47 protein-coding genes are annotated in these 48,390 nt (G+C 54.8%); 25 read left to right on the plus strand and 22 right to left on the minus strand.

What is annotated here, in order from left to right; all coding sequences use genetic code 11:
* The first annotated feature begins 376 nt into the window (after nucleotides 1-376).
* Nucleotides 377-547 carry a hypothetical protein gene (locus tag FLS37_RS14650; RefSeq protein ID WP_157670721.1) on the plus strand — a complete coding sequence of 57 codons (171 nt, stop codon included), beginning with the start codon at nucleotides 377-379 and terminating at the stop codon, nucleotides 545-547.
* Here the strand turns inward: FLS37_RS14650 and FLS37_RS14655 are convergent.
* The 3 genes from FLS37_RS14655 to FLS37_RS14665 are packed head-to-tail and all read right to left on the minus strand — an operon-like array spanning nucleotide 544 to nucleotide 2,294.
* Nucleotides 544-1,248 (minus strand): GNAT family N-acetyltransferase, encoded by a 705-nt coding sequence (locus tag FLS37_RS14655; protein ID WP_157670722.1) that lies wholly within the window; start codon nucleotides 1,246-1,248, stop codon nucleotides 544-546. The genes FLS37_RS14650 and FLS37_RS14655 overlap by 4 nt on opposite strands.
* A gap of 25 nt (nucleotides 1,249-1,273) precedes the next feature.
* Entirely contained in the window at nucleotides 1,274-1,903 is a 630-nt protein-coding gene (locus FLS37_RS14660; RefSeq protein ID WP_232522634.1) for an FMN-binding negative transcriptional regulator, read from the minus strand.
* Nucleotides 1,857-2,294: a rhodanese-like domain-containing protein gene (locus tag FLS37_RS14665; protein ID WP_157670724.1), complete on the minus strand. Its 438-nt coding sequence runs from the start codon at nucleotides 2,292-2,294 to the stop codon at nucleotides 1,857-1,859. The genes FLS37_RS14660 and FLS37_RS14665 overlap by 47 nt, the downstream gene beginning before the upstream one ends.
* Before the next feature lie 58 nt (nucleotides 2,295-2,352).
* Between FLS37_RS14665 and FLS37_RS16790 the strand changes: the two genes are divergently transcribed.
* Nucleotides 2,353-2,949: a GntR family transcriptional regulator gene (locus FLS37_RS16790; RefSeq protein WP_198314659.1), complete on the plus strand. Its 597-nt coding sequence runs from the start codon at nucleotides 2,353-2,355 to the stop codon at nucleotides 2,947-2,949.
* A complete protein-coding gene (locus FLS37_RS16795; RefSeq protein ID WP_198314660.1) occupies nucleotides 2,922-3,821 on the plus strand; it encodes a PLP-dependent aminotransferase family protein in 900 nt (299 codons plus the stop codon). The genes FLS37_RS16790 and FLS37_RS16795 overlap by 28 nt, the downstream gene beginning before the upstream one ends.
* Before the next feature lie 95 nt (nucleotides 3,822-3,916).
* Here FLS37_RS16795 and FLS37_RS14675 read toward each other — a convergent pair whose 3' ends face one another.
* Entirely contained in the window at nucleotides 3,917-5,425 is a 1,509-nt protein-coding gene (locus tag FLS37_RS14675) for a carbohydrate-binding protein (RefSeq protein ID WP_198314661.1), read from the minus strand.
* 125 nt (nucleotides 5,426-5,550) lie between these two features.
* Between FLS37_RS14675 and FLS37_RS14680 the strand changes: the two genes are divergently transcribed.
* Entirely contained in the window at nucleotides 5,551-6,456 is a 906-nt protein-coding gene (locus FLS37_RS14680) for an AraC family transcriptional regulator (RefSeq protein ID WP_157670726.1), read from the plus strand.
* A 128-nt stretch (nucleotides 6,457-6,584) separates the two neighbouring features.
* Nucleotides 6,585-8,054 carry a sodium:alanine symporter family protein gene (locus tag FLS37_RS14685; RefSeq protein WP_157670727.1) on the plus strand — a complete coding sequence of 490 codons (1,470 nt, stop codon included), beginning with the start codon at nucleotides 6,585-6,587 and terminating at the stop codon, nucleotides 8,052-8,054.
* A gap of 223 nt (nucleotides 8,055-8,277) precedes the next feature.
* Here the strand turns inward: FLS37_RS14685 and eco are convergent, their stop codons facing one another.
* The 7 genes from eco to modA form a co-directional block, all read right to left on the minus strand.
* Nucleotides 8,278-8,760: a serine protease inhibitor ecotin gene (gene eco, locus FLS37_RS14690; protein ID WP_157670728.1), complete on the minus strand. Its 483-nt coding sequence runs from the start codon at nucleotides 8,758-8,760 to the stop codon at nucleotides 8,278-8,280.
* Nucleotides 8,761-8,903: 143 nt separating this feature from the next.
* Nucleotides 8,904-10,364 (minus strand): diguanylate cyclase, encoded by a 1,461-nt coding sequence (locus tag FLS37_RS14695; protein ID WP_157670729.1) that lies wholly within the window; start codon nucleotides 10,362-10,364, stop codon nucleotides 8,904-8,906.
* Nucleotides 10,365-10,541: 177 nt separating this feature from the next.
* Nucleotides 10,542-11,636 carry a molybdenum ABC transporter ATP-binding protein gene (gene modC / locus FLS37_RS14700; RefSeq protein ID WP_157670730.1) on the minus strand — a complete coding sequence of 365 codons (1,095 nt, stop codon included), beginning with the start codon at nucleotides 11,634-11,636 and terminating at the stop codon, nucleotides 10,542-10,544.
* Nucleotides 11,633-12,163: a hypothetical protein gene (locus FLS37_RS14705; protein WP_198314662.1), complete on the minus strand. Its 531-nt coding sequence runs from the start codon at nucleotides 12,161-12,163 to the stop codon at nucleotides 11,633-11,635. The genes modC and FLS37_RS14705 overlap by 4 nt, the downstream gene beginning before the upstream one ends.
* A gap of 20 nt (nucleotides 12,164-12,183) precedes the next feature.
* Entirely contained in the window at nucleotides 12,184-12,537 is a 354-nt protein-coding gene (locus tag FLS37_RS14710) for a DUF2750 domain-containing protein (RefSeq protein ID WP_157670731.1), read from the minus strand.
* 13 nt (nucleotides 12,538-12,550) lie between these two features.
* On the minus strand, nucleotides 12,551-13,225 hold the full coding sequence (gene modB, locus FLS37_RS14715) for a molybdate ABC transporter permease subunit (protein ID WP_198314663.1): 675 nt from the start codon (nucleotides 13,223-13,225) through the stop codon (nucleotides 12,551-12,553).
* Nucleotides 13,226-13,227: 2 nt separating this feature from the next.
* A complete protein-coding gene (gene modA, locus FLS37_RS14720; protein ID WP_198314664.1) occupies nucleotides 13,228-13,920 on the minus strand; it encodes a molybdate ABC transporter substrate-binding protein in 693 nt (230 codons plus the stop codon).
* A gap of 271 nt (nucleotides 13,921-14,191) precedes the next feature.
* Here modA and FLS37_RS17055 point away from each other — a divergent pair, with 271 nt between their 5' ends.
* From FLS37_RS17055 to FLS37_RS14750, 6 genes are all read left to right on the plus strand, one after another.
* On the plus strand, nucleotides 14,192-16,633 hold the full coding sequence (locus FLS37_RS17055; protein ID WP_198314665.1) for a methyl-accepting chemotaxis protein: 2,442 nt from the start codon (nucleotides 14,192-14,194) through the stop codon (nucleotides 16,631-16,633).
* Nucleotides 16,634-17,068: 435 nt separating this feature from the next.
* Nucleotides 17,069-19,078, plus strand: coding sequence for a S8 family serine peptidase (locus tag FLS37_RS14730; RefSeq protein ID WP_198314666.1), 2,010 nt, complete (start codon nucleotides 17,069-17,071; stop codon nucleotides 19,076-19,078).
* A 77-nt stretch (nucleotides 19,079-19,155) separates the two neighbouring features.
* A complete protein-coding gene (locus FLS37_RS14735; protein ID WP_157670735.1) occupies nucleotides 19,156-19,524 on the plus strand; it encodes a hypothetical protein in 369 nt (122 codons plus the stop codon).
* A 312-nt stretch (nucleotides 19,525-19,836) separates the two neighbouring features.
* Nucleotides 19,837-20,559: an SDR family NAD(P)-dependent oxidoreductase gene (locus FLS37_RS14740; protein ID WP_157670736.1), complete on the plus strand. Its 723-nt coding sequence runs from the start codon at nucleotides 19,837-19,839 to the stop codon at nucleotides 20,557-20,559.
* A 7-nt stretch (nucleotides 20,560-20,566) separates the two neighbouring features.
* On the plus strand, nucleotides 20,567-21,142 hold the full coding sequence (locus FLS37_RS14745; RefSeq protein WP_157670737.1) for a hypothetical protein: 576 nt from the start codon (nucleotides 20,567-20,569) through the stop codon (nucleotides 21,140-21,142).
* Nucleotides 21,139-22,095, plus strand: a complete 957-nt coding sequence (locus FLS37_RS14750) for a response regulator transcription factor (RefSeq protein WP_157670738.1) — start codon at nucleotides 21,139-21,141, stop codon at nucleotides 22,093-22,095. The genes FLS37_RS14745 and FLS37_RS14750 overlap by 4 nt, the downstream gene beginning before the upstream one ends.
* Nucleotides 22,096-22,111: 16 nt before the next feature.
* On the opposite strand, the gene FLS37_RS14755 is transcribed toward FLS37_RS14750, so the two are convergent.
* The 4 genes from FLS37_RS14755 to FLS37_RS14770 form a co-directional block, all read right to left on the minus strand.
* Nucleotides 22,112-22,993 carry a DMT family transporter gene (locus tag FLS37_RS14755; RefSeq protein WP_157670739.1) on the minus strand — a complete coding sequence of 294 codons (882 nt, stop codon included), beginning with the start codon at nucleotides 22,991-22,993 and terminating at the stop codon, nucleotides 22,112-22,114.
* Between the two features lie 3 nt (nucleotides 22,994-22,996).
* On the minus strand, nucleotides 22,997-23,935 hold the full coding sequence (locus FLS37_RS14760) for a succinylglutamate desuccinylase/aspartoacylase family protein (protein ID WP_198314667.1): 939 nt from the start codon (nucleotides 23,933-23,935) through the stop codon (nucleotides 22,997-22,999).
* A gap of 167 nt (nucleotides 23,936-24,102) precedes the next feature.
* Nucleotides 24,103-24,927, minus strand: coding sequence for an undecaprenyl-diphosphate phosphatase (locus FLS37_RS14765; protein WP_157670740.1), 825 nt, complete (start codon nucleotides 24,925-24,927; stop codon nucleotides 24,103-24,105).
* Between the two features lie 497 nt (nucleotides 24,928-25,424).
* Nucleotides 25,425-25,862, minus strand: coding sequence for a DciA family protein (locus FLS37_RS14770; RefSeq protein ID WP_157670741.1), 438 nt, complete (start codon nucleotides 25,860-25,862; stop codon nucleotides 25,425-25,427).
* Between the two features lie 14 nt (nucleotides 25,863-25,876).
* Between FLS37_RS14770 and FLS37_RS14775 the strand changes: the two genes are divergently transcribed.
* The 3 genes from FLS37_RS14775 to FLS37_RS14785 all read left to right on the plus strand — a co-directional run bounded on the left by FLS37_RS14775 (nucleotide 25,877) and on the right by FLS37_RS14785 (nucleotide 30,882).
* The gene (locus FLS37_RS14775; RefSeq protein WP_157670742.1) at nucleotides 25,877-26,761 is read left to right on the plus strand and encodes a M23 family metallopeptidase; all 885 of its coding nucleotides are present in this window, start codon (nucleotides 25,877-25,879) and stop codon (nucleotides 26,759-26,761) included.
* A gap of 114 nt (nucleotides 26,762-26,875) precedes the next feature.
* Nucleotides 26,876-29,617 carry a preprotein translocase subunit SecA gene (gene secA / locus FLS37_RS14780; protein WP_157670743.1) on the plus strand — a complete coding sequence of 914 codons (2,742 nt, stop codon included), beginning with the start codon at nucleotides 26,876-26,878 and terminating at the stop codon, nucleotides 29,615-29,617.
* A 413-nt stretch (nucleotides 29,618-30,030) separates the two neighbouring features.
* Nucleotides 30,031-30,882, plus strand: a complete 852-nt coding sequence (locus FLS37_RS14785; protein ID WP_157670744.1) for a hypothetical protein — start codon at nucleotides 30,031-30,033, stop codon at nucleotides 30,880-30,882.
* Between the two features lie 3 nt (nucleotides 30,883-30,885).
* Here the strand turns inward: FLS37_RS14785 and FLS37_RS14790 are convergent, their stop codons facing one another.
* Complete coding sequence (locus tag FLS37_RS14790; RefSeq protein WP_157670745.1) at nucleotides 30,886-32,079, minus strand: PilT/PilU family type 4a pilus ATPase; 1,194 nt, start codon at nucleotides 32,077-32,079, stop codon at nucleotides 30,886-30,888.
* 390 nt (nucleotides 32,080-32,469) lie between these two features.
* On the opposite strand from FLS37_RS14790, the gene FLS37_RS14795 reads away from it, so the two are divergent.
* From FLS37_RS14795 to FLS37_RS14820, 6 genes are all read left to right on the plus strand, one after another.
* Nucleotides 32,470-33,066, plus strand: coding sequence for a TetR/AcrR family transcriptional regulator (locus FLS37_RS14795; protein WP_157670746.1), 597 nt, complete (start codon nucleotides 32,470-32,472; stop codon nucleotides 33,064-33,066).
* A gap of 79 nt (nucleotides 33,067-33,145) precedes the next feature.
* Nucleotides 33,146-34,303: an iron-containing alcohol dehydrogenase gene (locus FLS37_RS14800; protein WP_157670747.1), complete on the plus strand. Its 1,158-nt coding sequence runs from the start codon at nucleotides 33,146-33,148 to the stop codon at nucleotides 34,301-34,303.
* Between the two features lie 241 nt (nucleotides 34,304-34,544).
* The gene (locus FLS37_RS14805) at nucleotides 34,545-34,907 is read left to right on the plus strand and encodes a GntR family transcriptional regulator (RefSeq protein ID WP_157670748.1); all 363 of its coding nucleotides are present in this window, start codon (nucleotides 34,545-34,547) and stop codon (nucleotides 34,905-34,907) included.
* Nucleotides 34,904-35,770 (plus strand): ABC transporter ATP-binding protein, encoded by an 867-nt coding sequence (locus tag FLS37_RS14810; RefSeq protein ID WP_157670749.1) that lies wholly within the window; start codon nucleotides 34,904-34,906, stop codon nucleotides 35,768-35,770. The genes FLS37_RS14805 and FLS37_RS14810 overlap by 4 nt, the downstream gene beginning before the upstream one ends.
* Nucleotides 35,757-36,602, plus strand: a complete 846-nt coding sequence (locus FLS37_RS14815; protein WP_157670750.1) for a hypothetical protein — start codon at nucleotides 35,757-35,759, stop codon at nucleotides 36,600-36,602. Before FLS37_RS14810 ends, FLS37_RS14815 begins: the two co-directional genes overlap by 14 nt.
* An 11-nt stretch (nucleotides 36,603-36,613) precedes the next feature.
* Nucleotides 36,614-37,354, plus strand: a complete 741-nt coding sequence (locus tag FLS37_RS14820; protein ID WP_157670751.1) for a DUF2807 domain-containing protein — start codon at nucleotides 36,614-36,616, stop codon at nucleotides 37,352-37,354.
* Between the two features lie 115 nt (nucleotides 37,355-37,469).
* On the opposite strand, the gene FLS37_RS14825 is transcribed toward FLS37_RS14820, so the two are convergent.
* Nucleotides 37,470-38,429 (minus strand): TraB/GumN family protein, encoded by a 960-nt coding sequence (locus FLS37_RS14825; RefSeq protein ID WP_157670752.1) that lies wholly within the window; start codon nucleotides 38,427-38,429, stop codon nucleotides 37,470-37,472.
* Between the two features lie 248 nt (nucleotides 38,430-38,677).
* Here FLS37_RS14825 and FLS37_RS14830 point away from each other — a divergent pair, with 248 nt between their 5' ends.
* Nucleotides 38,678-40,783 carry a TonB-dependent receptor domain-containing protein gene (locus FLS37_RS14830; protein WP_157670753.1) on the plus strand — a complete coding sequence of 702 codons (2,106 nt, stop codon included), beginning with the start codon at nucleotides 38,678-38,680 and terminating at the stop codon, nucleotides 40,781-40,783.
* A 58-nt stretch (nucleotides 40,784-40,841) separates the two neighbouring features.
* Here the strand turns inward: FLS37_RS14830 and FLS37_RS14835 are convergent, their stop codons facing one another.
* Both FLS37_RS14835 and FLS37_RS14840 read right to left on the minus strand, forming a co-directional pair.
* Entirely contained in the window at nucleotides 40,842-41,345 is a 504-nt protein-coding gene (locus FLS37_RS14835; protein WP_157670754.1) for a TerB family tellurite resistance protein, read from the minus strand.
* 105 nt (nucleotides 41,346-41,450) lie between these two features.
* Nucleotides 41,451-42,374 (minus strand): methylenetetrahydrofolate reductase, encoded by a 924-nt coding sequence (locus FLS37_RS14840; protein ID WP_157670755.1) that lies wholly within the window; start codon nucleotides 42,372-42,374, stop codon nucleotides 41,451-41,453.
* A 196-nt stretch (nucleotides 42,375-42,570) separates the two neighbouring features.
* Here FLS37_RS14840 and FLS37_RS14845 point away from each other — a divergent pair, with 196 nt between their 5' ends.
* Complete coding sequence (locus FLS37_RS14845; RefSeq protein WP_157670756.1) at nucleotides 42,571-43,056, plus strand: hypothetical protein; 486 nt, start codon at nucleotides 42,571-42,573, stop codon at nucleotides 43,054-43,056.
* 348 nt (nucleotides 43,057-43,404) lie between these two features.
* Complete coding sequence (locus FLS37_RS14850) at nucleotides 43,405-44,193, plus strand: EAL domain-containing protein (RefSeq protein WP_157670757.1); 789 nt, start codon at nucleotides 43,405-43,407, stop codon at nucleotides 44,191-44,193.
* A gap of 11 nt (nucleotides 44,194-44,204) precedes the next feature.
* Here the strand turns inward: FLS37_RS14850 and FLS37_RS14855 are convergent, their stop codons facing one another.
* Together FLS37_RS14855 and FLS37_RS17060 are read right to left on the minus strand one after the other, a co-directional pair.
* A complete protein-coding gene (locus FLS37_RS14855) occupies nucleotides 44,205-44,555 on the minus strand; it encodes an antibiotic biosynthesis monooxygenase (RefSeq protein WP_232522635.1) in 351 nt (116 codons plus the stop codon).
* Between the two features lie 69 nt (nucleotides 44,556-44,624).
* Nucleotides 44,625-46,757 carry a DEAD/DEAH box helicase gene (locus FLS37_RS17060; RefSeq protein ID WP_308418768.1) on the minus strand — a complete coding sequence of 711 codons (2,133 nt, stop codon included), beginning with the start codon at nucleotides 46,755-46,757 and terminating at the stop codon, nucleotides 44,625-44,627.
* Between the two features lie 335 nt (nucleotides 46,758-47,092).
* Between FLS37_RS17060 and FLS37_RS14865 the strand changes: the two genes are divergently transcribed.
* Both FLS37_RS14865 and FLS37_RS14870 read left to right on the plus strand, forming a co-directional pair.
* Complete coding sequence (locus FLS37_RS14865) at nucleotides 47,093-47,653, plus strand: YaeQ family protein (RefSeq protein WP_157670758.1); 561 nt, start codon at nucleotides 47,093-47,095, stop codon at nucleotides 47,651-47,653.
* 71 nt (nucleotides 47,654-47,724) lie between these two features.
* Nucleotides 47,725-48,129 (plus strand): FKBP-type peptidyl-prolyl cis-trans isomerase, encoded by a 405-nt coding sequence (locus FLS37_RS14870; RefSeq protein WP_157670759.1) that lies wholly within the window; start codon nucleotides 47,725-47,727, stop codon nucleotides 48,127-48,129.
* Between the two features lie 63 nt (nucleotides 48,130-48,192).
* On the opposite strand, the gene FLS37_RS14875 is transcribed toward FLS37_RS14870, so the two are convergent.
* A partial coding sequence (locus FLS37_RS14875; protein WP_198314589.1) for a transposase domain-containing protein occupies nucleotides 48,193-48,390 on the minus strand: 198 nt, incomplete at its 5' end.

The following is a 48,390-nucleotide window of genomic DNA, read 5'->3' on the forward strand; positions in this document are numbered from 1 at the left end:
TGCATGTGTAAAGCATGCCGCCAGCGTTCAATCTGAGCCAGGATCAAACTCTTTCGTTTAATCACTAAGCTAAATGTACTACTTGGCTTGTACTTCAATACTCAAAGAAAAAAACGAGATGAACAATAAAGTTCGTCTTGTTTTACTTTCTTTTCAATTGAGTGCAAGCACTTGTTTCGACTTACGAATCAAGCACTCACACTCATCGGCTGTAATTTGTTAAAGATCGGTGTGAGACAGAGAGAAACTTGTTTTGTTTCGCTGCGTCATCAGCAGAGAGGCCGAACTATACCCACGGACCTAAAACCCGTCAACACCTATCGACGAAGAAAAGGGAAGAAAGATGCTAAGTGATTGATCGATAAGGAAACGAAGTTTGAAACATTTTGGCAGCGAACGCGAAAATCAAACGGCCAGCACCAGCACAGTACTGAACAACACCAGCAAAAACCGCGCGCAATGGGCAGAAATAGCGACACCGAACGCTCAAACAGTGCAAACACTAAGCCGAACAGCACTCAGCCCGCTGGCGCGGGCTGAGTTTTAGCCTTGCCGAGGCATAAATTCAGCTAATTTTCGCTTCTGCTGACCAGTACTATCGAAATTAGCTTCGTCCAGCCAGGCTTCGTAAGCCACACGTAGAGCCGGCCACTCGTTATCAAGAATAGAAAACCACGCGGTATCACGACTGCGGCCTTTATTCACCGTTGCGTTGCGGAAAATACCTTCAAAGGTAAAGCCTAGTCGCTCGGCTGCACGTTTAGATGGGGCATTCAGATTGTTACATTTCCATTCGTAACGGCGGTAGCCCAATTCAAATGCGTAAGCCATCATCAAAACCATGGCCGCGGTCGCCAGCCTTGTTCTTTGTAGTGCGGGCGAGAAATGCAGCCAGCCTACTTCGATACTGCCCGCTGTTGGATCGATCCGCAGATAACTGGCCAGCCCTAGCGCCTTGCCTGAGCTGGCTTCAATGATGGTGTAGTACTGCGGATCGGCTTGCTGCGCGCGGGCAGCCAATTCGGCCTGAAACTCAGCCAAACTGGCATAGGGGCCCACACTAAAGTAAGTCCACATAGCGCCACTATCGGCGCTGAATGCCTGCCAGAGACTAGCTGCGTGTGCAGCTGCATCCAACGGCTCGAGACGACAGCCCCAGCCGGTCAGCACTTTGGGGCTTGGAAAGCGCGCGCCTTGCCAGTTTTCGACGAGTGGCCCCAGCGGTTGACCGAATTCATTGATATACATATCGCGATTTCCTATTCGCTCATCATCAAATGCGGGCAACCAATGCAGCGCGTACGCCCGCCTGATTTGCGGCGCTTTGATTTTGGCTTTGTTTAAATTTGCCGTATTGCTGCTGGATCTGAATTTCGACGCCGACAATCGCCGCCAACATTTTCTCCAGATAAGGCGCGGGCGCATCGCTGACCAGCCAAGGCCTTGCTTGCCCCTGCTCATGCCGTGTCGTAACCTCGGTCAATAACTGCAATAGCGCCTCACCCGACTCGATCAGCTTTAATTGGCCATGAATTTGCACCGCAGAATAATTCCACGTCGGCACGACCCGCGGATCACGCGCTTTGCTGGGGTAAAAACCGGGCGAAATATACTGGCTGGGCGATTGAAACAGCACCAGCAGCTCAGAGCCTGCCTGCTGCCACAGCGGATTGGCGCGCGCCACATGGCCACGCAATACGCCCAGCTCACTGCCATCGTCATACCAATACAATGGAATCAGATTCGCTTCCAGCCCCGCTGCGCCGCCATGCACGATAGTTGCCAAGGGGAAATCAGCGATCAATTGCAACTCGCTCTGGCGATCAGCTGATTTGAAATGCTTAGGGGTATACATATCAACACGCACACTGGATTGATATTTCAGCCAATACCCCAGGCTCATCGCCCGTTGCCACCGCTAAACCATCTTGTTGCCACCAATGGATACCGCCAATCAGCTCTTTGACCTGAAAGCCCAACTTGGCCATTTTGTAGGCGCCCCAGGTTGAACCATTGCAACCGATGCCGTCGCAATAACATATATATACTTTGCTCCGATCCAGCTCGCGGGTGCTTTCCTCGTTCATCGTGCGATGTGGAAATGAAATCGCCCCCGGAATGTGTGCGGCCTGATAGTGCGCCAGCGAGCGGGTATCAAGCACTACAATCCCCATCTCGCCCGCGACCAAATCAGCCGCTAGATCGGCGGGATCAGTGCGGTATTTTAATTGCTCGGCAAAGAAGGCCTCCGCCGCCTGCGGTATAGCCAAACCGGATGACAAAACTGCGCTCATGATTTCTCTCCTTAAGCTCTTTTCATTCTCTGCAGTTTAGTCGCACAATGGCCTTCTCATGCAGACCAATTCAAACACCAAGGCCAGACCAATGTTGCCCACGCTATTTGCCACCCACGCCCAAGCCGATCTGCCCTTGCATGAGCAATTGGTTCGCACTTTGCGCCATGCGATTCTGGATGGTCATCTGCCGCTGGCTAGTCGCCTGCCGGCAACGCGCACGTTGGCCGCTGATTTGCAGTTGTCGCGCAGTACGGTTGAGCTAGCCTATGCGCGGCTGGAATCCGAAGGCTATTTACAACGCAAAGTCGGTGCGGGCAGCTTTGTGGCGATTGCCGCCCAGCGCCCAACCGCCGCTCCACGCAAAGCAGCCGCCGGATTATCGCAACGCGGGCAGGCGATTGCTGATATGGGCGCGTGCCGTGATGGCGTGAATCCACTCACGCAAACATCTTTTTTCACCGGCCAGCCCGATAGCGGCGCTTTCCCGCGCGAGCTGTGGGGCAAGCTGATGCTGCAGCGCTGGAAAAAAGATGGCGAACAATTGATGCGCTATGGCAATCCGCAAGGGCTGCCCGAACTACGCGCCGCCATTGCCAGCTATCTGGCGCAGTCACGCAATGTGGTATGCGACGCTGGCCAAATTGTGATTTGAGTAGCTCGCAGCAGGCGATCCAACTCACCGCACAATTATTGATCGATGCGGGCGATACGGTCTGGTTGGAAGATCCGGGCTATCTGGGCGCGCGCAATGCGATGGCCAGTGCCGGTGCGGCGATTTGCCCGATTCCGGTGGATGCCGAAGGCATGCAAATCGACGAATATACTGCCACTAAGTACCCCACCCCAAAGCTAATCTATACAACGCCTTCACACCAATACCCCCTGGGCATGGCCATGAGCCTGACACGGCGCATGGCGCTGCTGGAGCAAGCTGCAGCGATGAAGGCGTGGATTATCGAGGACGATTACGATGGCGAGTTTCAATACGAACAGCGACCGCTGCCCTCGCTACAGGGGCTAGATACGCAAGGCCGCGTGATTTATATGGGGACATTTAGCAAGGTGCTGTTTGGCTCTTTGCGTCTCGCCTACCTCGTGCTGCCTCCCGAGCTAGTTACGCCGTTTACGCTGGCGCGCACCGCGTTTGACGGGCATAGCAATCAGCTGATGCAGGCGGTGACGGCCGATTTTATCAACGGCGGCCATTTCGCCAGCCATTTGCGCCAGATGCGCACCTTGTACAAAAGCCGCCGTGATTTGCTGATTGCGCAGCTGGCTGAGCATTGTCCGCAGCTCACGCCGGTGAATACCAGTGGCGGCTTGCAATTTGCGGTGTGGTGCCCGGCGGGCTGCGAAGCAGAATGGACGGCCGCAGGGATCGCACAAGGCCTGCCAATGCGGCCATTGAGCAAGTTTTATCTGGGCGAGCCGCAAGGCGAAGGATTTCTAATGGGGTACTCATCGCTAGGCAATGACACCATTAGGCTACAAGCCTATACCCTTGCCAAAATTATTCATGGCTAATCATTACCTGCGCGGACTGTCGTACGCAGCACGGCCAGATGGAAACGAAAAAGGCGAGCTTTCACACTCGCCTTTGAATACCTAATCAATCGACGCTATTTGATGTTTTTCACAAAACCCAAGCCTTTGCTGCGCAGATTGGCCACCAATGCTTCAACCTCGGCTAGACTGAGCTGCTGATCTTTCAGGTGCAACACCCAATCGACGTCTTCCTGATATTCGCGTAATTCGGTGCTGCGCAAAAAGCCGGGACGACCATCGGGCATCGCAGTATTGCTAAACCAGAGCTGGAAGGCGATGAACATCGGATGATCCGGCTGGGCAATGCCGCTATAGGTTTGCACTAGCTTGCCATCAACGAAGAAACGGATATCGCCATCGGCGACATTCATCACCAAAGTATGCCAACCGGCAAAGCTTTTCACTGTCGAAGCGGCCACATGGTTGAGCGGATCATAGGCGGCGATTTCATATGTACCCGTCCACATCGTTGGTGCATCAATCCCCCAGCCGCCATTGGGCAAGTATTCAAAATCAATCTCGCTATACGGCTCAGCGCCTTCGATATAGCGGGTAATACCGAAGAAGGTTTGGATCACCGAATCGCCATCGGGGCCACGCAGCGGCGCATCGTTAAAGTACATGCGAGCCGCCCAAGTGCCATTGAGGTAAATCGAATCGGCGGTCATCAATTCAACTTGCGAGCTAGTGCCGGCAGTGGCGGCATTGCCAACGATCTGATCGCCACTGATAGTGGTGCTGGCTTTTAGGCGCATCAGTGTATTGCCGCTTTGCTGCGGATCAGCCACAAAGCTGATGTTATTCTGGCTCCACTGACCATTACTCAAGCCGGGGCCGCCATTCCAGCTACGCAGCAACCAGCCGTTATTGCTGAGCTGATTGGTGCTGGTGTAGCTGAAGTCGTCAAACAGCAAGCCGCTACTTGGAATGCTAGGTGTGGGACTTGGAACCAGTGTGGGAACTGGGCTGGCCGTTGGTACAGAAGTTGGAGAGGCCGTTGGTGATGTCGTTGGTGAGGCTGTCGGCGCAACGGTGGGCGTGGCACTCGCTAGCGGCGTCGGCGTCGCGCCATCACAGCGCCCCAGATTTTTCCACGCTCCCCATTGATCATTGGTCGGCGCCGAGTTACTCCACCATTTGGCTTCATAATTGACGCCTTGATAGCTCACACGCAGACCGGCGGTGTAGGCCAAACCCGCCTGCCATGCTGCTAGACAATGACCTAGCGGGGTGCTGGCCACAGGCGTTGCAAGCGGGGTCTGAGTTGCTACGGCAGTGGGTGATGGCGTGGGTTTCGGGCTGGAGGTGGGCGAGCTGCTCGGTGTAGCACTGGGGAGCGGAGTGGCTACATTGCCAGCACTTGGTCCCAGATCGCGCCACAAGGTCGGCGTCGCTAGCGGCGTCCAGCCAGCCCCTAAAAATGCGGTGTGCGTGACCAGAGCCTGATAATCGTGCCCGACGTACGACACGGTGCTGCCGGCGGAATAGGTGATCCCTTCTTGCCAGGCAGGCGCTGCAGCGTGGGCAATCAGCGTTACGCTGGCCATGAAGCCGGCCAGCAAAATATGCGGTGTTTGATGCATGTCTCTTTCCATCCTGTTTTTATAAAGCTTACAGATTTTTATTGCTCTTGCGGCTAAATCGTCGCCTAATCAAACTCGCACTGGCGACGATGCGAACACCTTAAGCGAGATCGGCAGTGGTGAAAATGTCCGAATTTATTGCCGTTTTTGTCTGGATCTCACCTGCCATGTCGATGATTTATCAGGAAATGTTTGATATTGGGCCGCAAACACAGCAAATGAGTGTGGGTGCACGGGTTTATCACCATCCACAATTGCCCGTCCTGGCCGATTACGACATTCTGTTTATGGGTTTGTCCGAAGCGCGCGGCCAGATGCATGTGGAACGGATTGGTGCGCCGTTTCATGTGCTGATCATCGGCGTGGAGGGTCAAGGCGAGATTATTGCTGGCGATGAACGCATCGCCATTGGCCCGAATCAGCTGGCGATTTTGCCTGCGTACAGCCACAGTGGCTTTGAGCGGGCCAGCGAGTTGTGGCGTTGTGCGTGGTTTTTGCTCAACGATGCGCCATGCTGGAATTCGCTGGCGGGCGGATCTGTCAGCGTGCGCTCGGTGCAGCATGCGCATAGCCTGTTTTTTGCCATGTATACGCTCTGCCATGAAGCCAGGCTCAAACAGGAAAGCCTCAGTGGTGAGGCATTGATTCTGGTGCTGGACGTATTAAAGCGCATGCTCGCCAGCGCCGTGAATAGCGATGATCTGGCCAGCCGCCTGCGCACGCTGTTTAGCGGCATCCGTTTTGCGCCAGCGCAAGCGTGGCGAGTCGAGCAATTGGCCGAGCAATACGGCGTGAGCACCGCGCATTTCCATCGGCTATGCCTGAAAAATCTGGGTGCAACCCCCTTGCAGCTGATTATTGAACAACGCATGCTGCGAGCCCGTGAATTACTGTCCAGCGGACGGTATTCGGTAAGCGAAGTGGCCAGCGCGGTCGGGTATGAAGAGGTGGCCAGTTTTTCCCGCCGCTACCGCGCTCACTTTGGCAGCGGCGCCGGAGAGGCTCGCAAGAAGACCGCCAAACTACCGTAATCCAGTTTCAGCGCTGCCCCTCACCACCTCTACGGCAATACCCCATGTCGGTTTTTCCTAATAGCTGGGCTATGGCGTGACGCCGACAATCAGCTGATCAAATAGCAAAAGCACATTGGGAGACGGCAATGCAGGACTTGGTCAATCTGATTAACGCTTATGTCTGGAGCCCGGCACTGATTTATCTGTGCCTGGGCGTGGGCGTGTATTTTTCAATTCGTACCCGCTTTATGCAGGTACGCCATCTGCGCGAAATGTTTCGCCTGATGTTTGACGGCAAAGCATCGAGCGAAGGCGTTTCCTCGTTTCAGGCGCTGACCATGACGCTGTCGGGCCGCGTGGGGATCGGCAATATCGCCGGTGTGGCCACTGCCATCGCTTTTGGCGGGCCAGGCGCGTTGTTCTGGATGTGGATGATGGCCTTTCTGGGCGCCAGCACCTCGTATGTGGAGTGCACTTTAGGGCAGATTTACAAAGAGCGCGTCGATGGCCAATTCCGTGGCGGCCCGGCTTACTACATTGAGCGTGGTTTGAAAATGCGCTGGTACGCCATTGCTTTTGCGCTGGCCACCATTCTGGGTTGTGGCCTGTTGCTGCCGGGCATGCAGGCCAACGGGATTGCCAGCGGTTTGCAAAACGCTTTTGGCGTCCCGCCCGAAACCACAGCACTGGGCGTAGTGATTGCACTAGGCCTGATTGTCTTTGGCGGCGTCAAACGCATAGCGCGCTTTGCCGAAATCATCGTGCCATTTATGGCACTGGGCTACATCCTGATGGCCTGCGTGGTGATCGCGCTCAATATCAGCCTACTGCCCGAAGTGCTGCGCCTGATTATCAGCTCGGCGCTGAGCTTTGACGCCGGATTTGGCGCAATGATCGGTATGGCGATCATGTGGGGTGTAAAACGTGGCGTGTATTCCAACGAAGCCGGCCAAGGCTCAGGCCCGCATGCTGCGGCGGCAGCCGAAGTGAGCCATCCAGCCAAACAAGGTATCGTGCAGGCATTTGCCGTCTATGTAGACACGCTGTTTGTCTGCTCGGCCACGGCGTTCATGATCCTAATTACCGGCAAGTACAATGTGGCCGATCCGAATCAGGCCGGCAGTTTCCTGTTTAACGGCTTGCCCAATATGGAAGCCGGTACGGGCTACACGCAATCGGCGGTGGAGAGTATTTTCCCCGGCTTTGGCGCGATGTTTGTTGGCGTAGCGCTGCTGTTTTTTGCCTTTACCACCATCATTGCCTACTACTACATTGCCGAGACTAACGTGGCTTATCTGCTGCGCAACCGTCGTGGCAGCGGCACCGCGCTATTTCTGCTCAAATTCATGCTGCTTGCTACCGTGGTCTACGGTGCGGTGCGCAGCTCGGATCTGGCCTGGGGCTTGGGCGATATCGGGGTAGGTTTGATGGCCTGGCTCAATATCATTGCCATCCTGTTGCTGCAAAAACCGGCGCTTAAAGCGCTGAACGATTACGAGGCACAACAGGCACAAGGGCTGGAGCCGGATTTTGATCCGGTCAAACTGGGCATTGCCGATGCCGACTTCTGGGTAGAACGCAAAGCGCAATTGCCTGAAGCCGATCACCGCAAGTAAACACATTGATATAACAACGGGGCGAAAGCCCCGTTGTTTTACTAAATGATAAACCCCACTCGCAAAGCGAGGCTCCCCTCAAGGAGGGGACGGGAGAGGTGGGAATAAAACATCAAGGCTGCAGATTCAAGGCCTTATTGCTGAGGCTCGGCTTTGCCGAGACTTGAAAATCACAGACTCTCACTTTACTTGCAGCCTGACAATTGGCGAAAGCCACCTTGTTTTATTCTGCCAAGCCCACTTTGGCTTTCTCAGGAGCGCGCCAGATTTTGTAGCGCAGCTCGACATCATTAGGCACATACACCACCACTGGCAATTTGCTGTTGTAGCGGATCAAGTCATCGTCGGAATAGACCGGCACAAATTTACGGCTGCTGGTGCCCACCGGGCAAGCCATCATCGTAGTCGGGCCCGGGCCGACTTTTTCTACTTTCCAGTAGTTATATCCCCAGCCTTTGACGGTTTCTTCATCAATTTCACCGCGCAAACCGCGTGTATTGCAATCGGCGTCGATCACCTTGCCCGGTATCAGCTGTACGCGGTACAAATCTGGATTTTTAACTGGCGGCAGCTTGATCACAATACGCTGATAGCCCGGTTCCGCAGCCGGAAAAGCCTTGAGTGGGTCAGTCTTGGCGTGCACAGCTGTGCTGGCTAGCGCGGTCATGGCGAGGGTACACGCGGTCAATGCTAGGGTTTTGATCATACTTTTCTTCATTGCGACTGTTCTCCATGGTGCTGGGCTTCCCGCTGGCGGGAATCGGGTTTATCAATCCAAACAATGACTCCAGCATAAACCGGTTGGCGATCTGCCCCTATGCACTATTGCCGCTCGATCACGTCAATTAATTACACGGCAGGTAAACGATCAACCACCTGATTACGACCATGGGTTTTGGCAAAGTAGAGCAAACTATCAATCCGCTGGAAAAAGTCGGCCAATGACTCGCCGTTTTGCCATTGCGTCACGCCCACGCTAATAGTGATCGGGCGAACCGTGGGTAGATCAAAATGATGGCTGGCCACGCTCAAGCGCAGGCGCTCGGCCAGATCAACGGCGTGCAGCAGATCGCAATCATCCAGAATGAGAATAAATTCTTCTCCGCCCCAGCGCGCCAGAATATCGGAGGCGCGCGGCGCAGCATTACGCAGCAGCTGGGCAAACTCCTGCAAGACCTTATCGCCTGCCGCGTGGCCAAATTCGTCATTCACCTGCTTGAACAGGTCAATATCGACAAACACACCCGAAATCGCCCGTGGCCGCCGCGCCAGCTCGTTCAGCTTGTGTGCCAGCACCACTTCAAAAGCCTGCCGGTTGTGCAGCTGGGTGAGCGCATCGGTTGTCGCCACTCTTTCCAGTTTGCGCTGGTTGCGATTAATGCTGTAGAGCGCCAGCGCAATCACCATCAGCGTCACCAGCGCCGAAATCACCAGATTGAGCAGCAGAACGCGCTGCACGGGGCGCAGGATTTCGGTTTCGTTCTGCTCCACAATCAGATACCAGCCCAGCTCGGGGATATAGCGCGAATTAACCTGAATATCCTGCCCCTGATGACGGTAGCTGAGCTGCGTGGGTGTGGTGCTGCGGTTGATAATCTGCCCGGCAATCTCGCTCAGCCCCGGCTGGGAATGGATCGCCCCGCGAGACTGCTTGCTCTGCCCGGTGAGCACCACCTCGCCCTTGGCATTGACAAAATAAATCTGCCGCGCAAAACGCCGCTCGTAGCTTTGCAAGAGTTTCGACATGGTATCGAGCGTAATACCCACGCCAATCGCGCCAATAAACCGATCCTGATAATCGAGCACGCGGTAGTTGATAAAAATGGTCATCTTGTCGCGGTGCGCCAGATCGGGATCAACATTGGTTTCAAACAGCTGGCTCATTTGCCGCACGCGGAAATACCAGGCATCGCGCGGCTCCTGCTCACTCACGTCTTTGAGCACCCCGCCAGCGTGGTAGTAATGTCGGCTGCGCTCGGAGACCAGAAAGCTGGTCAGCGTGCCATTTTTGGTTTTCACTTCCTTGAGGTAGCGCACAATCTGGCTCACATCGCGCTCGCCATCCAGAATCCAGTCACGAACAAAGGTGTCGTGCGCCATCTGCGACGAAATAAACACCGGACGCAGCATGTCTTTCTGAATTTCGGAATAAATATTGTCGCCCGTCAGCGGCAGCGCATTGCTGACAATGCCGAGATGAATCTCTTCACGCGAAACCCAGTAACTGGCCAGACTCGTCGTCAAAAAACCCAGCACCAGCAAGGTCGCCACCAGCAGCAAAAGATGCAAACGTTTGGGAATCAGTTTCACGCCATTCTCGGTCAGTCATTTAAGGCCTGATTATCCGTAGCCTGCTGTCAGATGCAAAGCCGGAAATGGCACGCATGGACAGTTGCGCGACAGACTCAAGCTTGCATTGAACATACATAGCGCAGGTACATCTTTGAGAGCCAATTTATAAATAAGCCACAGAGATATACCCAGCAGCTACAGCAAAGCCACCGCCTTCACCTGCGCCCACACGGCTTGCCCGACCGCCAATTGCAGCCGCGACTGTGACAGCGCGGTAATTTGCGCCGTCAACGTCACGCCATGCGCTGACATTTGCACCAGCACATGCGCCGGATGCGTCGTCGGCAATAGCGCGGTAATCCGCGCGGGGAGGCGATTGACAATGCTGCTATGCGTTTCGTCCGTAGTAGCGATGCTGATATCGCGCGCCATAATCCGCAGCCTTTGCGTCTGGCCAAGCTGATGCTGCTTGCTGGGCACCCATAGTTGACCGTCACTGCCATCACACCCAAAAGCCAAACGGGTTAAATGAAAATCGGCATTGAGCTCGACCACGCGGGTATCCAGAATCGTCGAGCGCTCGTCGGCAAATTGCGCGGGCAAATCCGGCCGTGCCAGTGTGCTGGCCAGCTCACCCTGTGCAATCACCCGCCCAGCACTCATCAGCACCAGATAATCGGCCAGCTGGCTGACTTCATCCATGGCATGGGTCACATACACCATAGGGATATTGAGCTCACGATTAAGCTGAGCCAGGTACGGTAGCAACTCAGCCTTGCGCGGCGCATCGAGCGCGGCCAGCGGCTCATCGAGCAGCAAAAGTGTAGGGGACGCCAGCAGCGCGCGCGCAATCGCTACCCTTTGCTGCTCGCCACCTGATAATTGCGCCGGTTTGCGCGACAACAGCGCCGCAATACCCAGCAAGTCCAGCGCCTGCTGATAGCTCACCCGCCGCTGCGACTCTGGCGTGCGTTTCAGCCCAAATTGAAGATTTTTCGCCACTGATAAATGCGCAAACAAACTCGGCTGCTGAAACACCATACCGACGCCGCGCAGATGCGGCGGCACACAAATTGTCTCGTCCTGCCACAACTCACCGGCGATATTCACCACGCCGCGCACACGCGGCTCCAACCCCGCAATCGCGCGCAACACCGTCGTTTTGCCACAACCCGAAGGGCCAAACAATACCGATACACCGTTGGCGGGTAGCGCTAAATCAACGTCGAGTGAGAAGTCGCCGAGTTGGGCACTCAATATTGCATTGTTCAGTTTGAGATCAACTGTCATTTATTATTCGGGATAACAGTAGAGGCAACTGTCTTTGACGGCGGCGTATTTTCTATCTTCAATGCTGAAACTTGTGAGCTGTTTACCTCACTAGACTTTTTTTCTCCTGAATTTTTAAAGACCAATGGATATAAGCTAATTGCGAAAGCGAAAAATGAAATGACTATTGAAATAATGGCTAAAGAATTAACAATCCAAAATTTCTTTTTCCCTTCCTGCAATCCTGCGAGAACTGAGGTCAATAAAGCAAAATTGATACACTTAGTGTCTTGACCAACTTTCAGTGCAAAGAAATGCACTTTGATGCCATCGTCATACGTGTAGCCGTATTTTTTCTCTAGATGGTAATACAACCGCCCAAAGACTATGTCGGGATCTGTAGATAGCTTTTTAGCGATCAATTTACAATCTATTGGCACATACATTTTTGCTGAACGAATTGTTGGATCACCATCATGAGCAGGAAATTGATCACTATATGAATCAAAAATTGCCTGCAATATTTTTAGATCCGACGGAATTTTCATCAAATATCCTTTTCGGAAAATTAAGCCAAGTGCGCTTGTACTTGCTGCTGCAACTCCGTCGGCGTCACATCAACCGACACCGCCGAAATCGACGACCAATTCACTCCGGCGAGCAAGCCATCGCGCTCCATGCCGGGCAGCATTTGCTGCGTGAAAACATCCCACGCAATTGCTACCGGTTCAAAGCCTTTGAACGACGGTACGTTGGCGATTTCTTCTTCGGCGCGCGCTTTACTCGACCAGAATGGCATCGCGCGTTTGCCTTTGCCGCCGATGGGTGCGGGGAAACCGACGTCGTCTTTAATGCTCCAGATGGTTTGGGTCTGGGCGATTTCGCGGTAAAAATTGGCCACTTCGATTTCAACTGTACTCATTGCTTTTTCCAAATTAAATTGATCGCACCGGCTTATTTAATACATGCAGTGCGAGTAAGACGATAAAACTAAACACCAGCATCGCCAGCGCCAAGGCATGTGCTTGGGTGTATTGCAGCGCTTCGACATGATCATAAATCTGCACCGACACCACCCGCGTTTCGTGCGGGATATTACCGCCTATCATCAGCACCACGCCAAATTCACCAACGGTATGTGCAAAGCTCATCACCGCGGCGGTGATGATACCGGGTCTGGCCAGCGGCAACACCACACTAAAAAACGTATCGCGCGGCGAGGCGCGCAAGGTGGCGGCCACTTCCAGCGGTCGCGCGCCGATGGCGGCAAACGCCTGTTGCAGGGGCTGCACCGCAAACGGCAGCGAATAAAGAATCGAGGCGAGCACCAGCCCCCAGAACGTAAACGGCAACAAGCCCAGCCCCAAGGCTTGCGTAAGTTGCCCCAAACCGCCGTTCGGCCCCAGTGCGATCAGTAAATAAAAGCCGATCACCGTGGGCGGCAGCACCAGCGGCAAAGTCACCACGGCACCGATCACCTTCGCCCACCAGCCCTGATTACGCGCCAGCCACCACGCCAGCGGTGTGGCCAGCAGCAGCAAGATGGTGGTGGTGGTCGCGGCCAGCTTGATTGTCAGGTAAATCGCGGCCAAGTCGTCTGCATTGAGCATGATTACTGGTACCCATAGCGGCGGATAATCTGCTGGGCGGGCGCGGATTTCAGATAGTGCAAAAAGGCCGTCGCGGCGGCGTTGCCCTGCCCCGGATTCAGCAATACCGCATCCTGCCGGATAGGCTGATGATACTGTGCAGGCACCAGCCAGCCCTGCCCCAGCTTGAACTGGCCATCAAGCATCACCAGCGAGGCGGCGATCAGGCCGTACTGGGCGTTGCCGCTGGCAACAAACTGCTGCGCCTGCGCGATATTTTCGCCATACACCAGTTTGTTTTTTAAGCGGCCGTACACGCCTTGCGCCTGCAGATATGCCACCGCCGCACGGCCATACGGCGCAACGTTGGGGTTGGCGAGCGCCAGCTTATTGAAGATGCCGGATTTCAGGGTATTTTTATCAGGGGTATTACCTGCTGCACTCCACAAGACAAGGCGTCCAGTCGCATACGTGAACAGGGTATTTTTAATGGCCAATCCCGTCGCAACCAACTTGCCCGGCGCTTCATCATCCGCCGCCAGAAAGACGTCAAATGGCGCACCATGGCTGATTTGCGCAAACAGCTTGCCAGTCGCTCCGCTACTGACCTGCAACTGATGACCGCTGCGCTTGGCAAAATCAGCGGCCAGTACATTGAGTGGTGCAACAAAATTAGAAGCCGCCGCCACCTTCACCGTGGCTGCAGAGGCGGGCATGCTCAGGCACCAGGCCACACTCAAAACCAGCACTCTGAACATCCGTTTCTCCCCAGTTTTAATCGTGATTTACCAAGCCCCAAACTATACCGTGTCGCGCGTCTGCCAGCATGCCTCTAAAGAAGTAGCCTGACGCCCGCCGCCCGTCAGTGGTATTAGCGCAAACACCGGATAAGGCCTTTGCAATTCCAAATGCATACAGCTATCACAGAGAATGCTTACTAAATTCAAACAGGTAAGTTACACAAATAAATCAACAAAGGTGATACCGATGCAGCTCTCAATCAAATCGCGCTTGATCTACACCATCGCCTTTCTGGCTTTGTTGCTGATCGGCATTGGCGCTCTGGGCATTTACAGCCTGAATAAAACGAATAATTCGATCAAAACCGTCTACGAAGACCGGGTGATTCCACTGCAACAGCTTAAAATCATCGCCGACGCGTACGCCGTCAGCGTGATTGATGCCGTCAACAAAGCCAATGCCGGGCTGGTTGACGCCGAAACCACGCTTAAGGAAGTATCCAGTGCCAATAGCCTGATCCACAGCGAATGGGATAAATATCAGTCCACCACACTCACCGCCGAAGAGCAGCAGCTCTCCAGTCATGCGCTAACGCTGTTTCAACATGCAGATGCCGAAATTGCCAAACTGGAAAGCTATTTGAAAAGCCGGCAAGGCAATATTCAAGGCGAGCTGATTGCCTTCGACGGCCCACTGTATGCCAGCATTGACCCCATCGGCGGGAAAATTGGCGAGCTGATTAATCTGCAGCTGGCGGTGGCCAAAACCGAATTTAATAACTCGCAAACCACCTTTGAATCAGTGCGCACGCTGTCGATTGGTCTGATCCTGCTGGGGCTGGCGCTGGCCGCGCTATCCGGTGTGCTACTGATTCGCGCCATCTCCAACCCGCTGTCACGCGCGGTAGCGATTGCACAGAATATCGCGCAGGGACGGCTGGATAATCAGATCGAGATTCATAGCCGCGATGAAACCGGCCAGCTGATGCTGGCCATGCAGCAGATGCAAAGTGCCATTGAAGACTTTGTCCGCGCCCAGCAAAGCATGGCCGGCCAGCATGCCGCCGGGATGATGAGCGCGCGGCTGGATGCTCGCCAGTATCCCGGCAAATTTGGCGAGATGGCTGCTCAGGTCAACACGCTGGTGGACGATCATATCCGTGTTATCGAGACCACGATTGACGTGATCGGCCAGTATTCGCAGGGCAATTTCACGCCGGATATGCCCGCCCTGCCCGGTGAAAAAGCCAAAATCACCCAGTCGATTGCCGAAGTTAAACGCGCCTTGATGGCCATCAGCAGCGACATCCAGCGGCTGGCCGAGGGCGGTGCCAACGGTGACTTTAGCCCGCGTTGCGATGCCAGCCAGTATCAATTCATGTTCAAAGCCATGCTGGAAAACCTCAATCAGCTGATTATCACTTGCGATGTGGGTTTTAACGACGTGCTGCGCGTGTCCGAAGCACTGGCACAAGGCGATTTAAGCCAGAGCATCAGCAAGGATTACCCTGGCCTATTTGGCCGCACCAAAACCGGCGTCAACGCCACGGTGGGCGCACTCAATACGATTATTAATGAAGTCAACGCCATGGTCAGCGCGGCCGCCGAGCGCGGCGACTTCAGTACGCGGCTCAATACTGCCGACAAAAAAGGCTTTTCGCTCAGTCTGGCCGAGCGGCTGAATGAATTGTCCCGCATTACCGACACCGGCCTGCGCGACGTGATGCGCGTCGCGCAGGCGCTGGCCGATGGCGATCTGACACAGAAAATCACCCAGTACTATCCGGGGCTGTTTGGCGAAACCAGCGATGCGGTCAATACCACGGTGGACAATCTGCAGCATCTGGTGGGCGAGATTCAGCAGGCCGGCATTACGATCCAGCAAGCGGTGGGCGAAATCGCCCAAGGCAACGCCGATTTGTCGCGCCGCACCGAATCACAAGCCGCCAATCTGGAAGAAACCGCAGCCAGCACCGAGGAGCTGACCGGCACCGTGCGCCAGAACGCCGATAACGCTAAAGAAGCCAATCAGCTGGCGCATGCGTCGGCCCAAGTGACACAGGATGGCGGCGTAATGGTGCGGCAGGTCGTACAGACCATGGGCGCGATTCAGGAATCGTCGCGCAAGATTGTCGACATCATCGGCGTGATCGACAGCATTGCCTTCCAGACCAATATTCTGGCGCTGAATGCGGCGGTGGAAGCCGCGCGCGCTGGCGAGCAAGGCCGTGGCTTTGCCGTGGTGGCCTCCGAAGTACGCAATCTGGCGCAGCGCTCAGCCGTGGCCGCCAAAGAAATCAAGGTCTTGATCAGCGATTCGGTGGCGCAGGTTGACCACGGCAGCCAGCAAGCCAATCAGGCCGGCACGACGATGGCGCAAGTGGAATCGAGCATCGAACGCGTGCGCATTCTGATCGGCGAAATCGCTAACGCGTCCATCGAGCAAAGCGCGGGCATTGCGCAGGTGAATCAGGCGGTGACGCATATGGACGAAGTGACGCAGCAAAACGCCGCGCTGGTGGAAGAAGCCGCCGCCGCTGCCGAATCGCTGCAAGAGCAGGCCAAAGCGCTATCGGCGGCGGTGAGTGTCTTCAAACTGAGCGAGGCTACGCCCAGTGGTATTCAAGCCATTTTAAGCAAAGCAGCCCGACCGGATGCCGAAATGCCCCGATTGCTGGCGATGCAATAAATACCACCCAGTGGTATTTATCCATAAGCATTATTTATTAAAGTCTGCATCAATATACCCCTTGCCAACATCCCGGCAAGGGGTTTTTCTTTGCCCACCAGCTTTAGCCACTGCCAATGCCGCGCTCGGGGAAGATGACCGCCTGATGACCCTTTTTGCGACAAAGTGGTATTAAGCTATCTTGCATCTCGACTTACACCATCAAGGTATATCGCTACAGCACATATCTATCAATCGCTTCAAGCCCATACCCCGTGAGTATTGCTCGCCGTGTTAGCCAGCCTACAAGACTGGTCTGCATTAGGGAAATCCTCAAGTCTTGGCTGTATGACAAATGCAATAAGCTGCGCTCTCCCCATCACGCGATACTTATAAAACCGGCGCAAACGGTGCAATGGGGAATTTACCTTACCAAAAATGGATGGAGATCCTGAAATGAAATTCACACGCAGCTCATTGCTGGCGGCTGGCGCCCTTGCGTCCATGGCCATCGGCGCACACGCCAGCACGGTAGACCGGATTGTCGTCAAGCTCAAAGCATCGCCGATGATGCGCAGCATGAACGCCGAAGATCTGGGACAAACGCTCAAAGAAGCCGCCCAGGGCAAAGCACAGCACAGCTTTACCATGGCCGACGGCGAATCTCACGTTCTGCAGCTACCCAAAGGCCTGTCTGGCGCCGAGCTGAACGCTTATCTGCAAAAGCTGCAGGCATCAGGCCAGTTTGAAGCGGTTGAAGCCGACGTCTGGATGTACCCGATGGGCGTCACCCAGCCAACAGACAGCCTGTGGAATTCACTCTGGGGCATGCAGCAAGTAGTGCCGGGCAGCAGCTACGGTGCTGATTTTATCGGTGCGTGGGAATTTGCCACTGGCGAGGGCATCGTGGTGGGCGTGGTAGACACCGGCTCGGTACCGCATGCTGATCTGGGCCAGCTCAGCCCGTACAGCGGCAACTATGTCTCCGCGGGTTACACCTTTATCAGCGATTGCTACCGCGCCGCAACGTGCGACTGGACCACTGGCTCGCGCACAATCAAGCCGATTCCAAGCGGTCTGGATCAGGGCGATTGGTGCACCAGCAGCGATGTGAGCAACCAGATTTGCCAGCGTACCGGCAGCAGCTCTTTCCACGGCTCGCACGTAGCGGGCACGATTGCCGCGCTGGGCTACAACGGCGTTGGCGTAATCGGCGGCGCTTACAATGCCCGCATTCTGCCCGTGCGCGCACTGGGTAAAGGCGGCGGCTCTGCCGTTGATATTGCCGATGCCATCCGTTGGGCGGCCGGTGTTCACCCCAGCATTCCCAACCCGAATCCGGCCAAAGTCATCAATATGAGTCTGGGCGGCGGCTCCAGCACTTGCCCAAGCTTCTACCAGTCGGCCATCAACGACGCGAGCAATGCCGGTGCGATTGTGGTCGTGGCCGCAGGCAATGAAAACCAGGACGCCAGCAAAGTCTCGCCCGCCAATTGCGCCAATGTGATTACCGTGGCTGCCACGGGCAAAGCCGGTGAAAAAGCCAGCTATTCGAATTATGGCAGCAAAGTCACGCTGGCCGCACCGGGCGGCAATGGCAGCACACGCATTACCTCCACCGTGAATCTAAGCGCCGATCGCGTGGATTTGTCGGCCAATGGTGCGGGCTACAAAGGCATGAACGGCACATCAATGGCCACTCCCCATGTGGCCGCTGCAGTCGCGCTGATGCTCAGTGCCAACCCGAAACTGAAATATAACGACGTGGTCAGCCTGCTGCGCCAATCGGCCACGGCGTTCCCGACCTCTGGCGGCTGCAGCACCAGCAACTGCGGCTCGGGAATTCTGAATGCAGCAGCGGCTGTGCGTCTGGCTAAGCAATCAGCGGGCGACAACACCGAGCCCAATCCAACGCCCACGCCAGTGATCACCCCAACCCCGACGCCACCCGTAGTAACGCCAACGCCAGCCCCGGTTATTACTCCGACACCCGCACCAGTCACCGGCTGCCATGTCGCCTGGCTTGAAGGCAAAACCTTTGCCGCCGGTGATCTGGTGACCTACGCAGGCCGCAACTACCGCGCCACCAGCACGCACACCGCGCATATCGGTGCCAACTGGAACCCGAAATCAACGCCCACCCTATGGCAGGACATCGGCGCGTGTACCGGCGGGAATGCAACCCCTGCACCAACCAGCAGCCCGGTGATTACGCCCAAGCCAACGGCCACGCCAGTGATTACACCTGCCCCTACGCTGGCGCCAACACTGGCACCGACGGCGGCACCAAGCGCCAGCCCATCTTGCCCGGCCTGGTCGGCCAGCACGATTTACACGGCAGGCCAATGCGTCAGCTTCAACGGCCAGACCTTCGCCGCCAAATGGTGGACACGCGGCGAGCAGCCGGGCGCAGCCCAGTGGGGCCCTTGGGCACCGCAGGCTAATCCGGCAGTCAAACGCAAGTAATGCGGTGTATTTAACTCGCATTTAAACCCCAAGCCCCCGCTCTGGCGGGGGCCAGACTGTTTTGCCGGAGACATACCATGCTGAAAAACTGCATCGAATCGTTGAAAAAATTTGCTCTGCTGCTCAGTTGCTGCGCCATCAGCGCCTGCGTCACTGCGGGTAACAGCAATACACTCCCCGGCTCACCCAAAGCCGCCCTGATCGAACGCGTGATTGTGCAATTAAAATCGCCCACCGATCCGGCCAGCCAGATTACCCAGCTCGCCGAACGTTACCAGCTGGGCATGGCCTACGAGCGCGATATGGGCAGCCAATTTTATGTCGCCACGCTCAAACCAGCGCTCAGCAATGACCATCTGCAACCCTATCTGGCCCAAATCGCCCAGGACCCTGCGGTCGCCAGCATCGAAGCCGATCTGCCGATGCACACCATGCCCGTCCAGTAAGCGACAGCCATTACCCCGCCATCACGCAAAGGCGGCTGCGGGATTCAAATCATCAATTATGGGTATATTGCTACAGACCAATCAATCAATAATCTACAGCCGTATACCCATCAGAAATCCATCAAGCTCGACTACCTGATAAAGTCAGTTGAGCACATCCGCTTTGCCGTCGAGACACTAGCCCGAGACCAGCCGCGCGGATCAATCAACAGCCGCATCAGCCCAGCGTGCATATTGGCGCGTTTATTCAATCTTTTTCGTTTCCTGCTGCGTATGCTGCCCTTATCCGGTTTGAATATCCAAGGTGGCAAAGTGGCGAAAACCATTCTCATCACAGGCGGAACGCGAGGCATAGGGCGTGCGTTGGCCGAGCAATATCTGGCACGGGGCTTTGCAGTGATCGCAACAGGCAGCACCCCACGCAGCGTCGATCAAGCCCGCACGGCACTGCCACAGATTGACTGGCAGGTTTGCGATTTGCGCGAGCAGGCCGATCTGGCCGCCTTGTGCCAGCATATTGGTCGGCGAGCGCTGGATCGGGTGGTGCACAATGCAGGGGTTCAGCAGGCGCGCAACTGGTTCTCGCCCGGGGGCGAAGCGATCAGTATTGAAGACGAAACCCGAATCAACTTTACTGCGCCGGTTTTGCTGACCCGGGCGCTATTCGACAATGTGCATAGCGCACATGGGCGCTGGATTTTTATCACGTCAGGGCTGGCAATCGCCCCCAAACAAAGCGCGGCAGTGTACTGCGCCAACAAGGCGGCGCTGCGCGTTTTTTGCAAATCACTCAACGGGCAAATCGCGGTGACCGGCAGCCCAATCAAAGTGTGCGAAGCGATTCTGCCACTGGTTGATACGGCCATGACGCAAGGCAGAGGGCGGGGCAAAATCAGCCCGGAGCAGGCGGCCGCAGAAATCATTCGCGGCGCAGAGCGTGGCCTGGCCGAAATTTACGTCGGCAAAGTCCGCTGGCTGATGCGCTTGCGAGCGTTCTGGCCTAATGGGGCTGAAAATCTGATGATCAGGCACTAAACCGGACATGCGCAAACAGCGCCATCAGGGCTCGCGACTATTGGCCTGGCTAGAACAGCATGGACGGCATCCGGCGGCGATTCCGGCACTGGCCGCGCTTTCGGTTGGCGACTACTTTTTTCCGGCCTTGCCAGGCCAAAGCTCGGTGATCGTGCTCAGTCTCTTGCAGGCTAGGCGACAAACTGCGATTGTGCTGGCCTTCGCCATCGCCGCAGCAATCGGTGCGATACTCCTGATTGCGCTCAGCAGCGGTGTGCTCGCCATGCTTGCGCAACTGCCACTTAGCCTGCCCGCCACCCCGCTCTGGCTCACTGGGCAACAGCTGCTGCAAACACATGGCATACTGGCGCTGGCCGTACTCTCGATCTGGCCCGCGCCACCTCGCAGCCTGATTGTGCTGGGAGTGATGTCGGGGCTGAACGAGGCGGCCATCGTGCTCGCGGTGTTGATCGGCAAACTGATCTGGTTTAGTGCGCTCACCACGCTGATCATCAAAGCCCCTGCCCGCCTGCTGCGTCTGCCATTCGTGGGAAAAAAGCTGGCACGATGGATTGCCAACCCTGATACCCGGATCGAACAATGACTGCCCCCGCCGCCATGCAGGCTGATTTTGCCAGCCGCACCATGTTGCAGATTATTAGCGCGGGGCTTGATTTGTTGACGCTGCCTGCCTCAATCCCGCTGGGCCGTGCGACCCACGAGCGGATTCCCCTCGCGAGCAAGCAGGCCTTACTGCAGCAAATCCACCGTGATTACGGTTTGCCTGCCCTGCTGCGCGTGGGCGCAGGCGTGAAGCAGCTGGCTAACTCACCGATCGGCATCGCTCTATTGCAGGGCAGTACGCCCGAAACCTTGTTGGGCAAATGGCAGCGCCTCGAAAAATACGTCCACAGCCGGCATTACACCCGTTGCGAGTTAAGTCATCAGCAAGCCTGGATTAGCCATCACGCCCGCAGCGGACCACCGCCGAGTCTGGAAGAAGATTTGCTGATTCTCGGTGTGCTGTGCGCGCTACTACACCAGCTAGGCCTGCGTGAAATTCGGCTGAGCACCAGCGGGCAAGCTGATCAGGCGGTGTATGTGTATCCAGCGCAGACGGTCAATGCCTCCGCCCTGGTGGCGAGCGCCAACTGGTATCTACACTGGACGACGGGCTGCATCCAGCCCGAAGCAGCAGATGCAAGGCCTGCTCAGGCGCAGTCGGTGATCGAACGCACCAAGGCGATCATGCGCCAACTGGGCTTGCTCAATCTGACACTGGGCCAGGTGGCGCAAGCGCAGGGGCTGTCCTCGCGTTCGCTCCAGCGTCAGCTGCAGCACAGCGGCGCTGATTTTTCCTCGCTACTGCAAAGCGTTCGCGTTCAGGCCGCCAGTGAGCTGCTGCTTGCATCGACGACCATCAGTACCGCCGAAATCGGTTTTGTGTGCGGCTTTGCCGATCAGGCGCATTTTTCCCGGCTATTCAAACAATGGGCCGGCATGACACCCGGTGAATTTCGCCAATTCAAAACCCCATCCGCCACGGGGCAGCACTAAACCAAATCGAAGCGGATTACTCAGAGGGTATTACCTTGTTAGTCGCAATCATAATGGCACACAGCAAGATACCACCCCCACCTATCCATTGCCAGAATGACAGGTGCTCGCCCAGAATCAGCGCGGCCAGCAGCACGCTGACCACCGGCTCCAGCGTAGACAGCGTTGAGGCTTCGCTGGCGGATAGATAATCGAGCCCGGCCAAAAAGGCAAAAATCGCCACCACGGTGGAAACCAGCGCAATGGCCAGACAGGCCAGCCAGCTGTTGGCGCTAACCGGCCAGCTTGGGCTATGCCAGAGCGTCGTCAGCCACAAGCTGGCCGCTGCCGAGATCATCACCACCGTCGCTGCTGGCAAAGCCCCGGCGATGGGGGTCAGGCGGCTGCCGAGCAGAATGTAGCCCGAATAAATCAGCGCCGCGAGCAAACCAAACATCACACCCAGCGCCTGCCCGCCTGCCGGGCCAATCGTCAGCAGCAGGCTGACCGAGGCCAGCACCAGCGCAACAATTGTGCGGCGTGAGAGTTTTTCTTTCAGCCACCATGCACACACCAGCGTTACCAGCACCGGATAGACATACAGCAGCAAAGCCGCCAGCGCAGCCGAGCCATATTGCAGCGCCGAAAAATAACAAAAAGCCTGGCCGACATAACCCAAGCCGCCCATCGCCATCAAACCGAGCAACACCCGCCCGCGCGGCCATGGCACACGGCGCAGCAACATCACCGCCGCCATCACCAGCGCCGCCACGCTAAAGCGGATCAGCAGCAAGCCCTGGGTATTAACTCCGCCAGCCCCATCTTCGCCCAAAGCCCAGACGCCAAAAATCGGCATCCAGCCAAAGGCGATAGCAGAAATCACAATCAGCAAGAGGCCGGTACGGCGCTGTGCAGTCATTATTTACACTCTCTCGCGCAGTAGATAATCAATCGCCGCCACAATGGTGGCCAGCTGGGCGCGATTGCATTGCTCCGGCGTGGCCTGCGGGCTATCGGGATAAACCTCGGTGGTCGTGACATAGCGGGCAGCGCTCATCCCGCCACACAGCCCCAATTGACGCTTGGGATAGTTGATCACGCCATGCTGCTGCAGCGGCTCACCAATCAGGCAGCCGTGCTCGTCAGGCTGCGCAATCGGCGTGACCTGCGCAACGGCCTGAATCAGCGCGCGCTGAAATTGCGGCTCGGCGCGCTCGGTGTCGCCCACCAGATAAAATCCGTCCGGAATCTCATGCCAGTCAAACGCCACACCGTCCCGCGCGGCCTTGGCCGGGCCAAACTCGCTATTATCGGTATCGGTGGTCTCGTGCAGATCAATATGCAGATCAACGTGTGGCGCATACTCGGCCACACAAGCCATCGCCGCAGCCGCCTCCTGCGCCGGGCTGGCGGAATAGAAATGCCGGTTTGGATCGAGCGTCAGCGGATTCCAGCGATTAATGGTTTCATAAGCCCACGGGCTGATGCACGGCAGCACCAGCAGATTAAGCCGCTCGCTGCAGGCCTCAAAAGCCTCGGCAATAAATTGCAAAGCGCCATGGACGCCGCTAGTCTCGTACCCATGAACGCCACCGGTAATCAACGCAGTTGGGCGCTGGGGCTGCCACACGCGGCTGCGCACCGCAAACAATGGATAGCGCGGCAAACCCAGGCTTTGATAATCCAGCTCGCCATATTGCACCAGCACCCCAGCTGTGGGCATGCTCGCTTGCAAACGCGAAACAACCTCATCCGCGTAGCTGCGCCGAATCTGCTGACGGCTCAACCACTGCGCCTGCTCGGCTGCCGACCAGGGTTGAGCGGGTATACCAATCGGATAAAGAGTGTGTGGCTGCATCATGCCCCCGGAAAAGAAAGGCCACTATATCACTGCAAAGTCCGGCAACGGGATTGGTGAAACTCCGTGTCATCGCAATAGGTCGGCACCCGCAAAACAATAAACCCCACGCATTGCATGGGGTATATGGCTAAAGCAAAGTTCAATCAATGACTACAGGTAAATACCTTCTAGGCGTTCCAGTTCACCCAGCCAAAATGCCAGGTGGCCAGTACGATCAGGCCAAAGGCGATGCGATACCAGGCAAATACGACAAAGGTATGGGTTGAGATAAAGCGGATCAGCGCGCGAATGGCGATAAAGGCAAAGATGAACGACGAGACAAAGCCGACGGCAAAGATGCCGATGTCGGCGCTGTCGAGCACGTGGCGGTGCTTGATCAGGCTGTAAATCGACGCAGCACCCAGCGTAGGGATGCCCAGAAAGAAGGAAAATTCGGTGGCCGCCTTGCGCGAGAGCCCCAGAAACATGCCGCCGATAATAGTCGCGCCAGAGCGGCTAGTGCCGGGGATCAACGCCAGACACTGGCACAGCCCGACTTTCAGCGCGTCTTTCAAGCTCAGATCGTCCACCGTTTCCACGCTCACCGTGTGCTGGCGTTTTTCCGCCCACAGAATAATCAGGCCCCCGACGATAAAGGCAATCGAAACCGCAATCGGGTTAAACAACACGGCCTTGATGTGCTCGGAAAACAGCTTGCCCAAGATCGCGGCCGGAATAAAGGCGATGACGATGCCTAGCAGCAAATTGCGCTCGCTACCCGCGTGGCTGACGCCTTGAAAAGTACGGCCGATTTTGGCGCGGTATTCCCAGACTACCGCCAGCATGGCGCCGAGCTGGATAAAGATTTCGTAGACATTGCGCTTGTCTTTGGAGAGAAAATTGAGCAGATCGCCCGTGAGAATCAGATGGCCAGTGGATGAGATAGGCAAAAACTCGGTAATCCCTTCGACCAGACCCATGATCAGGGAGTGAAATAACAGAATCGGATCCATGTCTTGCCCGTGCAGTGATTGTCAATGGTGCGCGATTATAGTCGCAAGCGCGGTCAAATGTGGCGGGCCGGGCTCACATTTATCCTTGCTGCTCTCCGCCCGGAGATCCGGTACTGGAGGCCGTCATCAACCCGGGGGGAAGATGTGAATATTTACACTAGGGCTTGGGAACCACGGGGCACACCCCCACTCTGATTTCATGTGTGCAATGCAAGTGTGCATTTTGCTCATCTCCTCCCTGTTGACCGGGCGCCTTTTGCAAAATCGGCGCCCGTTTTTTTGCCCGGAATTAAGGTCTGAGTCGGCAAGTAAAAGCAGAGGATAGGATCTGCTGGCGCTAGTTTGATGATCGGCAGGTGCGCCTTGTGCTGTCCATCAACGCACAATCAGGATATTGCCCCTAAAGATGGGTATATCGCCACAAGCAACATTAAGCAATACCTGCATGGCAATACCCCAGATTCACGAGTAAATCACTGGTCCAGATACAGACTTAATCACTTCTTTTGATGATGGCGCAGCAGATTGGCCAAGGCGGCTTTCAGCTCGGGATCATCAACTTGGGTTTGCAGCTGGCCAAACGCGGCTTTGGCGGGTTCAGTCATGCGTAAGGTCTTGGTTTGCATCGGATTTCCCTGTTGCAGCGCTACTTGCACCTTGGCGCGGATTGCGGTAGCGTGCACTCCAGCTTGACCCAGCGCAGCCAATATCGCAGGCTCGGCCTGCCGCAAACGCGTTGCCGCTGCGCTACCGGGCACTGCCACCAGCAAGGTACTGCCTGACCAAGCCGTGCCCTGGCACACCCGGGCTAATTCCGGCGCAACGGCCGAGCGGACAATCTGCAGCAAATGATTGAGTTGATCGAGCTGTTTGACCAGCCGCTTGAGCTGGTAATCGCCTTCAACCAGTTGCGAAAAATTAGCGTTTTTAGTCATTTCAAAGGATTCCAATGAATATCATTGTGGTCTCGCATCGGCTGGACAAAGCCATTTCATTGGGCCCGCGCGAGCTGGGTGCTTTAAGTCTGGCCATCACCGTACTGATTGGTGCCGCCGCCTTTGGTCTGGGCATGCTGTTTGCGCCCAACCGGGTAGAGCCATTGCTGCGCCTGATGCCCGGCCAGCACGCGCGGCAAAACGAAATTGATGCGCTGGCCGTCAAGGTGGGTGAGCTGCAAGCCAAGCTGACGCGTCTGGATAGTCTGGCCAATCGCGTGGGCGATAAAACCGGTATCGACATCCAGCCTTTCCTGAGCAAAAACCCCGCACCACAAGGCGGTCTGGCGCACGATGGCCAACCGTTTGCCATCTCGGGCCTGCGCAATCTGCTGCAAGATACCGACGCCAAAATGGCGGCGATGATCGATCAGCTTACTCTGGCCGAGGCCATCCTGATTGCCCCGGATGCCAGCTATCTGCCACGCCGCTCGCCGCTCTCCATTGCACCGCAATCATCCAGCTTTGGCTGGCGCGTTGATCCGTTTCGCGGCACACAGGTGTTCCATGAAGGCATCGATTATCAGGGCGATACCGGCACGCCAATTGTAGCCGCCGCCACAGGTAAGGTCGTCTATGCAGCTTACCATCCCCAATATGGTAATATGGTCGAGCTTGATCATGGTAAAGATTTGACCAGCCGTTACGCCCACGCCAGCCAGTTGCTGGTCAAAACCGGAGACACGGTGCAGGCAGGGCAGAAAGTCGCGTTGCTAGGCAGTACCGGGCGCTCGACAGGGCCTCATCTGCATTTTGAAATCCGCTATCGCGGTGTGGCGCAGAACCCCATGCGCTTTATTGATGCAGGTCAATCAAACTATGCTCAGGCCACTAAATAAGCCTTGAAATTAGGCAGGGTGGAGCCAACTAAGGCCAGTCAGCCCGAAAACGGGCTTAGGCCTTTGTCTATTTATAAAAACTGAGCCTCATCGAGGCCGTCACGTGGTAGCAATATGATCTCGAATCTGCTGAAAAAAGTATTTGGAAGCCGTAACGACCGTTTGTTGAAACAATACGGTGCCATCGTCAAGCAGATTAATGCGCTAGAGCCGAGCATTTCGGCCTTGTCTGATGCTGATCTACGTGGCAAAACCGATGAATTCAAAGCCCGCCTGGAAAAAGGCGAGACTTTAGATCAGATTCTGCCTGAAGCTTTTGCCGTGTGTCGCGAAGGCGGCAAGCGCGCTTTGGGCATGCGTCACTTTGACGTGCAGCTGATCGGTGGTCTGGTTCACCATCAGGGCAAAATTTCCGAAATGCGTACCGGTGAAGGTAAAACACTGGTTGCAACGCTGGCCGCCTACCTCAATGCCCTCACTGGCAAGGGCGTGCATGTGATCACCGTGAATGATTACCTGGCGCAACGCGATGCGGCGCAAATGGGTAAATTGTTCAATTTTCTCGGCCTCACTTGCGGCGTGAATCTGGGCCAGATGGCGCACGAAGACAAAAAGGCCGCCTACGCCTGCGATATTACTTACGGCACCAATAACGAATTCGGCTTTGACTATCTGCGCGACAATATGGTGTTCAGCGTGGAAGAGCGCGTACAGCGCGGCATGAATTTTGCCATCGTCGACGAGGTAGACTCGATCCTGATCGATGAAGCGCGTACTCCGCTGATCATTTCCGGCCCGGCTGATGACAATACCGATCTGTATCTGGCCATGAACGGCATCCCAGGCCAGTTGACGCGTCAAGCCACCGAAGAAGGCGAAGGCGATTACTGGGTCGATGAAAAAGCCCATACCGTGATGCTGTCTGAAGCAGGTCATGAACGGGTAGAGCAAATCCTGACCCAGATGGGTCTGCTGCCTGAAGGCGATAGCCTGTATGCGGCCAGCCATATCAGCCTGATCCATCACCTGAACGCCGCCTTGCGTGCCCACGCGCTGTTTGTCAAAGACCAGCACTATGTGGTGATGGACGGCGAAATCATTATCGTTGACGAACATACCGGCCGCCTGATGTCTGGCCGTCGCTGGTCCGAAGGCCTGCATCAGGCCGTCGAAGCCAAGGAAGGCGTGGAAATCCAGCAGGAAAACCAGACGCTGGCAACCATTACGCTGCAAAACTACTTCCGTATGTACAGCAAGCTGTCGGGCATGACCGGTACAGCAGATACCGAAGCCTACGAATTCCAGCAGATTTACGGCCTGGAAACGGTGATTATCCCCACCAACAAACCGATGTTGCGCGAAGATCGTCAGGATCAGGTATTCAAAACCGCTAACGAAAAATACAACGCCATCATCAAGGACATCAAAGCCTGCGTCGAGCGCGGCCAGCCTGCTCTGGTCGGCACCACCTCGATCGAGCAATCGGAATTGCTCTCCGGCATTCTGAACAAGGAAGGCATCGCACACAACGTACTGAATGCCAAACACCACGCCAAAGAGGCGCAAATCGTGGCGCAGGCCGGCAATATCGGTCAGGTCACGATTGCGACCAATATGGCCGGTCGCGGTACGGACATCGTACTGGGCGGCAGTATCGAGCGCGACATCAAGGATATTGAAGCCGACGAAGCGCTGGATGAAGCGGCCAAAGTGCTGAAAATCGCCCAGCTCAAAGCCGAATGGCAAGAGCGCCACGACAAGGTGCTGGCAGCGGGTGGTCTGCACATTATCGGTACCGAGCGCCATGATTCACGCCGGATCGACAATCAGCTGCGTGGCCGTTCAGGCCGTCAGGGCGACCCGGGCTCAAGCCGTTTCTACCTGTCACTGGAAGACACCTTGCTGCGCATTTTTGCCGGTGATCGCGTGGCCTTCGTGATGGACAAACTCAAAATGCCGGAAGGCGAGCCAATCGAAGCGGGCATGGTATCGCGCGCGATTGAATCGGCGCAGCGCAAAGTGGAAGGCCGCAACTTCGACATGCGTAAACAGCTGCTGGAATACGATGATGTTGCCAACGAGCAGCGCAAAGCCATCTACAGCCAGCGCAATGAAATTCTTGAAAGCGCCGAAGTGGCGTCAACGATTGCCGCGATGCGCGACAGCTTTGTGGCTGATCTGTTCGACCAGTTCATTCCACCTGATTCAATGGAAGAGCAATGGGATGCCGAAGGCCTTGAGCGCGCACTGAACGAATTGCATGTGGGCGTGAATGTCAGCGAATGGGTGCAAAACGAGAAATCCCTCAGCATTGCCGACATGAAAGCGCGCGTTGTTGCGGCTGCGAAAGCCGCTTACGACGCCAAGGTTGAACAGGCTTCCGAAACCAACTTCCGCAATTTCGAGCGCTCGGTATTGCTGCAGCACGTTGACCAATACTGGCGCGAACACCTGTCAGCACTGGATCATTTGCGTCAGGGCATCCATCTGCGCGGCTACGCACAGAAAAACCCGAAACAGGAATACAAACGCGAAGCGTTTGAATTGTTCTCTGCGCTGCTTGATCAGATCAAGCGCAATGTGCTGCAAATTGTAATGACCGTCCAGATCCGTGGCCCGGAAGACGTACAGCCGGTTGAGCAGCACGAAATTGCAGAATCGGACATGCAATTCACGCACGCAGACATCGAAGCCGTACTGGCCAGCGGTGATGAAGAAAAAATCCGCGAAATGCTAATGGCGGCCATGCAGCAGGAAGGTGGCCCGAAAATCCAGTTTAGCGGTGTTGGCCGGAATGACCCTTGCCCTTGCGGTTCAGGCAAAAAATACAAACAGTGCCACGGCCAATTGACTTAATTGTTGAGTTGTCCACGACGAAGCACCCGTTAAGACGGGTGCTTTTTTTTACCTTAATGATTGGAGCTGCTATAGGCAGTGACTCTGGTTTGGCGAAGCCGAAAACCATCCACTGGCATACCCCAACCATATATTGCCCTTAAATAAAACCTTGGCTGTGCCTTCATAAGAATACCAATTAGCACAGCAATACACGTGACTCAAAACCATTAGCCACATTCCGTTAGAAAATATATAAATCGCTGCCGTGCGAAAACATCAAGCCGCCCAACCTAATCTCGAACCATATCTGTTCCTTTATTCCGACATCGCTCTAATTCTCAACTCAGCAGTAATAATAGGTATTCTCACTTACTTGTTTTCATCAATTTCAATGCTAAAGTCAGTGAATTTGTGCCCCTGAGATTGGATCCATGACTAGATTCATCTACCTACTTATCTGCATGCTGGGATTTGCAAAACCAATCCATGCCCAAAGTTATCGTCTAGCCGAGTTCCAAGGCATCAGCATGGAAAGCATGCGCTATTTTACCCTACTCGCTAACGCAACCCTCAGTCCGATGGATAAAGCCGTACTTACAACGCCAATGTCACCAGAGCGAATGATGCTCGAAACTTCAAAGCCAAATGGCTTGAGCCAGTTCATGATCTGGAGCTGCTCCTTAAATACGATGGCATTAATTGGGCTCAAGCGAATTGATATCCCGCTGGATCGGGGCATGTCCGGCTACTGGGTATTAGCGGCGAACAAAGCTAGGCAAGCTGATTTAGCAAAAGTAAATTCGATTGCGCAACTTAAAAACTGGCGCCTAAGTACTGGATTTCCACAAAACAATCCCAATCCTTTGTTTGGAGAACTGCAGCTTAGCTATGCCCCAACAGTCCAGCACGCACTGGAAATGACCGCCAAAGGGCGACTAGATGGTGTATTGCTGCAGGCAAGAATGGCCGAGTCACTCCGAACACGTTTGCCCGTAGGCGTTGAACTGGATCAGCGGCTCATGATTTCACGCCACACAGCCCTATGTTTTTATGTTCAGCAAAGTGAATTGAAATTGATCGACAAGCTACAGAACGGCCTTGATCGCATTATCAAGAACGGCATCGCCCTTCGTTTATCTGAGCAAGAAGGCCTCACCCAAGCCATCAAATCACTTGCTCTCGATAAACGGCAGAACATCACCACTCAAGCGACACCAAACTGGAATGGAGATGCTAGCCGGAAAAAATATCCCGGCTGGTTATTAAATGTCGGGCAACAGTAATATCTAAGTGGCAGGATTTTCAGCCGCCCCCTCGACCATTTCAACTTCAGGCACTTCATGGGCCTCCAGCGATAAATGATCCAACCCGCTGCTGTGCTCTTCCTTGCGGTGATGCTGGCTGTTGAGCTTGATCTTTAGCCGCAATTCATTGAGCGAGTCGGCATTTTTCAGCGCTTCTTCCATGCTGATTTTGCCCGCTTCGTAGAGATCAAACAGCGCCATATCGAAGGTCTGCATACCCAGCTCTTTCGATTTTTGCATCGCGGTTTTCACGCCGCCGACATCGCCTTTGAAAATCATATCGGCCACCAGCGGCGTATTGAGCAGAATCTCGATTGCCGCGCAGCGCCCTTTGCCATCCGAGGTGGGCACCAGCCGTTGCGAGATAATACCGCGCATATTGAGCGACAAATCCATATACAACTGCGGGTGGCGCTCTTCGGGGAAGAAATTCACAATCCGCTCCAGCGCCTGATTCGAGCTATTGGCGTGCAGCGTGCCCATGCACAAATGGCCGGTTTCGGCGAAGTTCATCGCGTATTCCATCGTTTCACGGTCACGAATCTCGCCGATCAAAATCACATCGGGCGCTTGGCGCAGCGTATTTTTCAGCGCAGCAAACCAGCCCTTGGTATCGCGCCCGACTTCGCGGTGCGTCACCAGACAGTTTTTGTTTTTGTGTAGATACTCGACCGGATCTTCGATCGTAATGATATGACCGTGGCTGTGCTCGTTGCGGTAATCGATCATCGCGGCCATCGTCGTTGATTTGCCCGAACCGGTGCCGCCGACCAGCAGCACCAACCCGCGCTTGCTCATCATCACTTCTTTTAATACTTTCGGCAGCCCCATTTCATCGAAATTAGGAATCTTGCTGGTGATGGTACGCAACACCATGCCAACTTTTTCCTGCTGCATAAACACATTGACGCGAAAGCGCCCGATGCCTTCGGGGCTGATCGCGAAATTGCATTCGAACTCTTCGTCAAATTCGGCCTTCTGATCGGGCCGCATAATCGCGTAGGCCAGCGCGCGCGTCGCGACGGCATTGAGTTTTTGCTGCCCCACCGGCGTCATTTTGCCGTTAATTTTCAGCGCCGGCGGGAAGTCATCGGCGATAAACAGATCGGATGCCTTGTGTTGAATCATCATGCGCAATAGGTCGTGCATGGTTTTTAGTGCTTGTTCTGCGTTCATAGCGTGCCCTCCTGTATGAACAGGATATAGACTGTGCGCCAAATGCTGGCGAGCCCGATGGATGGATGGCAGTTTTTACAACAATCGAGGGCCTGTTGACGTTTGGTTTGCAGATCGCGTTTGTGCTGATTCTGAGCTGAAACAAGGCGCGAAAACCGCCGCATAGTCACTCTATGCAAAGTTTTTGCAACGCAGGGTCAGCTCAAAAGCAGCCAAACCCTTCGGGCAGAGCGGTTTTTTTCGATGATGCAGCGTTGTAGACCGCTGACATAGATGACTATGCGGCGCGATCTACGCCTTGTCTCATCGAAAAACTCGCGCCAGCGCGACAGCAAACCAAACGTCAACAGACCCTAGACGACTGGTCTAGTTTTGTTTATGATCCCTAATATGACGATCGAACACCAATCCATGCGCCAGCACATTCTGGACGTGGCCAAACCCATCATCCTCGGCAAGGGTTTTTCTGCTGTAGGCCTCAATGAGATTTTGACTGCCGCCAATGTGCCCAAAGGCTCGTTTTATCATTATTTCAAATCCAAAGAAGCTTTTGGTGCGGCGCTGCTTGACGCGTATTTCGACGACTATTTCACCCGGCTGGAAAGCATGTTGGCACCCAACGGCAGCGATGCGGCGAGCCGGATGGTGGCCTACTGGACGCGCTGGCTGGAAACCCAGGCCGGCGATTGCTGCGAAGAAAAATGTCTCACCGTCAAACTGGCGGGTGAAGTATCGGATTTGTCCGAAGCGATGCGCGACAGCCTGCGCTGTGGCACCGATCAATTGATCGCGCGTCTGGCGCAATGCATCAACGAAGGCATTGCCGATGGTTCCCTGTCACCCGATCTGGTTGCCGCTCAAGTGGCTGAAACGCTGTACCAGATGTGGCTGGGCGCCACCTTGCTCGCCAAAGTGCGCCGCGACAATAGCTCGCTGGCGTGTGCGATGGACAGCACGCTGAAGCTTTTGCAATTAGCAGCACCGTAATCAACACAGATCGCTCACCGCAGAGCGATCTATTTTTTATTTAAAAAGTAGCCGACTGGTCTAATAAAGGAAATCCCTGATGTTTAATTTTGAATTTCACAACCCGACCAAAATCGTTTTTGGCGCAGACACCATTGCCAAGCTTGATCAACTCGTTCCCGCCAACGCCCGCGTGCTGATCTTGCTGGGCGGAGAAAGTGCGCGTAAAAACGGCACGCTCGCCGAAGTGCGCGCCGCGCTGGGCGCACGCGAAGTGCAGGAATTCAATGGCATTGAGCCCAACCCGAGCTACGAAACCCTAATGCAAGCGGTTGAGCTGATTCGCCGCGAAAAGCTCGACTATCTGCTGGCAGTGGGTGGCGGCTCGGTGATTGACGGCACCAAATTTGTCGCCGCCGCGGTGCCATTTGCTGGCGAGCCGTGGGATATTATGCTCAGCTATGGTCAGCAGGTCAGCGCCGCGCTGCCTTTCGGTACGGTACTCACCCTGCCCGCCACCGGCTCGGAAATGAATAGCGGCTCGGTCATTACCCGCAAAGCCACGCACAGCAAGCTGGCATTTATGAGCCCGCATGTTTTCCCGCAATTCTCGATTCTGGACCCGAACAAAACGCTCACATTGCCAACGCGCCAGATCGCCAACGGCGTGGTCGATGCCTTTGTGCACATCATCGAGCAATACCTCACCTACCCGGCCAATGGCATGGTGCAAGACCGTTTTGCCGAAGGCCTGCTGCTATCGTTGATCGAGCTGGGGCCCAAAGTGCTCGCCACGCCAAATGATTATGATTTGCGCGCCAATCTGATGTGGATTGCCACGCAGGCGCTCAATGGCCTGATCGGCGCAGGTGTGCCGCAAGATTGGTCTACGCATATGATCGGCCATGAACTCACCGCGCTGTATGACATCGACCACGCGCGCACGCTGGCCATCGTGTTGCCAGCCAGCCTCGCCGTTCGCCGCGCCAGCAAACACGCCAAATTGCTGCAATACGCCGAGCGCGTCTGGGGCCTGCATGAAGGTAGCGACGAGCAACGCATCGACGCGGCGATTGCCAAAACCGCAGAGTTCTTTGAGGCCATGGGGATCAAAACCAAGCTGGCCGATTACAAACTGGGCAGCGAAGCCGTTGACGCCGTTGTCGCCCAGCTGGGAAAACACGGTATGAGTGCGCTGGGCGAGCAGGGCGATGTCACTCCCGCCATCAGCCGCCAAATCCTGAACACCGCTCTGTAATATTGCCCAGCGGCAAGGCCGCCGTCGATTGTGGCCACCGCTCGCAGCCCCCACCCAAGCCGCCTCCAACGAGGCGGCTTTATACCGTCAGCGGTATATCTCTGCATATCAATCTAGGCAATACCTGCACGGAAATACCCCACGATCACATTTAATTACCCAGCTATTTTACTAACAGCGCTTGCAAACCAATCCCGATGAACATATAGTGTGCTACATAACTAATACACAAACACAGATCATGGCCGACTGGAATAATCAAGCGCCGATTTATCTGCAGCTCGCCGACCGCTTGAGCCAGGCGCTGCTCGATGGCGCGCCGCCCGAAGGTGAAGCGATGCCGTCAGTGCGGGTGCTGGCCGCCGAATATGGCCTCAACCCGCTCACCGTCAACCGCGCGCTGCAATCAATGGTCGACGCGGGGCTACTGGAAAGCCGGCGTGGGCTGGGCATGTTTGTGCTACCTCAAGCCAGCGAGCGGCTGCGCGCGTTTGAGCGCGAGCGATTTTTAAACACCGAGTGGCCAGCACTGGCCGCCAAATTACAGCGACTGGGCATCACCCCAGCCGATCTTATCTGGCCGACGAAGGACGATGCAGCATGAATCAACTAGTCAACATCGACAATCTATCCGTCTCGTACGGGGCGAAAACCGCAGTCAACAACGTGAGCTTTGCACTGCCCACCGGTCGCATTATTGGCCTGTTGGGTAGCAATGGCGCGGGCAAGACCAGCCTGATGCAAGCGATGATGGGGCTGATTCCGTTTCGCGGCCAGATCAATATTCTGGGCTTTGACCCGCGCACCCAGCGCGATGCGATGCTGCAGCACGTGTGCTACATCCCCGACGTCGCGATCTTGCCGCCGTGGATTGAAGTGCAGCAATTGCTGCAATTAATGAGCGGCCTGCACCCAAAATTTGATCGCGAGCTAGCGCTGCAAAAATTGGCGCGCACGACGATCAAGCTCGACTCCAAGGTGAAACAACTGTCGCGCGGCATGATTGTGCAGCTGCATTTGGCCATCATCAGCGCAATTGATGCGCAGCTAATGATTTTGGACGAGCCAACGCTCGGGCTCGATATTCCGGCGCGCAAGGCGTTTTACGACATGCTGATCAGCGACTGGTGCAATGAGACGCGCACGGTGCTAATCGCCACGCACCAGATCGACGAAATCGAAAATCTGCTCTCGGACGTGATGATGATTAACGACGGCGCGCTGGTCTTGCACGATCAATTGTGCAATCTGGAAGATCGTTATATCGGCCTGCGTTATGGCAGTGAACACAGTGCGGCGATCGCCACCGCAGCGCCGCTGCATTGCTTTCGGCAAATGGGCGGCGAATGCGCCATTTTCGCCGCGCCCTTCCCGTCTGAACTTGCACAATTCGGCCAAACCTTCCGCGTTGAACTCGCCGATTTATTTGTCGCCCTAAGCCAAGGAGAGCGCCATGCAACAGTTTAAAACCCTCATGCTGCGCGAATGGATGCAGCACCGCAAATCATGGCTGATCCTCGGCCTGTGGACGCCGGTGATTGCGTGGGCGCTGCTGTATCTGCTGCTGTTTTACCAAGGGCTGCCGCAATTTAATGACGCAACAATGTCGGATACCACCAAAATCGCCAGCTTTGGGATCAATGCGCAATCAGGCTTTGTCTTTTTTCTGGCGCTGATCGGTGTATTGCTCACCATCCCCGGCCTGCCACACCGCGACAAGGACGATAAATCACTGGCCTTCTGGCGCTCGCTCCCGCTAGATGATCGCGCCGCCGTCATCGCCCCGATGCTGATGAATGGCTTATTGCTGCCGCTAATGGCCATCATCACGGCGATAGTGCTGAATTTCTTGTTATCAGCCCCGCTATGGATGGCCAGCGCCAACGCCGAACTCCTGAAAAACATGATGCTGGCACTACTCGGCGGCAGCTTGCAGGGCTTGCTCACCTTGTTGTGGTTTTCACCGCTGGTGTTGCTGCTGGCATTGGGCAATAGCGTGATTCGTCGCTGGGGCATGGCCATTGTGTTGATTGGCGGGCTGCTCTTTGAAATCGCCTTGATTCGCCTGAGCAATTACGCCACCGGCAGCAATTTTGTCGACATTTATTTTTCCGGCTTGTTTGGCATCATGACCCGTGTCGATTTTCTGGGCTTTCTGCACGCCAATGCCAACCTACCCGAACAAATCAGCATGCTGACCCGTTTTATCGCCAACCCGCAGTTTGCCGCCGCCATTATCGTCAGCGTACTCAGCCTCGTCGCACTGATCTGGCGTCGCAAAACCGGCCACACCGCTTAAATAAAGGAATCATGATGATCAAGACAAAATGGCTTTTCCCTGCTGCGGTGCTGGCTGTGCTCGCGCTGGGTGCCGCAACCGTACTCTACTCAAAACCCAACCCGCATTTTGTAATCAACGACGGCGCAGCCGCGTTTGAGTACGCTTTCCAGAACAAGGATGCAATTCTGCCCAGTGGGAAAATGGTTGAGGTATTGCTCAATCCCGATGTTAAACGTATCCAAAATGCCGGTCATGTGAACGTACGCCAGTACTGCTCTCGCAAAGCCAAAGGCAGCATAGAGCTGGACTCAGCGCTATTGGCGGTAATTGACCAGAACCTGTTAAAACAAGGGATCATCAAAACCCGGCAGGAAAATTTTAGCTCCAGAATGCCGGAAATCATTGTCCAGAGCGACCATGAAATTGAACAGGTCGATAATTCAGGCTCAGCCGCCATCAAAATTCAATGTTCAAGCATACTCGATTTGAAAGTACGCAATCTTGGCGCTGGACGCGTTGAAATTCTCACCCCGTTTATCCAATCCATTGCAATTGAGAACATGGGAGTTGGCGACGTTACGATTGCCGATGTTAACCGCGTCAAAATCGACAGCCGTGGCACCGGCAGCGTGACGGTGGGTGAGGCGGCCAAAGCCGATGTAACGCTCTATGGCGTGGGCACGGTCTCGTTTAAAAACGAGCCGGAGATGACATCCAGCATCAAGGGAATCGGCGTCATCAAAACCAAAGCGCCGCATCCTTATCAATAATCAATCAGGGTATATGGCTGCGGAACATATCAATCATAATCTTTAGCCGTATACCCTTCCAAAGCTACATCAAACCAACTAAAGCAAGCAGCAAGCCGGGGCGCTCTGGCCTATCTCACTGCCCTGCCCCATCATCGAATACCACGCGCTCAACCGTGAAGCCGTGCTGCTTGAGCAAGCTGGGCAATCCTGTTTTACCGACCATGTGCAAGCTGCCCACGGCGATAAACATCGTTTGCCCCTGGCGGTACTGCTGGGCGATGCGTTGGGCGATCACCACATTGCGATCATCATTGATCCGTTTCATCATCGCCCGATCCGCCGCGGTTTCAACGCACTGACACCACTGGCGATAATTTTCAAACACCGCCAGATCAGAGCGATTCCACACATCGACCATTTTCAACACCTGCGCTCGCCCCTGGCCTGACTCCAGCAAAGCCAGACCGGCTTCAAATTGCTCGGGCAGGATTTTATCGCTCTCGCCCAGCATGGCGCCCATTTGCTCTTTAGGGGTTTCCAGCGCAATCACGGGTTTATTGCTGCCCTGCGCCAGCCCCAGCAACACGATTTCACTACCAAACGCGGGCTCAATACCATCGTGGCGCGCGTCGGTCAGCATGATGCTGCTAAACAGCAAGGACGGATGCTGCTGGCCAATCAGCTCCAGCGGCAGGCAGTTTTTATTCAGCTGCGCTTTGAGCCGGGGCAGAAATTGCGCAGGAACACGGCCAGCACCACGCTTGGACAGCGCCATAATCTGCGTGATCGTCGCGGGGTCGGCCAGATTCAATTCCAGCGCAATCACATCACTCTGCTGCAAGGCCTGCCGGGTTTGCGGGCCGGGTAACATTCCCTCCAGCCGGTTGGCATGGATCGTGCCATACAACCAGGAATCCTGCCCCTGCTTGCTGATCTTCCACAAAAAGCCCCTATCCTTGGCGCTCTGCAGCAAAGCCGGCATGTGCTCCGGCGTAGGCAGCTCGGCAGCAGGCGGGCATTGGGCTTGGGTATAAGAACTTATAAAGACCAAGCACATAACTGTGCGTAAAAAAACCACCAGATTGTTGTTCATTACTCCATCCTGTCTACACGCCCGAAGCAAGACCATAGACGGTATTGCTTCGGAATTCAATATTATCAAGCTCCACAAGGGCATACCCATCAAAATAACCTCATTACTTCATTTTTATGACAAATACGTGAATGCAAATGGAACTAGTTCTCATAATCATTGTCATTATTACTATTGCCCTTTGCTGGCTTTAGACAGCGAGGGCATTTTTATTGAATGTCAAATGAACTAGTAAGGATATATAGAGCATGCATGCCACACCCAAGACCTACGCACTCCGCCCGCTGTCGGCGTTGATTTTTGCGGCTTTTATAAGCCCGGTTGTTTACGCTGAATACACTTTGCCAAGTATCGATGTGGTGGGCGATGAGCAAGGCGATATTGGCAAAATTCCAGGTTCAATCGCCGTGGTTAACCGGCAGGAAATCGACCGCATACAACCACAATCCACCGAAGACGTATTGAAAATAGTGGCCGGCATTTCGATTAAGCCTGAAGAAGAAAGTGCCATTGTGGCCAATATTGGCGTACGGGGATTAAGCGCGGGCGATTACTACAGCCTGATTCTAGAAGATGGCGTCCCTGTGGCGCCGGGGCTTTTTGTCGGCAACGGCCGTTATTACAATCCCCGCATTCAGCGCATGGACAGCATTGAAGTCCTCAAAGGAGGTGCATCGCTGCGCTATGGCCCCAGCACCATTGGCGGTGTCATCAATTACAAAACCAAAATGCCGCAAGAAGGCCTCTCGCTCAGTGGGCGCGTGGGCTCTTTTGGCTACAAAGAAGCCAATCTGGAAGCGGGTGTGAACGCCCAATCGGGCAATGCCATCGGTGGCATCTTCTACACCGAAGCGCACAGCGATGGTTTTCTGGATAAAGGCTTCAAAATGCGTGATCTGATGGTCAAAGGTGGCATCGCCATCGGTGATCAACAATGGTTGGCGCTCAAAGCCACCCATTACAATAATGACGCCAATATTTCTTATCGCGGCCATTTCCTAGATGCTTACCGCGCCAAAGCCGATTTCAATCCGGCGGCCGACGACTGGTTTTTAACACAACGTAACTCGCTGGATCTAAACCATATCTGGACAATCAGCGACCATATCACGCTCAAGAGCGTGTTGTACTGGAGCGAAATAAATCGGGACTACTGGCGCTATAACACGGTCTCTGGCGCCCCCACCAAACAAGTCAATGGCCTGACACAGTGGAACTACAGCAATACTCTGAACGGTAATAACCGCGCATTTGACCGCATCGGCGCAGAAACCCGACTCACCATCGCCCACGATAGCCTAGGCATCAGCCATGAAACCGAGCTGGGTCTGCGTTTAATGAAAGAAGAAATGCACGACCAGACCATTGCCGCTACCCGTGCCAACCCTCGCAGCGGCACGATCAGCAGTAACCGGATTGATAAAGCCAGCAGCATCGCTTTTTTTGCGCAAAATCGCTTTGCTCTGAGCCAGCAGCTGGCGATTACACCGGGCTTGCGCATTGAAAACTACACACAAAGCCGACTTGATCTGCGCCGCACACCAGCAAACGGTAATCGCGCCGAAACCCGCAATACCGAATATATTCCGGGCCTGGGTTTTACCTTCAATGCCACACCGACCATGCAGCTTTTTGGTGGCATACACAAAGCATTTGCCCCCGCGCTCAATGGCGATGCCATTGTCATCAACCCCACGCTGGGCCCTGTAGATCAACAACTTGATGCACAGCGTTCGGTGAACTACGAGCTAGGTTTGCGGGGACAAGCGGCTAAAATGCGCTATGAAGTCACAGCTTTCCGGATGGATTTCCAAAACCAAGTGATCCCGGCCAACAGCAATAGCAATTTCCAGAACACCAATGGCGGCAAGACATTGCATCAAGGTCTGGAATTATCACTGGGTTACGCCTTCAACAACGGTTTTAGCATTGATGCCAATACCACCTATGTGCCAGACGCCCACTTTGTTGGTCATCGCTATGACAAGACAGGCAAACTCACAATTGCGGATGGCAACCGCATTGCCTATACGCCTAAGTGGATTGCCAATCTCACATTGGCTTACCGCGTCGGCAGCCTGAATACGGCATTAACGATCAATCATACCGGCGCGCAGTTTAGCGATACGGCCAATAGCAAAGAGATCAAAGAAAATACCAGCGGATTCTTCACCGGCGAAATTGCAGGCTATACAACTGCCAATCTCAGTGCCAGCTATGCTATTAACAAGCAGCTGTCGCTGTTTGGCAGCATTAAAAACCTGACAAACGAACGCTATATTTCCGGCTTGCGTCAGGGCATTTATATCGGGCCTGAGCGCTCATTTGAATTGGGTGGCAAATATACGTTTTAATCGCTGATGAACACGCAGCGCGCCCGGTCAAAGCCGGGGCGCCGCGCTTGAGTGCCGCTTACGACAATTGCACGGTATAGCCCGCCTGATTGTGCGGGTGGTTCTGGTCAACGAAGACCGAGCGGTCGTTCTTGATCATCAGCACTTCAAAGAAAGGCTTGAAGCGCTCGTCGCTAATGCCGAAGGCGGCCTGGATTTTGGCAAACATCGCTTGTTCTTCCGGCTCGGCTTCGCCATCGGAAAACGCGGAATCGAGCAGATTCATCAGGATGCACATCTTCTGTGCATCGGTCAGAATGGGGGTGACATCGGCCAGATACTGATCAAGGCTGTTTTTCTGGCGATAGTTGATCGCGCGATCCAGCAATTGCTTGTTTTGCGCGCCAACGCCAATTGCGCCGCTGGATGATTTGGCGCCACCAAGCACTGATAGCAAATGGCCAATTTCTTCATTATCCATTTCGCCATCGGCTGACATCATGTAGAGCAAGCCCGTCGCAAAAGCAAAATGCGGCGTAATGGTTTGGCTATTATCGCTTTTGAACATATCAAACAAACCCATGACTACGACTCCAGTTCAATCTAAGTAGAAAAGAACTGCTCGGACTCGCCCGGCGTGAGCTTGGTTCCATCGCGGCACGAACAATTTTGCGCTTGGGTTTTGCATTTACGCGCCGGCAAACATCGTCTGCACATCGCGGACCAATTGCAATGACGCTTCGATTTCGTCTTTGCGAATTGCTACGCTTTCGACATTACACCCGACAGGTATATTCTTCTCAGCAGCATAGGACATCAGCTCTGAGAATATACCCCTACATACATCAAGCGATTTAGCCAGAATATCGCCCGAATGCACCAAATCGTTTTCCAGCCATTTCGGGATACTAATGCCCAGCCATTTCATAAATTCCAGCGTTTTCACCGAGCCGCATGGCGTAATGGTGAAAATAATCGGCACCATGGGCGTGCCGCTGGCCTGGCAGGCGTAGTAATAATCGGAGAGGAAATTTTTCGCCGCTTCGACGTTATAAACGCATTGCGTGACAAAAAACGAACACCCTTCGGCCACCTTATGCGCCACGCGTAAATGCTCATCCTGCTTAACCAAATGCCGCTCGGGGATCGCCACGCCACCCACGAGCAGATCGGGATTGGTTTCGCGGCGCAGTGCATACGCTTGCGCCACCGACAGCGACACCTGCTGCTCGCGCGAGGCCGCGCCAACAAACACCGAAACGCCATCGGCCATCGCCATGACATCGGCACGAAAAGCTTCGGGCGAATATTTACCCACGCAGCGGTAATTGATTTTCGGAATATCGAGCGCTGCCAGATAGTCACGGCTATAAACCAGCGGATCGAGCGTCGCCATAAACGGGAAAGGCCGCGCCGCATCGGTGCGATCAGCCTCATCCTGAATGTCATACAGCACCAGCCCATCCACATTCAGCGGCGCAATGCGCTCAACCTGCAAGGCGGCAATCTCGGCGATTTTCTCCGGCGTATTATTCGCCTTCGGCGGCGTAATGCCATACAACAAGATACCGGATTGGCGCTGGGTGATTTTGGTGAGCAGTGAAGTAGGCATAAGCAGACTCGTTATCGTTTGGCGGGATTTTACGCTGTTTCAGGCTTGGAATAGATAAAGCAGCATGATAGTCATGTTGTTGCATAAGAAATAAGCAACTTTCAATTATGATTTTTACAACTATTCAAGCTAAGCATTTTTTTCATGTTAAATACACATCTATAATTGTTACTCAACACTTACTTAAAAACTCAAAATGAAGAAAACCTTATTCTTACTCCTATGTTGGGCAAGTTTGCAATCATATGCAGAGACAATAGAGCTAAGCTGTGCAACCCAGTACGGTGGTAGTGGCAAACGAGTTGTCAACTACACATGGAACACAGCAAGTGGCGCTATCGACTATACCGTTGAATTTCAAGGCTGCGCACCACCAGGATATAGCCCAACTTATGGCTCTGTTCGTGCGAGCGGTACCCTATTGGATTTGGGGAACGATAGATTTCGCGTCAAATTAACTGCCTCAAGTGATCTAAATGACGGCACTGCCTACAGATGGAGCAAATGCACTGAAAGCTTTGATGGGGAAGCTTACTTCAGCAAAGGTGTAGGCGGAATTATGCAACGAGGCCGCTCAAAGCTAACTGAATGTGAATCAGAAGGGATGAATGACTGGGGTGGCAATAATCTTCTTGACTATTTAACTGCAGGAATGGGTACTTACGGTGGCATGGTGCACTAACTCTGCAAATAAGTAACTTATGCTGACAGAAGTAAACGACCTGCAGCTGAAGTTGAACCAAAACGTTCTATGGTAGTCCATCACCATCGGCTTTAACGTTAGTGTTCGCATCAGCGAAATCATCCGATAGCCACCCAGCCATTCTTAACAGCGTTTTTTGCGCTCCGGTTAGGCTGGGTGAACAGCACTTTTTTGCCAGCCATTCATTCCCCAGCACTTCTTGATCGCCATGCCCAGTGGCGCATTAAGGCAAGAAATATACTCGCGCACTTGAGCAATTCACCCTGCTTTTGGTCTTGCTGGGCTATGCTGGATGAGGTTGTTTACTCCAGTACAGCGAAGGCAAATATGGAACTCAAACACAGCAAAGCCATCTTTAGCGAACCATTCAAGCCGATTGCTTGCGATCAGTGCCGCAATCTTGAAGATCTGGGTTTTGAATTTACGATGGCTTTTCAACCGATCTGGGATACCGATTTGCAGCGCCCTTTCGCTTATGAGGCTTTGGTCAGGGGCATGCATGGCGAGCCTGCTTACAGCATTCTGGAGCAAGTGAACGATGGCAACCGCTATCGTTTTGATCAGGCGTGCCGGGTTAAAGCCATTGAGCTGGCCTCCAGGCTGGGGCTGCAAAATCAAACCGATTGCCTGCTCTCGATCAACTTCCTACCCAATGCGGTGTATCGCCCCGAAACCTGCATTCGCGCCACGCTGGAGGCCTCAGAGCGATTCCGCTTTCCAACCAGTCGGCTGATGTTTGAAGTGACCGAAGGGGAAAGGGTCAATGATAGCGAGCATCTGGCCGGTATCTTTGAGGCCTACCGGCGGCGTGGCTTTACCACGGCGATTGATGATTTTGGTGCTGGCTATTCGGGCTTGAATTTGCTGGCGGAATTTCAGCCCGATGTGATCAAGATTGATATGGAATTAACACGGGGGATTGATCACAGCGCCAGCCGTCAGGCTATTCTGGCGGGCATTTTGCTGACCTGCTCCCGGCTGAACATCAAGGTGATTGCAGAAGGCGTAGAAACCGAAGCCGAATACCGCACGCTCACTGAGATGGGCGTGCATCTGATTCAGGGCTACTACTTCGCCCGGCCGGAAATTGATAATCTGCCGCTGGCGATTCGTTAGCGCAGTGATGATCACTCCGCCAATACATGCCTCACCTGCCCGTCACCATAGGTTTTGAGCACTTGCGCGATAATCACCTGATAACCGCCCAGCCATTCGGTATAGCGTTTTTTCGCTTCGATGTGCTTGGGGTGGGCGATCAGCTCTTTCAGACCGGCCTCGGATTTCCAGTAATACACATTGGCGATGCGACCCGTTTTCGGGTCTTCCCACGCTTCTTCGCCGATATAACCGGTTGATTCTTTGGCGGCCGTGGCAATCAGCGCGTCGAGCGCGTGAAACTCATCGTCGTATTCTTTCGCTGTGAAAATAAAAGTGGCTGAATACATCAATACCTCGCCCCGTATATGAATGAAGGCCATATAAAATATGGCCTTCGGACAAATACCCTATTGGCGGGTTACGGCTTCGCCTAACCCACCCTACCAAGTTTACTCTTCGTCGCGGGGTTTGCCGCCACCGAGTAGTGCTGCCGTTGGCGCTGAGCGGCGGCGCTGGCCGCCGTGGCCTTCGGAATGCGGTGTATGTGTTTGCGGCTTGCGCTGATCGGTGCGGCGGGTATCGCTGGCGAGAGAGCGGCCATCGCGGGCTGGCGGGCGACCGTCGCGCACCTGTGGACGACCGCCACGGGTATCAGTGCGAGCACCATCGCGCCCTGCCGGACGCGGGCCTCGGCTGCTGTCACTGCGTGAACCGCCACGGCCGCCTGTTTCCGGTTTGTCGTAATACCCGCCTTGACGCGGGATCGGCGGGAAGCCGCCCTGCGTCGACGCGGCATTGCCGCCGTTGCCGAAGCGAGGGCCGCGCGCCGGGCGCTGCATCAGCTCGGGTGGCAAGGCATTGGCATTCGACATTGGCTGGCGTTCGTCATAATTCTCACGCGGACCACGACCAGACGTGCCTTCCGCACGAGGGCGACGTGCTTCGTTGCCACGCCCTTCGCTACGTGGGCCACGTTCCTGACGAGGCGCACCATCACGCGGTGCCCGCTCTTGGCGTGGCGCGCGTTGTGGCTGATCGCCATCAATACGCACTTCACCAGCCGGACGACGACCACGGCCACGAGCCTGACCTTCGCGTGGCTGCCCTTCTCGCTGCTGACGTGCACGCGCTGGCGACGATTCACCGTCAACACTGGCAGCTTCTGCACTACCTTCGGGACGACGGCGAGCCTGTCCACTGCGTGGGCTGCGCTGTGCTTTGCTCTCGGCTTCGGCTTTTTTCGCCGCCATCACTTTAGCGACTTCTTCGGACGTCGCACCGGCAGCGAGCATGGCATCTTTTTCCGCTTGCAGCGCTTCGGCATTGCCTTTATTCCAACCCTTAGGCGGGCGCGAATTGGTGTTGGTACGCGGTGTACGTGGTGGGCGATCACGACCGAGGCCACCGCGCACGATAGGTTCAGGCTTCACAGTCAGATCGGCTTCAAAGCCCGGAACGATAAATTTCGGGATGCTTTGCTTGGTCAGCTTTTCGATGTCGGCGAGGAATTTCAGTTCATCGACACAGACGAGTGACAGCGCTTCGCCAGTACAACCAGCGCGACCAGTACGACCGATACGGTGAACGTAGTCTTCGGAAATATTCGGCAATTCAAAATTAACGACGTGCGGCAATTCTTCGATATCCAGACCACGCGCGGCGATGTCGGTCGCGACAAGCACTTGCAGCTCACCGGTCTTGAATTGCGCCAAAGCGGCGGTGCGGGCGTTCTGGCTCTTATTGCCGTGAATCGCCATCGCGGTAATGCCGTCTTTGTTCAGTTTTTCCGCTACACGGTTACATGCGTGTTTGGTGCGCATAAACACCAGCACCTGATGCCAATCGCCTTCTTTGATCAGATGCGTCAGCAGCGGTAGTTTTTTATCGCGATCAACCAGATGTACGCGCTGGCTGACCAGCTCATTGGTCGTATTACGGCGCGCCACTTCGATCAGCGCCGGGTTATTGAGCAGCTTGTCGGCCAGCTCTTTGATTTCGTCGCTAAACGTCGCTGAGAACAGCAAGTTTTGACGCTCGGCAGGAACCAGTTTCAATACTTTTTTAATGTCGTGGATAAAGCCCATATCGAGCATACGATCGGCTTCGTCCAGCACCAGAATTTCCACCGCCGACAAATCGACAGTTTGCTGGCCAACGTGATCGAGCAAGCGGCCCGGCGTGGCAACCAGAATATCCAGCGGCGAATGCAGGCGACGGTGTTGCGGTTTGATATTCACACCGCCAAACATCACCATCGACGTGTACGGCAGGTATTTGCCATAGGTTTTAACGGATTCTTCCACCTGCGCGGCGAGTTCACGCGTCGGGGTCAGGATCAGCACGCGCGGCGCGCCTTTCTGGCTGGTTGGTGCGCCTTTTTCAACCAGGCGCTGCAAAATCGGCAAGGTAAAGCCAGCGGTTTTACCGGTACCGGTTTGTGCTGCGGCGAGCAAATCGCCGCCTAAAATCACTTGAGGGATGGCCTGTGCTTGAATCGGTGTCGGGGTGGTGTAACCGGTTTCAGCAACAGCGCGCAATAGCGGCTCGGCCAATTTTAAATCGGCAAAAGTCAGTTCAGACATTGAATATTCCTGCTGCGGCCTATCGCGGGCGCGATACCAATCCAGGGCAGGTTGAGGTAAATTGAAGAGAGAGGCCGGGTGACAGGACGTCAAAACCACGGCGCGCCGATTGGTTGGGCGCTAAAACTCGGATTCTACAGAGTATTTAGCCGAAAAAACAAACGCTGTATGCAAAAAAACGTTCTTTTTGCGGTTTATTTGATCAAAGGTTAACCAAAAACCGTGCCAAGTGTGTCGATTCCACTGTACAGCCTCAACTGCAACGTAAGATGTAAGGTGCTGTCTTACGCACAGTGAACGCGTTAAACTACTGTTTTTTCTGCCGCAGTATGCTCATGGCCCTCAAATCCACCGTTTTCAAAGCCGAGCTCAGCATCACCGATATGGATCGCAATTACTATGCGACGCATCATCTGACGCTAGCTCGCCACCCGTCCGAAACCGATGAGCGCATGATGTTGCGCCTTGTCGCCTTCGCCCAGCACGCCAGTGAAAGCCTGGAGCTAACACGCGGCCTGTGCGCTGACGACGAGCCTGACATCTGGCAAATGGATCTGACTGGCGCCATCGAGCAATGGATAGACCTGGGCATGCCCGACGAAAAGCGCATCAAAAAAGCCTGCGGGCGCTCGAACGAGGTGTGGATTTACGCCTATGGCGCGCGGGTCGTCGATATCTGGTTTGACGGCATCAAAGGCCAGCTCACCCGTTTTGATCATTTGAACGTCGTTGGCGTCGATGCCGAGACTTTGGCTGAACTGGCCAAAATGACCGAGCGCACGATGCAATTGCAATTCACGATTCAGGACGGCCAGACTTGGATATCAGACAATACGCACAATGTGCTGGTTGAGCCTCGGCCACTGCTGCGCATGGGGCAGATCGTCAACCAATAACCTATAGGTATATGAACACAGCGCAATTTGTACCTTGTTTACCGAGCAATACCCCACCAAAGGATATTCCAATGAAATCTCTGTTTGCTGCCCTGCTTGTTGCAGGCTTGAGCTTGAGCGCCCATGCGGCCGAGACGGCCAAAACCATCAAAACCGAATCGGGCATTGAAATTACCATGCTCAAGGAAGGCAAAGGCGCGGCACCGAAGGCGCTCGATACCGTGAGCGTGCATTACCGTGGCACTTTGCCTGATGGCAAGGAATTCGATAGCTCGTACAAACGTGGCCAGCCAGCGACTTTCCCGCTGGCGCGCGTGGTGCCGTGCTGGACCGAAGGCGTGCAGAAAATTAAAGAAGGCGGCAAGGCCAAGCTGGTTTGCCCGCCGAAGCTGGCCTACGGCGAGCGGGGTGTACCCGGTGTGATTCCGCCAAACGCCACGCTGATTTTTGAAGTGGAACTGTTGAAAATCATGTAAGTTGGTAGGCAAGCGTTTTGTATGCGTACGGCGTGACCACCTCGCCAGTTGCATCGAAATGAACTAGCCGCGCAGCGGCAACAACTCATCAATCCTGCTATTCGGCCAGGTAGGGAGTTTTTCCAGCGTGTCCTTCAGCCATTCTGATGGCTCAATGCCATTCAGTTTAGCCGTCGCCAATAAACTTTGGATGGCGGCTGCGCGTTTGCCGGCGCGTTCGCTGCCCGCGAATAGCCAATTCTTTTTGCCAATCGCAATCGG

The sequence above is a fragment of the Chitinibacter sp. GC72 genome (assembly GCF_009760905.1).
Lineage (GTDB): Bacteria > Pseudomonadota > Gammaproteobacteria > Burkholderiales > Chitinibacteraceae > Chitinibacter.

Bases quoted from the DNA above. Each gene is read 5' to 3' on its own strand.
- FLS37_RS14775 (WP_157670742.1), top strand. From the start codon at position 25,877: ATGAATATCATTGTGGTCTCGCATCGGCTGGACAAAGCCATTTCATTG.
- FLS37_RS14770 (WP_157670741.1), bottom strand. From the start codon at position 25,862: ATGACTAAAAACGCTAATTTTTCGCAACTGGTTGAAGGCGATTACCAG.
- FLS37_RS14785 (WP_157670744.1), top strand. From the start codon at position 30,031: ATGACTAGATTCATCTACCTACTTATCTGCATGCTGGGATTTGCAAAA.
- FLS37_RS14795 (WP_157670746.1), top strand. From the start codon at position 32,470: ATGACGATCGAACACCAATCCATGCGCCAGCACATTCTGGACGTGGCC.
- FLS37_RS14865 (WP_157670758.1), top strand. From the start codon at position 47,093: ATGGCCCTCAAATCCACCGTTTTCAAAGCCGAGCTCAGCATCACCGAT.
- FLS37_RS14870 (WP_157670759.1), top strand. From the start codon at position 47,725: ATGAAATCTCTGTTTGCTGCCCTGCTTGTTGCAGGCTTGAGCTTGAGC.
- FLS37_RS14755 (WP_157670739.1), bottom strand. From the start codon at position 22,993: ATGACTGCACAGCGCCGTACCGGCCTCTTGCTGATTGTGATTTCTGCT.
- FLS37_RS14815 (WP_157670750.1), top strand. From the start codon at position 35,757: ATGCAACAGTTTAAAACCCTCATGCTGCGCGAATGGATGCAGCACCGC.
- FLS37_RS14665 (WP_157670724.1), bottom strand. From the start codon at position 2,294: ATGAGCGCAGTTTTGTCATCCGGTTTGGCTATACCGCAGGCGGCGGAG.
- FLS37_RS16795 (WP_198314660.1), top strand. From the start codon at position 2,922: ATGCGACGCTGGCCAAATTGTGATTTGAGTAGCTCGCAGCAGGCGATC.
- FLS37_RS14840 (WP_157670755.1), bottom strand. From the start codon at position 42,374: ATGCCTACTTCACTGCTCACCAAAATCACCCAGCGCCAATCCGGTATC.
- FLS37_RS14680 (WP_157670726.1), top strand. From the start codon at position 5,551: ATGTCCGAATTTATTGCCGTTTTTGTCTGGATCTCACCTGCCATGTCG.
- FLS37_RS16790 (WP_198314659.1), top strand. From the start codon at position 2,353: ATGCAGACCAATTCAAACACCAAGGCCAGACCAATGTTGCCCACGCTA.
- FLS37_RS14820 (WP_157670751.1), top strand. From the start codon at position 36,614: ATGATGATCAAGACAAAATGGCTTTTCCCTGCTGCGGTGCTGGCTGTG.
- FLS37_RS14745 (WP_157670737.1), top strand. From the start codon at position 20,567: ATGCGCAAACAGCGCCATCAGGGCTCGCGACTATTGGCCTGGCTAGAA.
- FLS37_RS14730 (WP_198314666.1), top strand. From the start codon at position 17,069: ATGAAATTCACACGCAGCTCATTGCTGGCGGCTGGCGCCCTTGCGTCC.
- FLS37_RS14750 (WP_157670738.1), top strand. From the start codon at position 21,139: ATGACTGCCCCCGCCGCCATGCAGGCTGATTTTGCCAGCCGCACCATG.
- modC (WP_157670730.1), bottom strand. From the start codon at position 11,636: ATGACAGTTGATCTCAAACTGAACAATGCAATATTGAGTGCCCAACTC.
- FLS37_RS14760 (WP_198314667.1), bottom strand. From the start codon at position 23,935: ATGATGCAGCCACACACTCTTTATCCGATTGGTATACCCGCTCAACCC.
- FLS37_RS14660 (WP_232522634.1), bottom strand. From the start codon at position 1,903: ATGAGCCTGGGGTATTGGCTGAAATATCAATCCAGTGTGCGTGTTGAT.
- FLS37_RS14710 (WP_157670731.1), bottom strand. From the start codon at position 12,537: ATGAGTACAGTTGAAATCGAAGTGGCCAATTTTTACCGCGAAATCGCC.
- FLS37_RS14685 (WP_157670727.1), top strand. From the start codon at position 6,585: ATGCAGGACTTGGTCAATCTGATTAACGCTTATGTCTGGAGCCCGGCA.
- eco (WP_157670728.1), bottom strand. From the start codon at position 8,760: ATGATCAAAACCCTAGCATTGACCGCGTGTACCCTCGCCATGACCGCG.
- FLS37_RS14810 (WP_157670749.1), top strand. From the start codon at position 34,904: ATGAATCAACTAGTCAACATCGACAATCTATCCGTCTCGTACGGGGCG.
- FLS37_RS14675 (WP_198314661.1), bottom strand. From the start codon at position 5,425: ATGCATCAAACACCGCATATTTTGCTGGCCGGCTTCATGGCCAGCGTA.
- secA (WP_157670743.1), top strand. From the start codon at position 26,876: ATGATCTCGAATCTGCTGAAAAAAGTATTTGGAAGCCGTAACGACCGT.
- FLS37_RS14735 (WP_157670735.1), top strand. From the start codon at position 19,156: ATGCTGAAAAACTGCATCGAATCGTTGAAAAAATTTGCTCTGCTGCTC.
- modB (WP_198314663.1), bottom strand. From the start codon at position 13,225: ATGCTCAATGCAGACGACTTGGCCGCGATTTACCTGACAATCAAGCTG.
- FLS37_RS17055 (WP_198314665.1), top strand. From the start codon at position 14,192: ATGCAGCTCTCAATCAAATCGCGCTTGATCTACACCATCGCCTTTCTG.
- FLS37_RS14850 (WP_157670757.1), top strand. From the start codon at position 43,405: ATGGAACTCAAACACAGCAAAGCCATCTTTAGCGAACCATTCAAGCCG.
- FLS37_RS14825 (WP_157670752.1), bottom strand. From the start codon at position 38,429: ATGAACAACAATCTGGTGGTTTTTTTACGCACAGTTATGTGCTTGGTC.
- FLS37_RS14845 (WP_157670756.1), top strand. From the start codon at position 42,571: ATGAAGAAAACCTTATTCTTACTCCTATGTTGGGCAAGTTTGCAATCA.
- FLS37_RS14705 (WP_198314662.1), bottom strand. From the start codon at position 12,163: ATGAAAATTCCGTCGGATCTAAAAATATTGCAGGCAATTTTTGATTCA.
- FLS37_RS14765 (WP_157670740.1), bottom strand. From the start codon at position 24,927: ATGGATCCGATTCTGTTATTTCACTCCCTGATCATGGGTCTGGTCGAA.
- FLS37_RS14790 (WP_157670745.1), bottom strand. From the start codon at position 32,079: ATGAACGCAGAACAAGCACTAAAAACCATGCACGACCTATTGCGCATG.
- modA (WP_198314664.1), bottom strand. From the start codon at position 13,920: ATGCCCGCCTCTGCAGCCACGGTGAAGGTGGCGGCGGCTTCTAATTTT.
- FLS37_RS14655 (WP_157670722.1), bottom strand. From the start codon at position 1,248: ATGTATATCAATGAATTCGGTCAACCGCTGGGGCCACTCGTCGAAAAC.
- FLS37_RS14830 (WP_157670753.1), top strand. From the start codon at position 38,678: ATGCATGCCACACCCAAGACCTACGCACTCCGCCCGCTGTCGGCGTTG.
- FLS37_RS14800 (WP_157670747.1), top strand. From the start codon at position 33,146: ATGTTTAATTTTGAATTTCACAACCCGACCAAAATCGTTTTTGGCGCA.
- FLS37_RS17060 (WP_308418768.1), bottom strand. From the start codon at position 46,757: ATGTCTGAACTGACTTTTGCCGATTTAAAATTGGCCGAGCCGCTATTG.
- FLS37_RS14855 (WP_232522635.1), bottom strand. From the start codon at position 44,555: ATGGCCTTCATTCATATACGGGGCGAGGTATTGATGTATTCAGCCACT.
- FLS37_RS14805 (WP_157670748.1), top strand. From the start codon at position 34,545: ATGGCCGACTGGAATAATCAAGCGCCGATTTATCTGCAGCTCGCCGAC.
- FLS37_RS14835 (WP_157670754.1), bottom strand. From the start codon at position 41,345: ATGGGTTTGTTTGATATGTTCAAAAGCGATAATAGCCAAACCATTACG.